The organism is Arthrobacter sp. 001422645, assembly GCF_059816125.1.
In genome coordinates, this window is record NZ_JCBANT010000009.1 from 53,647 (window position 1) to 109,826 (window position 56,180).

54 protein-coding genes (2 of these 54 only partly in view) are annotated in these 56,180 nt (G+C 66.0%); 24 read left to right on the plus strand and 30 right to left on the minus strand.

From position 1 onward, the window contains the following. From AC6EUH_RS10915 to AC6EUH_RS10960, 10 genes are all read right to left on the minus strand, one after another. Positions 1-527: the 5' portion of a hypothetical protein gene (locus tag AC6EUH_RS10915; RefSeq protein WP_499738633.1), read on the minus strand. Its footprint begins 154 nt before the window's first position; 527 of the gene's 681 nt are visible here — the first part of the coding sequence; its start codon is at positions 525-527; its stop codon lies beyond the left edge, outside the window. A gap of 110 nt (positions 528-637) precedes the next feature. Further along, positions 638-1,843: an MFS transporter gene (locus AC6EUH_RS10920; RefSeq protein WP_499738634.1), complete on the minus strand. Its 1,206-nt coding sequence runs from the start codon at positions 1,841-1,843 to the stop codon at positions 638-640. A 51-nt stretch (positions 1,844-1,894) separates the two neighbouring features. After that, positions 1,895-2,884: a cyclase family protein gene (locus AC6EUH_RS10925; RefSeq protein ID WP_499738635.1), complete on the minus strand. Its 990-nt coding sequence runs from the start codon at positions 2,882-2,884 to the stop codon at positions 1,895-1,897. Beyond that, entirely contained in the window at positions 2,881-3,138 is a 258-nt protein-coding gene (locus tag AC6EUH_RS10930) for a hypothetical protein (RefSeq protein WP_499738636.1), read from the minus strand. The genes AC6EUH_RS10925 and AC6EUH_RS10930 overlap by 4 nt, the downstream gene beginning before the upstream one ends. 12 nt (positions 3,139-3,150) lie before the next feature. Continuing rightward, entirely contained in the window at positions 3,151-4,488 is a 1,338-nt protein-coding gene (locus tag AC6EUH_RS10935; protein WP_499738637.1) for a TRAP transporter large permease subunit, read from the minus strand. Positions 4,489-4,569: 81 nt separating this feature from the next. Continuing rightward, positions 4,570-5,361: an NAD(P)-dependent oxidoreductase gene (locus tag AC6EUH_RS10940; protein WP_499738638.1), complete on the minus strand. Its 792-nt coding sequence runs from the start codon at positions 5,359-5,361 to the stop codon at positions 4,570-4,572. A gap of 15 nt (positions 5,362-5,376) precedes the next feature. Then, positions 5,377-6,012 (minus strand): RraA family protein, encoded by a 636-nt coding sequence (locus AC6EUH_RS10945; RefSeq protein WP_499738639.1) that lies wholly within the window; start codon positions 6,010-6,012, stop codon positions 5,377-5,379. Between the two features lie 31 nt (positions 6,013-6,043). Then, the gene (locus tag AC6EUH_RS10950; RefSeq protein ID WP_499738640.1) at positions 6,044-7,045 is read right to left on the minus strand and encodes a tripartite tricarboxylate transporter substrate binding protein; all 1,002 of its coding nucleotides are present in this window, start codon (positions 7,043-7,045) and stop codon (positions 6,044-6,046) included. A gap of 63 nt (positions 7,046-7,108) precedes the next feature. Next, entirely contained in the window at positions 7,109-8,611 is a 1,503-nt protein-coding gene (locus AC6EUH_RS10955) for a tripartite tricarboxylate transporter permease (RefSeq protein WP_499738641.1), read from the minus strand. Positions 8,612-8,613: 2 nt separating this feature from the next. After that, positions 8,614-9,117 carry a tripartite tricarboxylate transporter TctB family protein gene (locus AC6EUH_RS10960; RefSeq protein ID WP_499738642.1) on the minus strand — a complete coding sequence of 168 codons (504 nt, stop codon included), beginning with the start codon at positions 9,115-9,117 and terminating at the stop codon, positions 8,614-8,616. A 119-nt stretch (positions 9,118-9,236) separates the two neighbouring features. Between AC6EUH_RS10960 and AC6EUH_RS10965 the strand changes: the two genes are divergently transcribed. Next, complete coding sequence (locus AC6EUH_RS10965; RefSeq protein ID WP_499738643.1) at positions 9,237-10,037, plus strand: IclR family transcriptional regulator; 801 nt, start codon at positions 9,237-9,239, stop codon at positions 10,035-10,037. Between the two features lie 355 nt (positions 10,038-10,392). After that, the gene (locus AC6EUH_RS10970; RefSeq protein ID WP_056430232.1) at positions 10,393-10,596 is read left to right on the plus strand and encodes a hypothetical protein; all 204 of its coding nucleotides are present in this window, start codon (positions 10,393-10,395) and stop codon (positions 10,594-10,596) included. An 82-nt stretch (positions 10,597-10,678) separates the two neighbouring features. Here AC6EUH_RS10970 and AC6EUH_RS10975 read toward each other — a convergent pair whose 3' ends face one another. The 3 genes from AC6EUH_RS10975 to AC6EUH_RS10985 form a co-directional block, all read right to left on the minus strand. Then, complete coding sequence (locus AC6EUH_RS10975; RefSeq protein ID WP_056430235.1) at positions 10,679-11,650, minus strand: sensor domain-containing protein; 972 nt, start codon at positions 11,648-11,650, stop codon at positions 10,679-10,681. Next, positions 11,647-12,474 (minus strand): alpha/beta fold hydrolase, encoded by an 828-nt coding sequence (locus AC6EUH_RS10980; RefSeq protein ID WP_235500229.1) that lies wholly within the window; start codon positions 12,472-12,474, stop codon positions 11,647-11,649. Before AC6EUH_RS10980 ends, AC6EUH_RS10975 begins: the two co-directional genes overlap by 4 nt. A gap of 323 nt (positions 12,475-12,797) precedes the next feature. Beyond that, positions 12,798-13,589, minus strand: coding sequence for a GOLPH3/VPS74 family protein (locus tag AC6EUH_RS10985; protein ID WP_056430240.1), 792 nt, complete (start codon positions 13,587-13,589; stop codon positions 12,798-12,800). A 155-nt stretch (positions 13,590-13,744) separates the two neighbouring features. Between AC6EUH_RS10985 and AC6EUH_RS10990 the strand changes: the two genes are divergently transcribed. Both AC6EUH_RS10990 and AC6EUH_RS10995 read left to right on the plus strand, forming a co-directional pair. Continuing rightward, positions 13,745-14,818, plus strand: a complete 1,074-nt coding sequence (locus AC6EUH_RS10990) for an NAD(P)-dependent alcohol dehydrogenase (protein WP_499738644.1) — start codon at positions 13,745-13,747, stop codon at positions 14,816-14,818. A 598-nt stretch (positions 14,819-15,416) separates the two neighbouring features. Next, positions 15,417-17,576, plus strand: a complete 2,160-nt coding sequence (locus AC6EUH_RS10995; RefSeq protein ID WP_499738645.1) for a discoidin domain-containing protein — start codon at positions 15,417-15,419, stop codon at positions 17,574-17,576. Here the strand turns inward: AC6EUH_RS10995 and AC6EUH_RS11000 are convergent, their stop codons facing one another. Beyond that, positions 17,577-18,248, minus strand: coding sequence for a GntR family transcriptional regulator (locus AC6EUH_RS11000; RefSeq protein ID WP_499738646.1), 672 nt, complete (start codon positions 18,246-18,248; stop codon positions 17,577-17,579). Positions 18,249-18,406: 158 nt separating this feature from the next. On the opposite strand from AC6EUH_RS11000, the gene glyA reads away from it, so the two are divergent. The 7 genes from glyA to purU are packed head-to-tail and all read left to right on the plus strand — an operon-like array spanning position 18,407 to position 27,299. Continuing rightward, the gene (gene glyA, locus AC6EUH_RS11005) at positions 18,407-19,783 is read left to right on the plus strand and encodes a serine hydroxymethyltransferase (protein WP_499738647.1); all 1,377 of its coding nucleotides are present in this window, start codon (positions 18,407-18,409) and stop codon (positions 19,781-19,783) included. Next, entirely contained in the window at positions 19,780-21,000 is a 1,221-nt protein-coding gene (locus AC6EUH_RS11010; RefSeq protein WP_056430251.1) for a sarcosine oxidase subunit beta family protein, read from the plus strand. The genes glyA and AC6EUH_RS11010 overlap by 4 nt, the downstream gene beginning before the upstream one ends. Positions 21,001-21,027: 27 nt before the next feature. Then, on the plus strand, positions 21,028-21,435 hold the full coding sequence (locus AC6EUH_RS11015) for a sarcosine oxidase subunit delta (protein WP_056430253.1): 408 nt from the start codon (positions 21,028-21,030) through the stop codon (positions 21,433-21,435). Beyond that, positions 21,432-24,398: a sarcosine oxidase subunit alpha family protein gene (locus tag AC6EUH_RS11020; RefSeq protein ID WP_499738648.1), complete on the plus strand. Its 2,967-nt coding sequence runs from the start codon at positions 21,432-21,434 to the stop codon at positions 24,396-24,398. Before AC6EUH_RS11015 ends, AC6EUH_RS11020 begins: the two co-directional genes overlap by 4 nt. Continuing rightward, positions 24,391-25,026, plus strand: a complete 636-nt coding sequence (locus tag AC6EUH_RS11025) for a sarcosine oxidase subunit gamma (RefSeq protein WP_499738649.1) — start codon at positions 24,391-24,393, stop codon at positions 25,024-25,026. The genes AC6EUH_RS11020 and AC6EUH_RS11025 overlap by 8 nt, the downstream gene beginning before the upstream one ends. After that, entirely contained in the window at positions 25,026-26,399 is a 1,374-nt protein-coding gene (locus tag AC6EUH_RS11030; RefSeq protein WP_499738650.1) for an L-serine ammonia-lyase, read from the plus strand. The genes AC6EUH_RS11025 and AC6EUH_RS11030 overlap by 1 nt, the downstream gene beginning before the upstream one ends. Before the next feature lie 3 nt (positions 26,400-26,402). Then, positions 26,403-27,299 carry a formyltetrahydrofolate deformylase gene (gene purU / locus AC6EUH_RS11035; protein WP_056430266.1) on the plus strand — a complete coding sequence of 299 codons (897 nt, stop codon included), beginning with the start codon at positions 26,403-26,405 and terminating at the stop codon, positions 27,297-27,299. 92 nt (positions 27,300-27,391) lie between these two features. On the opposite strand, the gene AC6EUH_RS11040 is transcribed toward purU, so the two are convergent. The 5 genes from AC6EUH_RS11040 to AC6EUH_RS11060 form a co-directional block, all read right to left on the minus strand. Next, entirely contained in the window at positions 27,392-28,891 is a 1,500-nt protein-coding gene (locus tag AC6EUH_RS11040) for a glycoside hydrolase family 32 protein (protein ID WP_499738651.1), read from the minus strand. 41 nt (positions 28,892-28,932) lie between these two features. Then, on the minus strand, positions 28,933-29,811 hold the full coding sequence (locus tag AC6EUH_RS11045; protein ID WP_056430271.1) for a carbohydrate ABC transporter permease: 879 nt from the start codon (positions 29,809-29,811) through the stop codon (positions 28,933-28,935). 1 nt (position 29,812) lies between these two features. Further along, positions 29,813-30,775 (minus strand): carbohydrate ABC transporter permease, encoded by a 963-nt coding sequence (locus AC6EUH_RS11050; RefSeq protein ID WP_056430273.1) that lies wholly within the window; start codon positions 30,773-30,775, stop codon positions 29,813-29,815. 81 nt (positions 30,776-30,856) lie between these two features. After that, positions 30,857-32,152 (minus strand): sugar ABC transporter substrate-binding protein, encoded by a 1,296-nt coding sequence (locus AC6EUH_RS11055; protein ID WP_499738652.1) that lies wholly within the window; start codon positions 32,150-32,152, stop codon positions 30,857-30,859. A gap of 168 nt (positions 32,153-32,320) precedes the next feature. Then, entirely contained in the window at positions 32,321-33,343 is a 1,023-nt protein-coding gene (locus AC6EUH_RS11060; RefSeq protein WP_056430279.1) for a LacI family DNA-binding transcriptional regulator, read from the minus strand. 157 nt (positions 33,344-33,500) lie between these two features. On the opposite strand from AC6EUH_RS11060, the gene AC6EUH_RS11065 reads away from it, so the two are divergent. Beyond that, entirely contained in the window at positions 33,501-34,880 is a 1,380-nt protein-coding gene (locus AC6EUH_RS11065; protein WP_499738653.1) for an MFS transporter, read from the plus strand. Between the two features lie 67 nt (positions 34,881-34,947). Here the strand turns inward: AC6EUH_RS11065 and AC6EUH_RS11070 are convergent, their stop codons facing one another. The 5 genes from AC6EUH_RS11070 to AC6EUH_RS11090 form a co-directional block, all read right to left on the minus strand. Next, positions 34,948-35,295, minus strand: a complete 348-nt coding sequence (locus AC6EUH_RS11070; protein WP_056430286.1) for a YqfO family protein — start codon at positions 35,293-35,295, stop codon at positions 34,948-34,950. Positions 35,296-35,407: 112 nt separating this feature from the next. After that, positions 35,408-36,244, minus strand: a complete 837-nt coding sequence (locus AC6EUH_RS11075) for an ABC transporter permease (protein ID WP_056430290.1) — start codon at positions 36,242-36,244, stop codon at positions 35,408-35,410. Then, on the minus strand, positions 36,241-37,185 hold the full coding sequence (locus AC6EUH_RS11080) for an ATP-binding cassette domain-containing protein (protein WP_499738654.1): 945 nt from the start codon (positions 37,183-37,185) through the stop codon (positions 36,241-36,243). Before AC6EUH_RS11080 ends, AC6EUH_RS11075 begins: the two co-directional genes overlap by 4 nt. Positions 37,186-37,216: 31 nt before the next feature. Beyond that, the gene (locus tag AC6EUH_RS11085; RefSeq protein ID WP_056430295.1) at positions 37,217-38,062 is read right to left on the minus strand and encodes a DUF4097 family beta strand repeat-containing protein; all 846 of its coding nucleotides are present in this window, start codon (positions 38,060-38,062) and stop codon (positions 37,217-37,219) included. Between the two features lie 90 nt (positions 38,063-38,152). Beyond that, the gene (locus tag AC6EUH_RS11090; RefSeq protein WP_056430297.1) at positions 38,153-38,641 is read right to left on the minus strand and encodes a type II toxin-antitoxin system HicB family antitoxin; all 489 of its coding nucleotides are present in this window, start codon (positions 38,639-38,641) and stop codon (positions 38,153-38,155) included. Between the two features lie 143 nt (positions 38,642-38,784). On the opposite strand from AC6EUH_RS11090, the gene AC6EUH_RS11095 reads away from it, so the two are divergent. Continuing rightward, entirely contained in the window at positions 38,785-39,417 is a 633-nt protein-coding gene (locus AC6EUH_RS11095; protein WP_499738655.1) for a DUF998 domain-containing protein, read from the plus strand. 25 nt (positions 39,418-39,442) lie between these two features. Here the strand turns inward: AC6EUH_RS11095 and AC6EUH_RS11100 are convergent, their stop codons facing one another. Together AC6EUH_RS11100 and AC6EUH_RS11105 are read right to left on the minus strand one after the other, a co-directional pair. Continuing rightward, positions 39,443-39,751 carry an antibiotic biosynthesis monooxygenase family protein gene (locus tag AC6EUH_RS11100; protein ID WP_056430304.1) on the minus strand — a complete coding sequence of 103 codons (309 nt, stop codon included), beginning with the start codon at positions 39,749-39,751 and terminating at the stop codon, positions 39,443-39,445. Positions 39,752-39,813: 62 nt separating this feature from the next. Next, positions 39,814-40,356, minus strand: coding sequence for an ArsR/SmtB family transcription factor (locus tag AC6EUH_RS11105; protein ID WP_056430307.1), 543 nt, complete (start codon positions 40,354-40,356; stop codon positions 39,814-39,816). A 74-nt stretch (positions 40,357-40,430) separates the two neighbouring features. Here AC6EUH_RS11105 and AC6EUH_RS11110 point away from each other — a divergent pair, with 74 nt between their 5' ends. Continuing rightward, positions 40,431-41,681, plus strand: coding sequence for an MFS transporter (locus AC6EUH_RS11110; protein WP_056430310.1), 1,251 nt, complete (start codon positions 40,431-40,433; stop codon positions 41,679-41,681). Positions 41,682-41,732: 51 nt separating this feature from the next. Then, positions 41,733-42,545, plus strand: coding sequence for an alpha/beta fold hydrolase (locus AC6EUH_RS11115; protein WP_056430313.1), 813 nt, complete (start codon positions 41,733-41,735; stop codon positions 42,543-42,545). 10 nt (positions 42,546-42,555) lie between these two features. On the opposite strand, the gene AC6EUH_RS11120 is transcribed toward AC6EUH_RS11115, so the two are convergent. Beyond that, the gene (locus AC6EUH_RS11120) at positions 42,556-43,038 is read right to left on the minus strand and encodes a hypothetical protein (RefSeq protein WP_235500231.1); all 483 of its coding nucleotides are present in this window, start codon (positions 43,036-43,038) and stop codon (positions 42,556-42,558) included. A 157-nt stretch (positions 43,039-43,195) separates the two neighbouring features. Here AC6EUH_RS11120 and AC6EUH_RS11125 point away from each other — a divergent pair, with 157 nt between their 5' ends. From AC6EUH_RS11125 to AC6EUH_RS11145, 5 genes are all read left to right on the plus strand, one after another. Further along, on the plus strand, positions 43,196-43,975 hold the full coding sequence (locus AC6EUH_RS11125) for an ion transporter (RefSeq protein WP_056430318.1): 780 nt from the start codon (positions 43,196-43,198) through the stop codon (positions 43,973-43,975). Between the two features lie 187 nt (positions 43,976-44,162). Continuing rightward, positions 44,163-44,939 carry an electron transfer flavoprotein subunit beta/FixA family protein gene (locus AC6EUH_RS11130; RefSeq protein ID WP_499738656.1) on the plus strand — a complete coding sequence of 259 codons (777 nt, stop codon included), beginning with the start codon at positions 44,163-44,165 and terminating at the stop codon, positions 44,937-44,939. 12 nt (positions 44,940-44,951) lie between these two features. Further along, on the plus strand, positions 44,952-45,941 hold the full coding sequence (locus AC6EUH_RS11135) for an electron transfer flavoprotein subunit alpha/FixB family protein (RefSeq protein WP_056430325.1): 990 nt from the start codon (positions 44,952-44,954) through the stop codon (positions 45,939-45,941). Positions 45,942-45,943: 2 nt separating this feature from the next. Beyond that, positions 45,944-47,668 carry a cytochrome b/b6 domain-containing protein gene (locus AC6EUH_RS11140; protein ID WP_056430329.1) on the plus strand — a complete coding sequence of 575 codons (1,725 nt, stop codon included), beginning with the start codon at positions 45,944-45,946 and terminating at the stop codon, positions 47,666-47,668. 157 nt (positions 47,669-47,825) lie between these two features. Then, positions 47,826-48,086: a hypothetical protein gene (locus AC6EUH_RS11145; protein ID WP_499738657.1), complete on the plus strand. Its 261-nt coding sequence runs from the start codon at positions 47,826-47,828 to the stop codon at positions 48,084-48,086. 227 nt (positions 48,087-48,313) lie between these two features. On the opposite strand, the gene AC6EUH_RS11150 is transcribed toward AC6EUH_RS11145, so the two are convergent. The 3 genes from AC6EUH_RS11150 to AC6EUH_RS11160 form a co-directional block, all read right to left on the minus strand. Next, positions 48,314-50,935 carry a GH32 C-terminal domain-containing protein gene (locus AC6EUH_RS11150; RefSeq protein ID WP_499738658.1) on the minus strand — a complete coding sequence of 874 codons (2,622 nt, stop codon included), beginning with the start codon at positions 50,933-50,935 and terminating at the stop codon, positions 48,314-48,316. A gap of 289 nt (positions 50,936-51,224) precedes the next feature. Further along, positions 51,225-51,518, minus strand: a complete 294-nt coding sequence (locus AC6EUH_RS11155) for a putative quinol monooxygenase (protein WP_499738659.1) — start codon at positions 51,516-51,518, stop codon at positions 51,225-51,227. Between the two features lie 45 nt (positions 51,519-51,563). After that, positions 51,564-52,562 (minus strand): LacI family DNA-binding transcriptional regulator, encoded by a 999-nt coding sequence (locus AC6EUH_RS11160; protein WP_499738706.1) that lies wholly within the window; start codon positions 52,560-52,562, stop codon positions 51,564-51,566. A gap of 163 nt (positions 52,563-52,725) precedes the next feature. Here AC6EUH_RS11160 and AC6EUH_RS11165 point away from each other — a divergent pair, with 163 nt between their 5' ends. From AC6EUH_RS11165 to AC6EUH_RS11180, 4 genes are all read left to right on the plus strand, one after another. Beyond that, positions 52,726-53,844: a substrate-binding domain-containing protein gene (locus AC6EUH_RS11165; RefSeq protein WP_499738660.1), complete on the plus strand. Its 1,119-nt coding sequence runs from the start codon at positions 52,726-52,728 to the stop codon at positions 53,842-53,844. A gap of 113 nt (positions 53,845-53,957) precedes the next feature. Continuing rightward, positions 53,958-55,004 carry an ABC transporter permease gene (locus tag AC6EUH_RS11170; protein ID WP_499738661.1) on the plus strand — a complete coding sequence of 349 codons (1,047 nt, stop codon included), beginning with the start codon at positions 53,958-53,960 and terminating at the stop codon, positions 55,002-55,004. Then, positions 55,001-55,795: an ATP-binding cassette domain-containing protein gene (locus tag AC6EUH_RS11175; protein WP_056430348.1), complete on the plus strand. Its 795-nt coding sequence runs from the start codon at positions 55,001-55,003 to the stop codon at positions 55,793-55,795. The genes AC6EUH_RS11170 and AC6EUH_RS11175 overlap by 4 nt, the downstream gene beginning before the upstream one ends. 69 nt (positions 55,796-55,864) lie before the next feature. Further along, positions 55,865-56,180: the beginning of a carbohydrate kinase family protein gene (locus AC6EUH_RS11180; protein ID WP_499738662.1), read on the plus strand. Its footprint extends 644 nt past the window's final position; the window shows 316 of its 960 coding nt (coding positions 1-316); it begins with the start codon at positions 55,865-55,867; the stop codon falls past the right edge of the window.

Below are 56,180 nucleotides of genomic sequence, written 5' to 3' on the forward strand. Positions count from 1 at the left end.
GCGATCCTGAGCACGGCGATTCCGGCCAGGAAATAGATGGTCCCTTCCACGGTGTTCACGCCGAGGGAAAGCAGGCTCAGTCCGCGGGTGGACCCGCTGGCCAGGCCTTCGTACGCCGCCGGGATGGCATAGAAGAGGGTCGACACGCCCAGCATGATTCCCAGGGCGTCCCGGACCGGGATAAATAGCCCGGCCCCGATCGTGGCGAGGGCTAGAGCCGCGGCTGATCCGGCGCCGGCGAGGACAATTTCGCGCCTTTTCCGTACCGCCGTCCTGGCCACTTCCCGGCACAGGACGGCGTGGATCGCGATCCACAGCAAGTTGGCCGCCAGCACCCACCAGCTCTGGACGATCACGGCCAGGGCCAACCAGCCCAGGCCGGTACCGGCGAGAACGCCCAGGCTCAGGCCGCTGACGCCGTCGCTGGTTCCGGTGCGCTGCACGCGCCGGAGCGCGGGAACCGACCGGATGAGTTCGACGGCGATCAGGGCCAGCCCGGCCAGGGCGGCGGACGTCTCGGCGGACACGTGGCTCCTTCGGGTTCCTTGTGGCTCTCGCGCAGCTCCCTCACCATAACCGGGCGGACCGGTCTTGGCGCGGCCGCTCACGGCAGTGACGCTTCCCTGCTGGCCACGTGTCACTCGTTCTCATGGCTGCTCCCCGGTCGGTTGCCGGCGTCTGATCCCGCTACGACGGCGATGGCGCCGAGCAGGACCGCGGCGTTGGCCCAGAAGATGCCCAGAACCCCAAGCGGCGCAGCCAGGGCTCCCACGGCGAGGGGAAGCGAAATCTGGGCGAACCGGTTCGCCGTGAGGCGAAGTCCCAGTACCGCCCCGTGGCGGGAGGGGTCGGCGAGGCTTGTCACCCATGCCATCGTCAGGGGTTGGGGTATGCCCAGCCCGATTCCGAGACCGATCATCACGCCAATCGCGCCGTAAGTGCCCACGAGCGGAAGCGCCGTAAGCGCCAGGGTTGCGACCGCGATGGAGGCAAGCAGGAGGGCTTTGCGTCCGAATTTGCCGATCAGCCTGGTCAGTCCGAGCCGGCTCAGCACTGACACGGCAGCCCTCAGCGCGAGAAGAAAACCCACGGTGGGCGCGGTGATGCCATTGTCCGTGGCCCAGACAGGAACGAACGCGTACATCAGGTCGACCGTGGTGAGCACCGCAGCACTGACTACGAGTGACCTCCACACCCCGGGTATGGCGACCAGCCCTCTAACCCCGGACGGAACCCTCGTCTGCAGCCTCCGTCGCATCCGGAGGTTTGCATCCGGACCCCGAAGAAAGAAATAGCCCGGTGCCGCCAAGAGCGTGAAAGCCAGACATACCAGCAGTCCCACACCGGTGTCGGGAAGGCTTCCGCTGCTTCCGGCTCCGAGCGACGCCGCGATTGTGACCGCCGGCGGCCCAACGAGTTGGCCTACGGACGCCGCCGCTGTGAGTGCCCCGAAGGCGCCATCCCTCGAATCGGCTGTGCTGTAGTGGGCCACGAAGCTCTGGTGGCCCACCATGACCAAGAGATGTCCGAAGCCCACAATCGCACTGGCGGCCAAGAGCGCGGGGAGGCCCGGGATCACGAGCAGGGCTGCGGTGCCTGCCGCGGCTATCAGCAGGCCGATCACCGCCATGCCGGTTCCGCCGACCCGGTCCGCGACCCGCCCGGCTGGGATTGCCGCCAGAAGGGCAGGCAAGGCGAAGCTCGATGCCAGCCCGCCAAGGAATATCGGGTCGGCGCCCGCCGCCAGCGCCCGGTATCCAATGATGAGGCGGATGCCCGTCCAGGACGCCTGTGCCAGGGCAGCCTGGCTACTCAGGATCAGCCGCCACGAGGTCCCGCTCAATGGGTGGGCGGGAAGGCATCGTCCCCGACAGGGATACGGGGTGCCTCCATGTCAGACCACTGCCGTGGCGTTGGCGGGTGATCCGGTTCCACCGGTGATGTTCAGGGGTTTGATGGTAAGGAAGGCGTCCCAGTTCCCTGTGGATTTCATCTGCCGGCTGAGCGGTCCGAGCCGCCACAGTTCACCGATGGCCATGCCAAGTTTGGCCAGTAGTTGCTGGTGCATCATGCCGTGGTCGTTCGGGGCGGAGTGGAGGAACGGACTGGCGGGTACAGCGGGAAGGCATTCGAGGGCAAAATTATCGGCGGCGATCAATGCCAACTGGTTGTCCCAGGCCCAGGCGACGAAGTCCTCCGACTGGGCTACGCCGGTTGCCCTGCGTGCGTCACGGGCGCGTATCTTTTCGTCCACTGTCAGGGTGAGGAACCACTCACACCAACCGGTGTGGAGCATAAGGATGTCGCCGGGGCGCAGGCGGAGGGATTGCGCGGCCATCGCCGCATGGATCAGGTCAAGGCCGAGGGGTTCTCCGCCCGGGTGGTCTATCGGGTTTCCCTGGTCCTTGCGGAACCCGTCGAGGTCAACCAGCACTCCCCTGCCAGCAATGGGGTGCTCCGCCCATTCCTGGATGCCGAGCTCGGCGGATCCTTCCCGGACCTGATCATCCGGGGTGCCGTTGTAGAAACCGATGTCGTCAGCCCTGCGATGGCGGAGGCCGTCGATCTGTGTGGATCCCTGGAGGTAGTAGCCGTCCACGTAGTCGTCGCGGTGCGCCGGATGCGAGGAATAGATGGTGTGGCGTGGAGCTGAGCGTTTGAGCGACATCCCGGGGGCGAAGGCGTCGGCCGGGTAGTCCAGGCCAAACACCGCCCCGCTCCGGATGCATTCGCGTGCCTGCAGGACGGCATCCCCGCTGATGAAGGAGGGCGTCCCGCGTCCCGGTTCAAGAAAGAGCCCCCACGAAGTGCCGGAGAGTCTGCCCGCCCGTCCCAGGAGTCCGGCGTATGACGGATAGCTTCCGGGTTCCGTAGGTATCGTCATCGCGTGGTTGCCTCCTGGGGTGTCCGGCTTTGCTTTTGCGGGCGCTTATAGCTGAGAAGGAACCCTGCGATTGCGCACACGGACGCCGCAACGCACATCGGGGTCTTGATGGCATCGTTGAAGAATTCCAGCCAATCTCCCCGGCCGAAGATCAGTGCGAGAGCCTGACCCGCCACGAACAACACTCCGCCACAGAGGAGTGCTGCGAGCGTGAAAACGAAAATTACGTCGATGAATCGCCTGATCTGCTGCATTGTCATATTCCCTTAGATCGGCAAGACGCCGACAGTGATCAGCACGCCGATACCCAGCAACGGCAGTGCGTAAAGTGTGAGCAGGCGGGAAAAGGTCTTGACTGGATCCACATCCGCGATGCCACAGGCGACATACAACGGCGCCCCTCCCGGTGGGACCGCGGCTTCGCAGGACGAGAACACCAGTACTGCGACGGCTGCGGTGGTGGCTGGCACGCCGGCGGCGACGAGTGTGGCGACGCCGACAGTTCCGACGGCGGCCATGGTGGCCGTGGCGGACAGCGGCGCGGCCACCGCGATAACGATCAGCCCGATCAGGATCGCGAGAAGCCATAACGGCAGGTTCAGGCCGTTGAGCAATGCTGTCATCTGCTGGGGCAAGCCGGTAGCGGCAAGGGCGTTGGCCCCCGCGAACGCGAAAACGACGGTGACGCCGACGACGCCGAACCTCGGGGCGGACTGCTGCAGCAGCGCCCACCAGGCACGGAGGCTGCCGGGGAGCCGTCTCCTGCCCAGCAGCGCACCGGTAATGATCAGGACCACCGGTATCCAGATGATCACGCTGACGGATTTGGCGACGTCCACGCCGGTCCAGTCCGAAAGCGCCATTGCGATGCCGCCGGAGGTGATGACCAACGGAAGAGCCACCACGGCGAACAGCACCAGTGTGGCGGCCCCCTGTTTGAACGCAACTGCCACCGCCAGGCGGTGGGAAGGATCGAGAGCGGTCATTCCGCTCTTGCGCACCAGCCACCAGGTAACAACCAGACGATGCAGGAAGCACCACAACCCGCCGACGAGCAAGGGCAGGACGAGGTCGTCGACGTCCAGCAACGGCCCGACGGTGGCTGATCCGACGAGCACGAACATTGAGGCACTGAACGGGAAGGTGATGCCCATCCCGGCATTTCCTGCGACAAGCGTCGCCGCCGACGGCTTGTCCAGCTTGGATTTCTCCATCCAGGGGATTGTCACGGATCCCACGGTGGCGGCAATGGCCGCTTGGTTGTGGACGACGCCGCCGAGGCCGGCCGAGGCCACGGTAGAAACCCAGGCGGGGCCTCCCCTCATGCCGCCGAGTAGGGAGTTCAGCAAATCGATGAGCCTGTCCAGGACACCCGTCTGGTCGAGCAGGTATCCCATGAAGACGAACGCCATCGTGGCGTAGACGATTTCGTCGGTCACCGCGGAGTGGAACGCCGTCCATCCGATGTGTCCCGCGTCGGCCCCCGTGAAAGGGAGCACAACCAAGAAACCGAGAATCATTGCCTCCCCGACGTTGCGCTTAATCAGGGTCGTCCACAGCAGGATGACGGCCAGGTAGGCACCGAGGGCCCAGATGCCGATCATGTTGCTGCTCCTGACTGAAAGACTCGTGCGGTGGGAAGGTTCCTCATTGATTCCTGTCCACGATTCTCCCTGACGCCGGTGTCAGCGCAAGGCCGGAGCCGTCTGTTCGGCTTCCGCAGCGATGCGTGCCAGAGCTGCTGCCGAGGCCGTGGTCATTTCGGCTGGGACTGCGAGATCGGAGGAAAGGTAGCTGGCAGTGTCCTGCATTTCCTTGGACCGTCGCACGGCATGCTTTGCCGTCCCGGTGAGGAACCGGTCGATGACCGCGTGCCCGTCGCCGGCCAGCTGATGGGCGATCTGCCCACGGATCCAGTCCTCCAGGCCGGCGGCGCGCCCGGCGGTGACGGCCTCGACAACGACCGATGCGAGGCCTTTCATCAGGACGCTGCGGAGGAGCTTGTGCGCCATGGCGGCCCCGGGTTCCCCTGCAGCGATTTCGACGTCGGCGCCCAACGCGGCCAGGAGGTCGGCGATCGCCTTGGATCCGGGTCCGCTGACCATCAACGGTGTCCGCGCTCCCAGCGTGGGAACGGGACCGAGGATGGCGACATCCACAAACGCCGCGTTGCTTGGGAGCTGCCCGAGTTCCCGCATGACGTCCGGCGAGGAGGACGTGAAGTCGGCGTAACAGCTGCCTTCCGGCATGACGGGCAGGCATTCCTCCGCGACGTTGCGGGCCGCGGTTGCCCCGGTGAGAACAAGGACCATCTCCGCGCCGAGGCAGGCCTGGGCCGCGGTTGCCATCCGGGCCACTCCGGCCGGGGTGGACGGGGCAACGGGATCAAATCCCCTGACGCTGTGGCCTGCGGCAACGAGGGCCGCCGCATAGGTGGCCCCCGCTTCGCCGAGGCCGATGACGGTGCACGCTGTCATGGATATCCTGTCCTTCTAGTCTTGGTGGCGGGCCGCGACGATGGCACGCCGGCGGTTGGTTTCATCGTCAAAGACAGCTTCGGCGGCATCGGCCACGATGGCTGCTTGCTCGCGGGGAACGACGACGATGCCATCGGAATCACCGATGATGATGTCACCGGGCAGAACAGGGACTCCGCCGAAGGAGATCGGTGTTCCAAGCCGCGACGGACCGTTTTTGTAGGGCCCGGCAGGGGTGATGGCGCGGGCGAAGACCGGCATTCCGATCTCGCCAAGAGCTTCGGCATCACGGGCCGCTCCGTCCAGGGCGAACCCGGCAAGGCCGAGGTTGATGGCCCGCTCGCCAATGAGTTCACCCAACAGGGCGCGGGATTCATCCCCGCCCCCGCAGACGACTATGACGTCCCCGGGACGGGCCAGCTCAAGAGCGCGGTGGATGCCTTGGTTGTCGCCCGGACGGGTCCAGACGGTGAAGGCCGGTCCGGCGAGGCGGGCGCCCGGCCAGATGGCCTGGATCGCAGAGTCCGCGACTCCGAGGCGGTCCATGGCGTCGCCTATATTGGCGGCTGGCAGTTTGGCGAGGCGGTCAATCACGTCCTGGCCGGGCTGGGCAAGCTCGGCGGTGATCGTGTCAAGCTCTGGAGTAGTCATGGGGGATCCTCTGAACGGCGTTGCGGGATAGTTAGTCTTTTTTCTGAACCAGAGGGAGGACCTTCTTGAAGTCCTCTTCCTGTCCGGCCCAGAACTGTTCGTAGTCCTTGCCGGAGAGGTAACTGGTCTGCAGGCCGAGGTCCTTCATCTTCTGGACAACCGCGGGGTCCTCGATGGCCTTCTGAAGGGCCGCTTCCAGCTTCTTGGCGACAGCGTCGGGCAGGCCGGCCGGCGCGGAGTACCCGCGGACCGTTCCGGCTTCCACGTCGTAACCGGATTCCTTGAAGGTGGGAACGTCAGGAAGCGCGGGCGAACGTTCAGCCGTCATGACACCCAGGACGCGCGCTTTGCCCTGTTTCGTCAGATCGTTCACGTCACTGACGTTGGCGACGAGGATGTCGACGTGTTTGCCGAGGAACGCTGTGGTGGCTTGGGATGCACCTTCGGAGAAGTGCACCGGGGCGAACTCGGCGCCGGTGGTTTCCTGGATCTGGGCCATTGCAAAGTGCTCGCCGGTCTGAAGTCCCGTGGTGCTGGCTGTCATGGACTTCGGGTCGGCCTTGGCGGCGTCGAGGAGGTCCTTGAGCGTTTTGTAGGGGCTGTCGGGCTGGACGGCGATGACGGCCGGATCGATAACCTGTCGGCCCAGTGGCTGGAAGCTGCTGCGGGTGTATTTGGCGCCGCGGCTGGGATCCAGCGGCGAGACGACAACTGACGGGGAGCCGGTGGCGCCGATGGTGTAGCCGTCGGGCTTGGCGCTGGTCAGCTGGGTGTAGCCGATCTGGCCGCCGGCGCCGGGCTTGTTGACCACCTCAACGTTGGTGCCAAGCTCTTTCTCCAAGATGGGCTGGACGAGCCGGGCGGCCGTGTCCACGGCACCACCAGGGGCAAAGGCCACGACGATCTCGACGGACTTGCCCTTTTTGGGGAAATCATTCGCGGCGGTGGTGGCAGCGCCGGCGTTGGCGCCGCAACCGGTAAGTGCGATGAGGCTTGCTGCTGCGAGGGCTGCAGCGATTCGTGTGCGGGTCAAGGTTCTTCTCCTTTGAAGGGTGAAACTGCCGATAGGTAGTGAATGACGGGGTGAACAGCTTGGTTACGTTTCGGGGTCTTCCATAAGCGCCTTGGGCTTGCGGAGCTTGAGCAGCGGACTGCAGATGATCAGGACGCCGATGGCGATCAGCACCATGGAAATGGGGCGGCTGACGAATATGCCGAAATCGCCCTGGGAGATTTCCAGGGATTCGCGCAGTGAGCGTTCCATCAGCGGTCCGAGAACGAGGGTGAGCACCATCGGTGCCAGCGGGATATCCAGGTGCCTCAGGGCGAGGCCCAGAAGTCCGAATCCGATCATGACGAATACGTCGAAGACGCTGAAGTTGATGGTGTAGGCGCCGATGACCATAAACAGCAGAATCAGGGCGGTCAGGATGGACGATGGCACGCGGAGGATGGAGGTCCAGAGGCCGACCAGCGGAACGTTCAGCAGCAGCAGTAGGAGGTTGCCGATGAACAGGCTGGCGATGATGGCCCAAGCGATTTCGGAGTGTTCGGTGAACAGGGTCGGCCCCGGGGTGAGGCCCTGCTGAAGGAATGCTCCCATCAGAACGGCGATGGTGGGTGATGCCGGGATGCCGAGGGTGAAGAGCGGGATCAGTGCGGCGTTGGCATGGGAGTTGTTGGCTGTTTCAGGTCCGGCAACACCTTCAATGGCGCCCTGGCCCAGTTCGTTGCGGTGGCGTGAAAACTTCTTTTCGGCGCCGTACGCCAGCAGGGAGGACACGGAACCGGTCATGCCGGGGATGAGTCCAAGTCCGAAGCCGATGCCGGTGCCGCGGGCCATGGCCGGGGCGCTCCGGCGCCATTCCCCGCGAGTGGGCAGCAGTGAACGGAAATTCGGTGCATGCACTGTGGGCGTTGCGGAGCCTTTGCGGTGGGAGAGAAGTTCGGAGAGTCCGAAGATGCCCACGATCACGGCGACGAAGCTGACCCCGTCCAGGAGCCGGTCCATGCCGAAGGTGAAGCGTGGTGCGCCGGCGACCGGGTCGATGCCTACCATGGCGATCAGCAGGCCGAGGGCTCCGGAGATGAGGGCCTTGACCATCGACTTGCCGGCCAGAGCGACCAGCAGAGAGATGCCGACGACCATCAGGGCGAAGAATTCCGGTGGTCCAACGAGCAGGCCGAGTTCTCCGAGTGGTTTCGCGGCTGCGACCAGGCCCAGGGTGGCTATCGTTCCACCGACAAAGGATCCGACGGCGGCGATGGTCAGCGCCGCCCCCGCCTTGCCCATCTTTGTCATCGCGTAGCCGTCGATGGTGGTGATTGCAGAGGCAGCTTCACCGGGGGTGTTCAGCAGGACGCTGGTGATGGTTCCCCCGTAGGCGGTGCCGTAGAAGATGGCGCACAGCATGATGATCGCGCCGGTCGCGTCCAGGTTCATGGTGAGGGGTATGAGCAGCGCGACGCCGGCGACGGGGCCGATTCCGGGCAGGACGCCGATGATAGTGCCCAACAGGCAGCCGACGAAGGCGAATATCAGGTTCTGCCAGGTCATGGCGGCCGCGAAGCCGCCAAGCAGTTCGTTGAGTGTTTCCACGTCTAGAGTCCGATCAGGTTCAGCGGAGGGAAGGCCGAAACGGGAAGGGCTACGTTCAGGCCGTAGTTGAAGGCGTAGAACGCGCCGACGCTTCCGGCGAGGGCGACGATGAGCGAGGAAGTCCACGTCCTGCCGCCGCGCAGCTTCAGGTGGTACATGAGGAACAGGAACATGCTCAGCTGAAAGCCGAGCAGGTCCATAACTGCCGCGAGGACGGCCAGGCTGACTACTACGGCGATCACAAGCCCACGGTCAACGCCTTCGGGTGTCTCGGTGGGGCGACGCAGTTCTTGGAGCAGCCAAACGATGGACATCGAAACCAGCACCCCGCCCATGGCGAACGGAAACAAGCCCGGCCCCGGCCCCAGCGACGTCCACAGGCCAAGCTCGAGTGAGCTGACCAGGACATAGACACCAACGGCGACGAACCCGCCGATGCCCACTAGTACAGACGGGGCGACGCGTGTGGTGCGCTCCGGTCTGGCTATAACTGACTTCGTTGTCATCGGTTCCTTCTTACGGTTCTGAAGTTCATTTCATACAGTGAAACAGTATTGCGCCTAGAGAAATAGTGACAGGAGACACATCGACTGTCAAGCGTAAGAAAATTACATACAATGAAAGGATGACCGTGTCCTCAACCCACCCAGCCAGCTCAGCCGACGACGGCCCGAAGGCGTCCAACATGAGATCCCTGTCCAGGGCAATGGAGGTCTTCGCGGAACTGCAGCGGGCGGAGCGGCCGCAGCGGCTCAGCGATTTGGCTAGGACCTGCGGCATGAGCCTTCCTACGACCTTGCGGATCCTGAGGGTCCTCCAGGACTTTGGCATGGTCAGCCAGACAGATAAGTCGTATCGGATCGGCCCCGCCGTCCTGCCTGCTGCGCGCAGCTATTTGGAGAATGATCCACTCGTTGTTGCCGCCCGCCCGGTCCTGCAGCAGGTGGCTTCGCAGACCGGGCAGACCGCGTCGCTCTACACGCGCCTTGGCTTTGAACGGATCCTGGTGGCACGGGTCGATGGCGAATCACCCCTCAGATACGACCTGCCCTTGGGTAAACGGCTGCCCCTCACGGTGGGGGCGGCAGGCAAAATTCTGGTGGCCACAGCGTCCGAGGAAGAGTTGCAGCAGGTTGTTGCCGCGGCCATCGCGGCCGGCCACGAAAACTCCGCTTTTACCGTCAAGGAGCTCCGCAGCAGGCTGCCCGAAGCCGGAGTCGACTACGCATACTCGGCGGACGAACGCGCCACGGGCGTGCTGTCTGTCGCCGTCGCGGTCCCCAACAGGTCCGGCCAGCCGAGTGAATCGATCGCCCTGACCAGTCCCGTGGAGACAGCGACTGAACCTGCCCTCAAAGCCGCTGTTCCAGAACTGCGGCGCGCTGCAAACAGGCTCTCGGAGCTACTGGAAGGCTCCGTCTACTAAGTCCGGCAGGACGCCGCCTCCCGCCTTCCATCGCCGCAAGCGCCCGGCCTTCTGTGACGATTCTCACGGACAATAATGCGAAATCAGCTTGAGACCGTTCCGCCGCGCTGTGCACTATGGAAAGGCAGTGGCAGGGGCGTCCAAGTCCCGCCGCCGCAGCCACAGCCCCTCCCCCGCAGCAGCGGATCAGAGGGCCGGCGGCAACAGTTTTACCCATCCTGGTGGACGCAATGAGGCCAAACCGGTGAGCTCGCTGAGCTGCCCACGGTCCGGAGCGTTCCCGGTTTGGCCCTACGGCGGCTCCGCATCGGTGCGGCAGCCGGACATCCGGATTCACGAATGGAAGCACTGAACAATGACGTTTGAAACTGCCACCTCTGTCACCCACAAGCTCTGGGACCGCTCCACGATGCACCACGAGCTCGACGCCCTGGTCCACGACCTTTCGGTCCGGCACAACACCGCCAAGTCCAACATCGCGGTCCACGCCAGCGGCCCCGGCACCTTCACGCTCAGCCTGAACAACGGCGACGCCAACCTTGAGACGGTCAACCTCTAGCACCACGCACAACCACGACGACGGCGGGTGCCTCCCGCCGTCGTCGTGTGCGTTTCAGGTCCTGCCGGCAACGACAGACAGGTTAGCCCTCCGCCGCAGCCCGCCGCATCTCTGTCTTGACCCGGTACATGTCGTGGTCGGCGGCGATCAGCAGAGCACTGGCCAGTTCCTGGTGGCCGGCCGCATCCGCGTCAGCCGGAACGGCCGTTTCCGCTGCGCCCACGGACATGCCCAGCCGGAGCTCGGCCGCCGCGACGGTGACAGCGCCTGCCAGGCAATTCCGCACGCGTTCGGCCACCGCCTCGAGCTCCGCCGGGTCTTCCAGCCGGGGGATCAGAACCACGAATTCGTCCCCGCTGTACCGCGTGACGGTGTCCGCGTCCCGCACGGCGTGCGAGAGCATCCGCGCCACGTGTTCCAGAACCCGGTCCCCCGCCGCGTGGCCCAGGGTGTCGTTGACGTGCTTGAAGTTGTTGACATCGCAAAACAGCACGCCCACGCGGTGCCGCTGCTCGCCGGCCCGCGCCAGGGCAGCCAGCAGGCTCTCCTGCAGCTGCCGCCGGTTGGGCAGTCCGGTCAGCGGGTCGTGGAGCGCCCGGTGGTGCGCCTCCTGCAGGAGCTGTGCCCGCTCCGCCTCGGCATCCTCAAGCTGCCGGTGCGCGCTGGCCAGCTCGCGTTCGTACCGCCGCCTCTCGGGGGCCGCAAAGAAGATCATCAGGTCCCGCGGCTCGGGACCGTCCGCGGTGCGGGTGATGGACAGCAGGACCGGCCTGCGCTGCCCGTCCGGCCCCAGCAGCTCGACGGAGAGCTCGCCGAGGTGGCCGTCGCGTTCCAGCTTCGGCCCGGCATGCGTGCGGTACATGAGCCGGTCGCCTGCCGGCATGAGGTCCAGCAGCCGGGTTCCGTCGAGGCCACCGTCCGCAACGCCCGTCCAGGCGCACATCGTGGCGTTCGCGGCCAGGATCGTCCCGTCGGCGCCGGCCACGATGTAGCCGGCGGGTGCCCGGTGGAAGAGCTGCCCGTAGTCGACAGTCTCGGTGGTCAATTGGCTCATGACGGCTTCAGGAACTCGAGGATGGCGGCGGCGGTTTCCTCCGGCGCGCTGCTTTGCGGGAAGTGGCCGGTGGCCGCAAGCCGGACCAGGGTGGCGTCGGGGAGCTTCGCGTGCAGGTACGTTCCCACGTGGTCCGGTGTGACGACGTCGTCGGTGCTTTGCAGGACCAGCACGGGGACGGTGACGTCGGCCAGCAGGTGCCGGACGTCGGAGAGGAACGCCACCCGGGCAAAGTCGCGGGCGACGCGGGGGCTGATCCGTCCGAAGCTGCCCTGGATTTCGTGGTCCAGTTCGGGGGCGTGCGGTGTGTTCATGTAGACCGGGGCCATCGACTCGGCCCAGACGACGTAGTTGGCGTCCAGGGATTCGAAGACGTCGTCAATGTCCTGGCGCGTGAAGCCGCCCGCGTAGCCGTCCTCGGGGTGGTCGAGGTAGCTGGGCGAGGCCGTGACCAGGACCAGGCGGCTGAACCGGCGGCTTTCGTCCCGGACAGCGGCGCTGACGGCCATCATGGACCCTACGCTGTGGCCGATGAGGGTGGCGTCCTTCAGCCCGAGTTCCGCACAGATCTCCAGCAGGTCATCGACATAGGCGTCCAGCTTGGAATAGGTGTCCGAATCGTAGGCGGACTGGTCGGAGCCGCCGGACCCCACATGGTCCAGCAGGACCACCCGGTAGCGGTCGGTGAACCAGGGCAGGATTTTGTGCCACATCGTCTGGTCGGTGCCGAACCCGTGGGCGAACACCAGGACCGGACCGTCCTCCGGCCCGGACACCTGAACGTTGTTTCGCGTTGCCGCACCCGCCGCCATCTGCCAACCCATTCCTTGATACTCAGCTGTTGAACCCCGGCAATAATGTTCGACGGCGGACCCGCGCCTTCGCGCTTCCGGTTCGCCGTCCGGGAACGTCCGTGAGGCGCGCCTGCCGCCGCCCCGCGTTCGGCCAGTCGGCTCCCATAGTAGTCCTGTGGAGCCGCGGGGCCGGGGAGGCGTCGCCGCAGGTCATGCACGCATTGGGAGTGCCCGCCGGCTCCCGCGGTCACCTTTGGCACAGGGTCGCTGAATCGCTGGCTGAGGGCGAGGTCACTTACCTAACCCTGCGTGTGGCGGCATGGTCGACGAAGACCGGATCTGATCCGGCGACATTAAAGGGTTGCTTCTTCTTCCTGTGCCAGCCTGACCATAAGAAGTTCGTCCTCCACCGCGCGGGACGGCCAATAGTCCTTGGCCAGCTCACTTGCCCGGCCTCTGTCTGCTGCCGGGAAGAGCTTTCCGAACAGCCCGGCCGCCTGGAGCAGTGCGATCAGCGCCGTGATCCTGGCGTCGGGCGCCTTGGAAACGGTCTTGGTATCGGGCTTAGCAGGCGCGACGTCGGGCGCCTCAGCATCCGGCTTAGCGGGCGCGACGTCGGGCGCCTCAGCATCCGGCTTAGCAGGCGCGACGTCGGGCGCCTCAGCATCAGGCTTGGCGGGTTCCGGCGGCGCACCGCTGAGAGCGGCCTGGATCTTTTCCATAAGCGCCGCCTCCGGAGCGTGGTCCTTCTCCGGGTACCGCACGGTCCGAAACAGGCCCAGATGCCTCGCCCCGACATGCTCCACGATGCCCGCCGACGCCATCCCTTCGTAGACACGCTGCACTTCGGCGCGGCCTTCCAGAATGGAAACCCACTGCTTTGGAGTGTGCGGCCGGGATTTGCCACGGATGAGCCCCAGTTCGTGCTGGAAGTCCGTTTGCGGGGCGGCGCCGGTGGCCTTGATGTGTTTCCCCTGCAGCTCGATTGCCCCCACAAGGTCCAGCTCGGCCAATATTGCCCCCGCCACGGTGGTCCTGAGTGCAAACACTGGGACTTCAGGTTTGCCGTCATTGTCATTCGTCGCCAACAACAGGAAGGCCTGAGGAAGGCTCAGTTCCACCGGTTTAGGTGTTTCAGCATCCATACGATCATGGTGGCGTAGTTGCGCTGCCACCACAACGAGTATTTACAGCTGGAACTGCAGGTAGCCCCCAACCACCCCTTGACAGGTGTACGGCGTACACCATAGCCTTATGGCAGCAGGTGTACGCCGTACGCCTTGTAGGAGAGGGAGTCCCCATGAACGCCACACAGGCAGGCAGTGCCCACGAGCTGCGGGGCGCAGGCGAACGCGGCCGCAACCAGGCAGGCGCCACAATGAAAGCGGCGACCTACCGGCGGTTCGGCGGTCCGGAGGTAGTCCGCATCGAGGAGCTCCCCAAGCCTTCGCCGCGTCCGGACGAGGTCCTCATCAGGGTGCACGCGAGCACGCTCAGCGCGGCCGACCACCGGGCGCGCAGCCGGACCGTTCCGTCCGGACTGCAGGTCCTCACCGCCCTGGCACTTGGCGTCTTCAGGCCACGACGCCAGGTCCTCGGGATGGACGTTGCCGGCGTGGTCGAAGCCACCGGCTCGGACGTGACCAGATTTCGGGCCGGCGATGAGGTGGTGGCGATGCTTGGCGCCACATTCGGCGGCCATGCGGAGTACGTGACCGTCCAGCAGGACGGGCCCGTCACAGCCAAACCGCGCACCATGGGATTCGCGGAGGCCGTCACACTGGTCTTCGGCGGACTCACTGCCCAGGCCTTCCTGGCCCGCGCCGACATCGGCCCCGGCACCACGGTCCTCATCAACGGGGCCTCCGGCGCCGTGGGCACAGCAGCGGTGCAGCTCGCCAAGAATTTGGGCGCCCACGTCACCGCCGTCTGCAGCGGCGGAAACCGCGGGCTGGTGGCCTCCCTCGGCGCAGACCACGTGATCGACTACACCGCCGAGGACTTCACGGCACGGGGACAGACCTACGACGTCATCATGGACTGCGTGGGCAATGCACCCTTCACGCGTGTGGCCGCCTGCCTGAACCCGGGCGGCGCCCTGCTCCTGGTCATCGCCGACCTCAAAGGGATACTGCAGGCACCCCGCAACACCCGCAGGAGCGGAAAGCTTGTCACGGCCGGCGATCCCAGGCTCCACTACACTGCGGAAGACCTGGCTTCCCTCGTGCGCCTCGCGGAAGATGGCCGATACCAGGCCGTCATCGACCGGACCTATCCCCTCGCCGAGATCGTGCAGGCGCACCGCTTTGTTGATACCGGGCGGAAACGGGGAAACGTCATCGTGCAGATCGCCGGTGAATCCCCCAAAGACTGAACGCTTCAAAAACCCGCCTCAAACGGGCAGTACCACCATGCGGGCGAACTGAAACAACAAAGCGGACGACGGCGGGGCCTCCCGCCGTCGACCGCTGGCGCTTCGCGGGGCGCGCAGTCATTACGCGGTACACGGCAACCTGGGCAAGTAACTGGCGGCCCAATGTCGGGTAGCGGGTACTCGTGCGCCCGGACGCGGCCCGCTCGTACCGTCAAAGTGTGCGTTTCGTGTGACGCCTAACAGGAGGCCCGGGGGGGCTCCAGGGACTCCGTGGTTCCTTCCTCCCGTTGATCGGGAGGAGAGACAGTGAAACATCCGGTTCCTGAGCGCCTGCCTCAGCCCGGGCGTCTTGCGGTCGCCCTCTGCGCAGCCTTTGTTGCCAAATCTCCTCTTGGCCCCTATCCACCTGCTCATGTTCGAGTCACTCCGCGCCACCGTCCTCGGCAGATCCCTGTTCCTGGCCGTGGTTCCAGGTTGCGCCCGGACGTGCCGTCGGATGGTCTCCCCCTGCACGCACCAGCCGCGCCGTCCTCAAATCTAGGAGCTTTCCGTGACCCCTGAGCTACAGCCCAGAAAGCCGGGGCGCGGCCGAAGGAAAATGCTGTTGGCGCTGGCGGGCCTCATCACGGCAGGAGTGATTTTTGGTTTCGTCGTGGTCCCCGGCGTGGCCGAACCCGGTCCGCTGCCCGCCGTCGACGGAACTATCCACGTTGATCTGGAGACGGCCGTCAACGAGTTCCCGGGCACCCGTGCCCTGGGCGCCGGCGTCGATGGCCTGGAGCAAGGCGAAATCGACAAGGTCTGGACACCCTCGAACATCCAGGCCATGAAGGCGGCCGGCTTCGGGCCGATCAGCTACCGGCTCCGCACCGAACTCGGCGTCAAGGCCTGGCACTGGAATCCGCGCGGGACATGGAGCGACCCCGCTGCCGGGCAGGGGTATTGGGTTTCATCCGATGAACCACGGGAGGATTACAAGGCGTCCCAGGGGTACCGCCTTCCCCGGCGTGGAAACACCATCGATCAAGCAAAGAACGACGGCTACTCCCGGCTCACCGACGGAGACCCCACCACGTTCTGGAAAAGCAACCCGTACCTCGACTCGCACTTCACCGGAGAGGCAGATGACCTGAACCCGCAGTGGATCATGGCCGCGTTTCGCCACGCTTTCCCGATAGACACCCTGAAGTTCGACTGGGGGACGCCGTTCGCGACGGAATTCAAGGTGCAGTACTGGTCCGGCAAGGACGCCCATTTTCCGGTCGACGGCGGGAAATGGATCGATTTCCCGCAAAGCTCACACAAGGGCACTGGTGGCACCCAGACCGTACGGATCGCGCCGAAACCGATGGAAGTGCAGTATCTGCGTGTCGTGTTGACCAAGGATTCCGATACCGCCCCGGCGGGCTCCACGGACGTTCGTGACAAGCTGGGATTCGCCGTTCGCGAGCTCTCCATCGGCCAGACCATCGACGGCCGTTTTGATGATCACGTCACCCACTTGCCGTCACAGGAGCAGACGGAGATGTGGACCTCCTCGACCGACCCCTGGCACCGCGCGGGCGACATCGACAAACACTACGAGCACGCGAGCTTCGAGCGGCTCTTCGAAGGCGGCATCACCAACGGCCAGCCGATGATGGTGCCCGCCCCCGCACTGTACGGCGTACCGGAGGACTCGGCGGCCCTGGTGCGCTATCTAAAAAAACGCGGCTACCCGGTGGAACGCATCGAGATAGGCGAGGAACCGGACGGCCAGCTCGCCCAGCCCGAACACTACGGCGCGTTGTACCTGCAGATGGCCCGGGCGATGAAAGAGGTGGATCCCGCCCTGGAGTTTGGAGGCCCGGGCTATCAGACGACTTTGCCGGACTGGGTGCACTGGCCCGACGCAAACGGCGAGAGGTCCTGGACCGGCCGCTTCGTGTCATACCTGCGCGACCGCAACGCGATGGAGGACTTCGATTTCTTCTCCTTCGAGTGGTACCCGTTCGACGACGTCTGCGCCGATCCCAGCGCACCACTGGCCCGGCACCCCAAGCTCCTGTCGGACCTGCTGGCCCGGCAGGAAGAGGCTGGCCTTCCACCCGACGTGCCCAAGGTGATCACCGAATACGGCTACTCCTCCTTTGCCGGCCAGGTCGAAGTGGAACTGCCCGGGGCCATGATCAACGCCGAAACGGCCGCCATGTTCCTGGCCATGGGCGGAGAGACCAGCTATTACTACGGGCTGGAACCGAACTGGGTTTTCCAGGAAAAAGAAGGCAAGAAGTGCAACTCCTGGGGCAACCTGATGATGCTGCAGTTCCACGATAACTGGCGGATCCGGCCGCTGGCCGCCTTCCAGGCGGCCCGGCTGGTGAACGAGTACTGGGTGCAGGACGGGGACGGCCTCCACACCGTTCACGCCGCGACCAGCGACCTCCACAATTCACGGGGCGAGCCGCTGGTCACCGCCTACGCGCTACGCCGGCCGGACGGCAGCCTGGGCGTGCTCCTGTTCAACAAGGACCCGGACCGGACACTTAAGGTCCGCCTGATGCAAAAAACGGACGGCGCCCACGAAGTCATCGACGAAGAGCTCCGGCTCGACCAGTACTCTGCCGAACAGTACAGCTGGCACTCCACCCAAGGTAAAGGCAACGGCGGACACCCCGAACCCAACGACCCGCCTGCCCCAAGCGTGATCAGTGCCGATGCTGCCGGCACCATTACCCTGCCGCCGCACAGCATCTCCGTGGCCGTGACACAGCCCTGACTAGAGCACCTTGCGGACGGATTCCTCGAAGCTGACCACATGGTGCAGGGCGAGTTCAGCCGCGCGGTCCTCGTCGCCGTCGGCAATCGCGGTCAGCAGCTCCACGTGCTCCACGATGTGGCCGCTCACTGAGGGCACCTTGTCCAAGACCAGGCACCAGATGCGGGTGGCCAGGTTGTCGTAGCGGATGAGGGTGTCTTCGAGGTGCGGGTTGGCGGCAGCTTTGTAGATCAGCCGGTGCACGGTGAGGTCGTACCGCATGAGCTCGCGCGAGCCGCCCGGTCCGGGATCCAGCTGTGCGATGGTGTCGGCGACGTGCATCAGTTCGCGGCGCATGGCGTCGCTGGCCCGGCTGGCAGCACGGCGTGCAGCCAGTGGCTCCAGGAGTTCCCGGATTTCCGAGACGTCCGCCAGCTCGGTGAAGTCCACCGTGGTGGCGAAGGTACCCCGGCGCGGGTAGGAAATCACCAGGTGGTCCACCTCCAGCCGCTTGATCGCCTCGCGCACCGGGGTGCGGCCGAAGCCGAGCTCTGCGGCCAGCTGCCCGTCGTTGATCGGCTCGCCCGGCCGGATCTCCAGCATGATCAGCTTGTCGCGCAGCTGCCGGTAGGCGGCCTCCGCCTGGGACAGCGCCTGGTCCTCGGCGAGGGGCAGGGCAGGAAGTGCGTTCAAGGCACCGCTCCGTTCTGTGCTACTCAGTGTCCGGGTCCCAACCGGGAGCTCCGTGCCACTTTGCGTCCGGCTATTGACTCTGTTGTGATCTCGATCATAGCATTGACCTCACACTGATATATCAGTCACTACAACAGTGGTATTTCAAAGGAGCATCCGTGGTTGAGCAGTTGAACGAGCGACTTTCCGCAGTCGATCCCGAGGTCCAGCAGGCCATTGCCCGTGAGCTGGGCCGCCAGCAGTCGACGCTGGAAATGATTGCCTCGGAGAATTTTGCCCCCGCGGCGGTCATGGAGGCGCAGGGCTCGGTCCTGACGAACAAGTACGCCGAGGGTTACCCCGGCAAGCGCTACTACGGCGGCTGCGAGCACGTGGACGTTGTGGAGCAGCTGGCCATCGACCGGGTCAAGGCCCTGTTCGGCGCTGAATACGCCAACGTCCAGCCGCACTCCGGCGCCCAGGCCAATGCCGCCGCCATGTTCGCCCTGCTGAACCCGGGCGACACCATCATGGGACTGGACCTGGCGCACGGCGGCCATCTCACCCACGGGATGCGCATCAACTTCTCCGGCAAGCTCTACAACGTGGTCCCGTACCACGTGCGGGAATCGGACTTCCGGGTGGACATGGCCGAGGTCGAGGCGCTGGCCCTGGAACACCGCCCGCGGCTGATCGTGGCGGGCTGGTCCGCGTACTCCCGCCAGCTCGACTTCGCCGAGTTCCGCCGGATCGCCGACCTGGTGGACGCGTACCTCATGGTGGACATGGCGCACTTCGCCGGCCTGGTGGCCGCGGGGCTGCACCCCAACCCGGTGCCCTACGCCGACGTCGTCACCACCACCACACACAAGACCCTCGGCGGCCCGCGCGGCGGAGTCATCCTCGCCAGGGAGAAGTACGCCAAGAAGATCAACTCTGCCGTGTTCCCCGGCCAGCAGGGCGGGCCGTTGGAGCATGTTATTGCCGCCAAGGCCGTGGCGTTCAAGCTGGCCGGAACCCCGGAATTCAAGGAACGCCAGGAGCGCGTCCTGCAGGGATCGAAGATGCTGGCCGAACGGCTTCTCCGGGACGACGTGGCCGCAGCCGGCATCTCCGTGGTGAACGGCGGCACCGACGTCCACCTGGTCCTGGTGGACCTGCGCAACTCCGAGCTGGACGGGCAGCAGGCCGAAGACGCGCTGCACCGGGTGGGCATCACGGTCAACCGGAACGCCGTCCCGTTCGACCCCCGCCCGCCGATGGTGTCCTCCGGACTCCGGATCGGCACCCCGGCCCTGGCAACCCGCGGCTTCGGCGCGGTGGAATTCGCCGAGGTCGCGGACATCATCGCGACGGCGCTGATCGCCGCCTCCGCAGTTGCCGGCACGAACAGCGGAACCGGCGGCGGCTCCTCCAGCGACGACGCCGCCGTCGAACTCCGCGCCCGGGTCACCGCCCTGGCCGAGCAGTTCCCCCTCTACCCGCATCTTTCCCCGGACGACAGCGGCACCGAGATCGCCGCGTTCGAATCAGACATGATCGGAGCATCACAGTGAGCACGCAGCAGCTTCCGGAACACCCGGATTTCCTTTGGCGGAACCCCGAGCCCAAGTCCTCGTACGACGCCGTCATTGTCGGCGGCGGCGGGCACGGCCTGGCGACGGCGTACTTCCTGGCCAAGAACCACGGGATGACCAACATCGCCGTCCTGGAAAAGGGCTGGCTGGCCGGCGGCAACATGGCCCGGAACACCACCATCATCCGTTCCAACTACCTCTGGGACGAGAGCGCGGCCATCTACGAGCACGCCCTCAAACTCTGGGAAATCCTGCCCGAGGAGCTCGAATACGACTTCCTGTTCAGCCAGCGCGGCGTCATGAACCTGGCCCACACCCTGGGGGACGTCCGCGAAAGCATCCGGCGCGTGGGGGCGAACAAGCTCAACGGCGTGGACGCTGAGTGGCTGGACCCGCAGCAGGTGAAGGAACTCTGCCCCATCCTGAACATCAGCGACAACATCCGCTACCCGGTGATGGGCGCCACGTACCAGCCGCGCGCCGGCATCGCCAAGCATGACCACGTCGCCTGGGCCTTCGCCCGCAAATGCGACGAACTCGGCGTGGACATCATCCAGAACTGCGAAGTCACCGGCTTCGTCAAGGACGGCAACCGCGTGGTGGGCGTGAAGACCAACCGGGGCACCATCAACACCGAAAAGGTGGGCCTGTGCGCCGCCGGGCACAGCTCGGTCCTCGCGGAAATGGCCGGCTTCCGGCTCCCCATCCAGTCCCACCCGCTCCAGGCATTGGTGTCCGAACTCCACGAGCCGGTCCACCCCACGGTGGTCATGTCCAACCACGTCCATGTCTACGTCTCCCAGGCCCACAAGGGCGAACTGGTCATGGGCGCCGGCGTCGATTCCTACAACGGCTACGGCCAGCGCGGCTCCTTTCATGTGATCGAGCACCAGATGGCGGCCGCCGTCGAACTCTTCCCCATCTTCGCCCGGGCCCACGTACTCCGGACCTGGGGCGGGATCGTGGACACCACCCTGGACGCCTCTCCGATCGTCGGCACGTCCCCGGTGGACAACATGTTCGTGAACTGCGGATGGGGAACCGGCGGCTTCAAGGCCACCCCGGCTGCCGGACTCACCTTCGCCCACACCATCGCCACCGGGTCCCCGCACAAGCTGAACCAGCCGTTTGCGCTGGAACGCTTCGAAACCGGAGCCCTGATCGACGAACACGGCGCCGCCGCCGTGGCCCACTAGCCGCCGTCCATTAGAAAGAAGACGCACATGCTGCTCATCTCCTGCCCCAACTGCGGCTCGCGCGACGAGACCGAGTTCCACTACGGCGGCCAGGCCCACGTGCCCTACCCGGAGAACCCGAACGACCTGAGCGACCGGGAATGGGCCGAGTTCCTGTTCTACCGCGACAACACCAAGGGCGCGTTCGCCGAACGCTGGCTGCACAGCACCGGCTGCCGCCAGTGGTTCAACATGCTCCGCGACACGGTCACCTACGACATCCAGGCCGTCTACCCTATGGGCGCCCCCCGCCCCGCCGGAGCCCCCGATGCCCTATCAGTTGTTGTCCCTAAAAGGCCCCTGAAGCAACCAGAACTGATAGAGCAACCGGGTTCAGCGCCCGGCACCGCCGCCCCCAGCACCAGCACCACCGCCCCGGAAGGAGCAACCAAGTGACTTCCCAGAACGCCCGCCTCGCCGCCGGCGGACGCATCGACCGCACCATTTCCTGGCGTTTCACCGTGGACGGCGAGGAATTCACCGGCCACCCCGGCGACACGCTCGCCTCGGCCCTGCTCGCCAACGGCCGGATCACCGCCGGCAACTCGCTCTACGAGGACCGGCCCCGCGGCATCCTGGCGGCCGGCGTGGAGGAACCCAACGCGCTGGTCCGCGTCGAGCCGCGGTTCCCGGGCCACGTGGCCGAGTCCATGCTTCCCGCCACCACGGTCACGCTGGTGGACGGGCTGAAGGCGGACATGCTCAACGGTCTGGGCCGCCTGGACCCGGCCGATGACCGCGCCGAGTACGACAAGAAGTACGTGCACATGGACGTCCTGGTGATCGGCGGCGGCCCGGCCGGCCTGGCCGCGGCCCGCGAGGCCGCACGCACCGGTGCCCGCGTGATGCTGATGGACGACCAGCCCGAACTGGGCGGGTCGCTGCTGTCCGGCTCCACGTCGCCCGGGCTGGCCGGGACAATCGAGGGCAAGCCGGCGCTGGACTGGGTGGCGGACATCGAAGCCGAACTCGTCTCCGGCGCCGAATGCACCGTCCTGAACCGCACCACGGCCTTCGGCGCCTACGACGCGAACTACATCATCGCCGTCCAGAACCGCACGGACCACCTGTCCAGCCCTGCCGCCTCCGGGGTCTCGCGGCAGCGTATTTGGCACATCCGTGCCAACCAGGTGATCCTGGCCCCCGGCGCTCACGAACGTCCGCTGGTCTTCGAGAACAACGACAGGCCCGGCATCATGCTCGCATCGGCCGTCCGCAGCTACCTCAACCGCTACGCGGTGGCCGCCGGGCAGCGCGTGGTCATCGGCACCACCAACGACAGCGCCTACGCCCTGGCCGCAGACCTGCGGGCCGCCGGCGTCAAGGTCGCCGCCGTCGTGGACGCCCGCCCCAGGCTGACCGACGTCGCGGCTGCCGCCGCTGAATCCGGCACCCGGGTGCTGATCGGCAGCGCCGTGGCCAACACCGCCACAGCAGCGTCGGCCGGCGGCGGCCGGTTGACCAGTGTCACCGTCCGCAGCATCAACGACGACGGCGAACTCACCTCCGGCGTCGAAGAGATCGCCTGCGACGTGCTGGCCGTCTCCGGCGGCTGGAGCCCGCTGGTCCACCTCCACTCCCAGCGGCAGGGCAAGCTGCGCTGGGACGAGGACCTGGCGGCCTTCGTGCCGAGCACTGTGGTTCCCAACCAGCAGATTGTGGGCTCCGGGCGCGGCAGCTTCGAACTGGTTGACTGCCTCGCCGAGGGCAGCTCCGCCGGAACCGCGGCCGCCATCGCCGCCGGCTTCAGCCCGGAAAATTCGAACGCAGTCGCCGGTCCGCTGGTCCTCTCCGAGCCGAAAGCGTCCGCCCCCACCCGCCAGCTGTGGCTGGTACCCGGGCAGACGGGCACGCCGGACGACTGGCACCACCACTTCGTCGACTTCCAGCGGGACCAGAGCGTGGCCGACGTCCTGCGCTCCACCGGGGCCGGGCTGCGGTCCGTGGAGCACATCAAGCGCTATACCTCGATCAGCACCGCGAACGACCAGGGAAAGACCTCCGGCGTCAACGCGATCGGCGTGATCGCCGCGGCGCTCCGGCATGCCGGCGAGGCCTCCCGCGGCATTGGCGACATCGGCACCACCACTTACCGGGCGCCGTTCACCCCCGTGGCGTTCGCGGCCCTCGCCGGACGCCAGCGCGGCGAACTGTTCGACCCCGCCCGCGTCACCTCGATCCACCCGTGGCACGTGGCCCAAGGCGCCTTATTCGAGGATGTGGGGCAGTGGAAGCGCCCCTGGTACTACCCGCAGAACGGCGAGGACATGGACACCGCGGTGCTCCGCGAATGCGCCGCCGTCCGCGAGTCCGTGGGCTTTATGGACGCCACCACCCTGGGCAAGATCGAAATCCGGGGCAAGGACGCCGGTGAATTCCTTAACCGGATCTACACCAACGCGTTCAAGAAGCTCGCCCCCGGTTCCGCCCGCTACGGCGTGATGTGCATGGCCGACGGCATGATTTTCGACGACGGCGTGACCCTGCGCCTCGATGAGGACCGGTACTTCATGACCACCACCACGGGCGGCGCCGCGAAGGTGCTGGACTGGCTGGAGGAATGGCTGCAGACCGAATGGCCCCACCTGGACGTGCACTGCACCTCGGTGACCGAACAGTGGACCACGATCGCCGTCGTCGGGCCCAAATCCCGTGCGGTGCTCGCGAAAGTGGCGCCCGACCTCGCCGCGGGCGGCGGGCTGGAGGCGGATGCCTTCCCGTTTATGACCTTCCGCGAAACCACCCTCGCCTCCGGCGTGCAGGCGCGGATCTGCCGCATCTCGTTCTCCGGTGAACTGGCCTACGAGATCAACGTGCCGGCCTGGTACGGGCTGAACACCTGGGAAGCCGTCGCCGCCGCCGGGGCCGAATTCAACATCACCCCGTACGGCACCGAAACCATGCACGTGCTCCGCGCCGAAAAGGGCTACCCGATCGTCGGTCAGGACACCGACGGGACCGTCACCCCGCAGGACGCCGGGATGGAATGGGTGGTCTCAAAGGTCAAAGACTTCATCGGCAAGCGCTCCTACGCCCGGGCCGACGCAGGGCGCGAGGACCGCAAGCACCTGGTCAGCGTCCTTCCCGTGGACGGCTCGCTGCGGCTGCCGGAGGGCAGCCAGCTCGTGGAGAAGGGGATCACCACTAACCCCGCGTACGGCCCCGTCCCGATGCAGGGCTTTGTGACCTCGAGCTACCACAGCGCCGCACTCGGCAGGTCGTTCGCCCTGGCCCTGATCAAAAACGGCCGCAACCGCATCGGCGAGACCCTCGTGGCCGCCGCCGGCGACCAGCTGGTTGATGTGGTCGTCGCCGAAACCGTACTTTTTGACCCCGAAGGGACCCGCAAAGATGGCTAACACCGCAGCACTCACCGGCATCAATGGACTCCGCGAAATCCGCCGCAGCCCGGCCTCGCACCTGGCCGCAGCACTGGAATCCGGCTCCGTCCCGGGAACGGTGGTCCTCAAGGAGGGCCCGTTCCAGACCATGGCCGGGGTCCGCGTCGACCCCGCGTCCGAGGCAGCGTCACGGATCGCCTCCGTCACCGGCGGCCTGCCGGCCCGCTGCGGCGAGGTGGCCGGCACGGAGCGGGCCAGCGTCCTGTGGCTGGGGCCGTCCGAGTTCCTGGTGGTGGCACCCGAGGAAGACCACGACACCCTGGGCGGAGACCTGCTGGGCTCCCTCACCGCCGCCCTGGGCGACGCCCCGGGGCAGGTGGTGGACCTCTCCGCGAACCGCACCACGTTCGAGCTCACCGGCCCGCGGGCCCGGGCGGTGCTGGAGAAGGGCTGCGCCCTGGACCTGCACCCGCGCAGCTTCACGCCGGGGACCGCCCTGGCGACGGAGGTCGGCAACATCCCGGTGGTCCTGCTGAAGAACGGGGAGGAGAGCTTCCGGCTGTTCCCCCGCGCCTCGTTCGCAGACTTCCTGGGGCGGTGGCTCCTGGATGCCATGAGGGAGTTCGCTTCCCCCGAGGTGCCCTGATGGCCCTCAGCGTCCTCGACCTGTTCTCCGTAGGCATCGGGCCGTCGTCGTCACACACGGTCGGCCCGATGCGGGCGGCGAAGCTGTTCGCCGACGGGCTCAAGGGTGACGGCCACCTGAGCGCCACGGTCCGGGTCCAGGCCGAACTGTTCGGCTCGCTCGGCGCCACCGGCCGGGGCCACGGCTCCGACAAGGCCGTGGTGCTGGGCCTCCAGGGCCTGGACCCGGAAACCGTGGACACCTCCACCGCGGACGACCAGGTGGCCGCGGCCGCGCTCGACGCCGAACTCCGGATCGGCGGGGACCACCGGGTGGACTTCAACTGGGACGAGGACGTGGTGCTGCACCGCCGCAAGTCCCTGCCCGCCCACCCCAACGGCATGACGTTCCGGGCGCTGGACCACACCGGCGCCGTCCTCAGCGAACGGAGCTTCTATTCCGTTGGGGGCGGCTTCGTGGTTGACGGCGACGCCGACGCCGGCGACCAGCTGGTGGCCGACGACACCCCGCTGCCTTACCCCTTCACCACGGCCGACGAACTGCTGGCCATCTGTCAGCGGGAGAGCATGTCCATCTCCGACGTGATGCTCGCCAACGAGCTGGTGTGGCACAGCGAGGCGGAACTGCGCGAGAAGCTGCTAGGGCTCTGGGCCGTTATGCGCCAATGCGTGGACAACGGCTGCGCCGCGGAAGGAATCCTTCCCGGCGGGCTGAACGTCCGGCGCCGGGCGCCGTCGCTCTTCCAGACCCTGACGGCGGACACCGGCGTCACCGACCCGCTCCGGGCCATGGAGTGGGTGAACCTTTTCGCCCTTGCCGTCAACGAGGAAAACGCCGCCGGCGGGCGCATCGTCACCGCCCCGACCAACGGTGCGGCCGGCATTGTGCCCGCTGTGCTGCACTACTACGTCAAGTTTGTTCCGGGAGCCGACGACGACGGTGTGGTCCGCTTCCTGCTGGCGGCGGCCGCCGTCGGGATCCTGTTCAAGATCAACGCCTCCATCTCCGGCGCGGAGGTGGGCTGCCAGGGGGAGGTGGGTTCCGCCTGCTCCATGGCGGCCGCGGGGCTGTGCGAGGTGCTCGGCGGCACGCCCGAACAGGTGGAGAACGCCGCCGAAGTCGGGATCGAGCACAACCTCGGCCTGACCTGCGACCCCGTGGGCGGCCTGGTGCAGATTCCCTGCATCGAACGGAACGCGATCGCCAGCGTGAAGGCCATCAACGCCGCGCGGCTGGCGCTGCACGGCGACGGCAGCCACAAGGTGTCGCTGGATAAAGCCATCAAAACCATGCGTGAGACAGGAGCGGACATGAAAACCAAATACAAGGAGACCTCCCGCGGAGGCCTCGCCGTCAATGTGATCGAGTGCTGAGCCATGACTGCCATCGAAGCTGAAACCTCCCTCCCCCGGCCGGCCACCACCGTGGAGCATGTCCTGACGCTGGACTGCAGGGAATCCCCCGGCATCGTCCACGCCGTCTCCGGTTTCCTGCTGGAACACGGCTGCGACATCATCGACAACCAGCAGTTCGGCGAGCGCTCCGAGGGGCACTTCTTTATGCGGGTGCATTTTGCGTCCGACGGCGATGCGTCCACCGCGGACACCCTGCGGGCCGCGTTCGCCCCGGTGGCCGACCACTTCGGGATGAGCTGGCGGCTGGAGCCGCACGGTTCCAAGCGCCGCGTGCTGATCATGGTGTCCAAGTTCGGGCATTGCCTCAACGACCTGCTGTTCCGCGCCCGGATCGGCGAACTTCCCGTCGACGTGGTGGCCGTGGTGTCCAACCACACGGACCACCAGGCGCTGGTGGAATGGCACGGCATCCCGTTCTTCCACGTGCCCGTCACCGCCGCCACCAAGCCCGAGGCGGAGGGCCGGCTGCTGGAGCTCATTGACCAGTTCGACGTCGAACTGGTGGTCCTGGCCCGCTACATGCAGGTCCTCAGCGACGAACTCACGCGCAAGCTGGACGGCCGGGCCATCAATATCCACCATTCGTTCCTGCCCAGCTTCAAGGGCGCCAAGCCGTACCACCAGGCCTACGCACGTGGCGTGAAGACCGTGGGGGCCACCGCCCACTACGTCAACGCGGAGCTGGACGAGGGGCCCATCATTTCCCAGCAGGTGGTGGAGGTGGACCACACGTACGGGCCGGAAGACCTGGTCGCGGCCGGCCGGGACACCGAGTGCAAGGCGCTCAGCAACGCCGTGCGCTGGCACTGCGAAGGCCGCGTGATCCTGCAGGGAAACAGGACCGTGGTCCTGAAGTAGCCTGCGTGGTTACCCGGCCAGCCAAGCCGCCGCTGATCATGCACCCCGGACTCCCGGGGTGCATGATCAGCAGTGTCGCTGCGGCGTTTCAGCTAACGGACGACGTCGAGGCTCACCAGCGTGGCGCAACCGCCCGCGGCGAAGACAGCCAGCGAGGTGCTCGCTTCACCGGGAAAAATTTGGTCCGTGATCGTGGCCAGCCCGTGCTGGGCGAAAACTTCCACCGAGCAACGATCCAGGAAGACCCGCAGCCGCAGCCGACCGTCCTCCAGCGGCACGGCCACGCTTTCCACCGAAGCGAACGTCTCGTGGAAGTCCGTGTTGCCGGATGCAGTCCGGTCCAGGCTCAGCACTCCTGTGCCGGCGTCGTAGGCAAGAACCGTTTGTTCTCCGCCGCCGGCCCGGAGCAGCAGACCCACCTTCCCGGCGTCGCCGGGCTCCAATTCGGCGTCGATCCGCAGCACATCGCCGGAGGCCTCGGCAGGAAGCCAGCGCGTCCCGTCGGCGAGAGTCCTGCCGGCCTCACTGTAGGTCGCGGCTCCGCCGTTGCCGAAAGGATCCACAGCGGCCTGCGTCAGCACCACGCGGCCGTCCCGCGTAGCCAGCCTGACGTCCCTCACCAATGACATCGCACTGCGCCAGCCGCTGGTCGGCGTGACGGCGCCGTACTGCCAGTTGTTCATCCAGCCGATCATCAGCCGACGCCCGCCCGGGGCATTGGTGAAGGAGACGGCGGCGTAGTAGTCCCGTCCCCAGTCCAGCCAGCCGTACTCGGCCATTCGGCTGTCATCCTGCTGGAGCCCCTCGGTGACCGTGGTCTCGGAAGCGAAGGCCACGCCGTCGAACGATCCAAGGAAGTACTGCCCGCCGGAGCCGCCGGCGATTCCGCCAGGGCTCAGGTTCACCACCAGCACCCACTTGGTGTTCCCGGCATCGCCGTCCACCGGAAGCTCAAACAGGTCGGGGCATTCCCACACTCCCCCGGTGGCGTTCGCCGGGCCGAAGGTGCTGAGGTATTCCCAGGTCTTGAGGTCAGCGGACTTGTAGAGGACAACTTCCCGGTCCGTCGCTTCCACGGCGACCATCACCCAGTAGCCACCGGCGTCACTGTCGTACCAGAAGACTTTCGGGTCACGGAAATCAGCCGACGCCCGGTCCAGCACGGGGTTCCCGGCGTATTTTGTCCAAGTGGCGCCGTTGTCCGTGCTGTAGGCCAGGGACTGCGCCTGCCGCCCGCTCAAAGGGGATGCGGGCGAATAGGCACTGGTGTAGATGGCCACAAGCGGCGGGTGGTCCGGCGTGCCGAAGCCGCTCGTGTTGGTCTTGTCCAGCACGGCCGACCCGGAGAAGATGGCTTCCTGCTCGTCGCAGGCAATGGCCACTGGCTGTTCGTCCCAGTGCAGCAGGTCCGCGGAGGTGGCGTGCCCCCAGGACATGTTGCCCCAGACGGTCCCGGACGGGTTGTGCTGGTAGAAGAGGTGGTACGTGCCGTTAGCGTAGACCAGTCCGTTGGGATCGTTCAGCCAAGAGCGGTCCGCCGTGTAGTGGTGCTGTGGCCGGTACCGGCAGTCGAGCGCGGATGTGGTTGTCATGGAATGCTGTCTGCTTTCACGGGGGCCGGGGCGGCGGGTGGTTAGCCCTTGACGCCGCTGGAGGCGATGCTGTTGATGAAGGAGCGCTGGAAGGCGATGAAGAGGACCACCACGGGGACCGTGATGAGGGACGCGTAGGCCATGACCTCGCCCCAGGAGACGTTGAGCTGGAAGAAGTACTGGATGCCGATCATGACCGGGCGGAGTTCCTCGGACTGGACCACCATGAGGGGCCACAGGTACGAGTTCCAGGCCGGCAGGAACGTCAGGATCGCGACCGTGGCCGTGGCCGGGCCGGCCAGCGGCATGACCACCTGGCGGTAAATCTTGAACCATCCCGCACCGTCGATCCGGGCGGCTTCGTCCAGTTCCTTGGGGATGGATTCGAAGTACTGGTGAAAAAGGTAGATGGAGAACGCATTGGCGATAAACGGAATGATCTGGACCTGATACGTGTCCAACCAGCCCTTCGAGATCTCAAGGCTGAAGCCGTTGAGTTCGAAGTACGGCAGCTGGTTGACCCACCAGACGAGGGGCAGGGCCAGGGTCTGGAACGGCACGATCAGCGTGGCAAGGATGACGGTGAACACCACCCGTTTGCCACGCACTTCCATGCGGGACAGGGCGAAGGCGCAGAGGCTGTTGATGAAGATGCCCAGGACCACGGTGACGGCGGAGATGCCGATGGAGTTGACCAGGAAACGGGCAGCCGGGACCCGGTCGAAGACCGCCGCGTAGTTGTCGAAGGAGATGTTTCCCACCGGCAGGAAGGCCGCCACGGAGGACATGTCCCCGAAGATCTGGGTGTCCGGCTTGAGCGAGGAAACCAGCATAAAAACGATTGGGAAAGCAGCGACGGCGGCGAACAGGATCCGCACCAGCATGGTTGCCGCGCTACTGAGTCGAAGCGAGTTTTTCACGTCAGTCCTTCTCTCGGGTCAGGTAGCGCTGCACCGCTGAAATGAGCAGCACCAGGACGAAGAAAACCAGCGATATCGCGGAGGCGTAAGAGGTTTCCTGCTGTTTGAAGCCAGAGCGGACGGCCTCGTAGATGATGGTGGTGGTGGAGTCGAGCGGGCCGCCCTGGGTCATGACGCTGACCTGGTCGAAGAGGCCGAGGGCCTGGATGGTGATGGTCACCAGGACCAGGCTGCGGGTGTGCTTCAGGCCGGGCCAGGTGACATACCGGAACTGGTGCCACCGGCTGGCGCCGTCCAGCTGGGCCGCCTCGTACAGTTCCCCGGAGATGCTCTGCAGGCCGGCGAGCCAGATGATCATGTGGAATCCGGCGGCCTGCCAGATGGACAGCGCGATGATGGCGGGCATGGCCGTGGCGGGGTCGTTGAGCCAGTCGGCGCCCTGGATGAGGCCGAAGCTGAACGTGGACAACAGCTCGTTGATCAGGCCGTCCTTGCGGTACATAAAGAGCCACAACAGGGAGACCACCACCATGGACGTGACCACAGGCAGGAAGTAGACGGTGCGGAAGAAGTTCACGCCCCGGAACTTCTTGTTGATCAGCAGCGCCATGGCCAGGGCCAGGGCCGACTGCACCGGGACCACCACCACGGCGAAGTAGGTGACGTTCAGGAGTGCCCGCCAGAAGGTGGGGTCCGCGAACAGCCGGGCAAAGTTGTCGGTGCCGACGAATTCCACCGGGCGGGGCGAGATCAGCCGGGCGTTGGTGAAGGCCAGGCCGAAGCCAAGGATGGCCGGCAGGAACACAAAGAGGAGCAGCAGCACCGCGGCGGGGGCAATCATGCCCCAGCCGCTGATCTGCTCGCGCAGGAAGCCTGCCCGGCGGTGGCGCGGCGCGGACGGCAGCGGCGCCGGCGTCGGTGCGGCGGCGGGGCGGGGACGGGTGTCAAGAGGGGTGGTTGTCATGGGATTCTCCGTTGACCTGCAGCACCGGGGGGACGACGACGGCGGAACTCGCCGGCCGTCGTCGTCCTCCGCGGAAGGCTGCTAGTTCTTGTAGCCGCCGTTGGACTTGATGTTGGCGTCGATGGCCTTGACTGCCTTGTCCAAGGCCGTCTGGGGATCGGCGCCTGCCAGGACGTCCTGGACCGCCTTGCCGTATTCGGTGGCGATGAAGGGGTAGGCCGGCGTCTCGGGGCGCATCACCGCGTACTGGCGGGAGAAGTCCATGAAGATCCGGTTGGCGCCGCCCTCCGCGAACGCGGGGATCAGCGCTGCGGCCTCATCCGTGGCCGGGATGGTGCCCGTGGCCTTGGCAACTGCGGCCAGGTTTTCCGGCTTCAGGGAGTAGGAGAGGTAGTCCATGGCGGCGTCGGTGTTGGCGCAGCCTTCCGTGACGCCCCACTGCCAGGAGGCCCCGCCGATCTTGGGTCCGTTGCCGAGGTCCACTGTGGGCATGACCACCAGGTCGTCGCCGAGTGCGGCGCGGGCCTTGTCCGCGGCCCATGAACCGGTGTAGAGCAGCCCGCTCTTGTTGTTCAGGAAGTCCTGTGTGGAGTCCTTGCCGCTCTTCGTGGCCATAAAGCCCTGTTCCGCCAGGCCGCGGAACCACTGGGCCCACTCCACGGCTTTGTCCCCGTTGAGGACGCCTTCCGCCGTCTGGAAACCGTCGCGGTTGATGAGGTCTGCGCCAAAGGACTGCAGGAGCGGCGAGTAGCCGTACGGCAGCCATTCGCCGCTGCCGGCGGTCCCCATGTCCAGCGGGTAGTCCCACTTGTCCAGGGCCTTGAGTTTGGTCAGCGCGTCCTGGAACTCGTCCTTGGTCCAGGGCTGCTTCACCGTTGCCACGCGTACACCTGCGGCCTTGAGGTCGGAGGCCCGGGCAAGCATGGCCAGCGCGACGTCGTAGTGGCCCACCGCGTAGGTCTCGCCCTCCCACGTGGCCACGGTGCTGGGGAGGTGTGCGGAAAGGTCGGTGGTGAGCTTGAGCGGTGTCAGGTACTTGGCCCACGCCCAGTTGGGTACATTGGGGCCGTCGATATCGACGATGCAGGGAAGTTTGCCGGCTGCGGCCGCAGAGACCACGGAGTCGTTGTAGGAGTCCTGCGGAAATGCCTGCACCTTGATCTTGGCCTTGGCATCGCTGCTCTTGTTGTAGGAGTCGACGACGCCCTTGATCGCCGCCAGCTCTTCCGGGTTGCCGGCGTTGTGGGTCCACAGGGTGATCTCGTTGGAACCTTCGGACGTGGCCGAGGCACTGCCTTTGCCGCAGGCGCCAAGGCTGCCGATCAGGGCGGCCGCCGTTATGCTGGTGGCCAGGATTCGGGTGAATCGCTTGTTCATGAGTGAGTCTTTCTGCTTGTCTTATGCGCGGATGATCAGCCCGGGTCCTTGGGGGCGCGGCCGGTGCAACGGCTGCGTCCCTTTTGCGGGGCCCGGGGATGGGTGTGTGCTGTCGGTGGAGTGTGCTCTGGATGGAGTGCTCTGTCCGGATTGCTCAGTCCGGAGTGTTCAGTCCGGCGGTGGACCGACGGACCCTCTCTCAATGAGCGGGCAGGAGAACTTCTCTTGGACGGCTGCCGTTTCGGGCCCTTCGATATCGTCGAGGAGCCGGGTGACCGCCCAGCGTCCCATCTCATAGTGCGGAAGCGCCACGGTGGTGAGTCCGGGCCACAGCGCCGCGGCGATCAGCTCGAGGTTGTCCGTTCCGACGATGGAGACGTCCTCGGGGATGCGGAGCCCCAGCGCGGCAGCGGCCTGGTAGGCACCCATGGCCACGCGGTCGCTGAAACAGAACAATCCAGTCGGCCGCTCCGGGCGCCGCAGCAGTTCCAGTGCTGCCTCCCGCCCGCCCTGAGTATCGGCCACCCCTGCGGTCACCAGTTCCGAATGGAAGCGGAGGCCGTGGCGCGCCAGGGCGTTCCGGAAGCCCTGCAGCCGTCCGTGGGTTGCCGGGATATCGTCGCCGTTGCCGAGCATTCCGATCCTGGTATGGCCGGCCTTGACGAGGGCTTCCACTGCCGTTTCCGCCGCGGTCACTTCGTCCGGGACCACCGATGAGATGGACCGGTCCACCGTAACGGCGTCGAGGAGGACCGTGGGAAGCGTGCCCAGTTCCTCCGGAAGGCTGACCCCCTGGTGGTACATCCTCGCGTAGACGATCCCGTCCACCTGGTGTTGCTGCAGGGTGCGGATTTCGCGGTGCTCGAGTTCCAGGTCGCGGCCCGAGTTGACCACCATGAGCACGTAGCCGCGCTCGTAGGCGGCGTCCTGGGCGCCCCTGATCATCGCCCCGGCGAACGGCGTGGTGGTGATTTCGTCGCTGACGAGGCCAAGGATCTGCGAACGCTGGTTGCGCAGTCCGCTGGCAAGCCGGTTGGGAGCGTAGCCAAGGTCCTTGGCCACAGCCCGCACATGTTGCTGGGTCTGGGGATTGACGCGGGAACTGGTGGCGTCATTGAGGGCGTGCGAAACCGTGGTGACGGAAACGCCAGCGGCCTTCGCCACTTCCCGGATGCCTATCTTTGTCGCCATTGACTGTCCTTTGCAAAACGTTTTGCTTGTTGTGTTGATCACAGTACCCAAAACGATTTGCAACTGTCAATCATTTCGCCCGCAGCCGCCCGGGAGGTTCTTCCGGAACAGGCTCCAACCGTGTCCGCGCGCGGTCTCCGTCACTACAATGGGACGCATGACCGAGGCCTTGCGCAGTCCGGCACAGCGGTCCCGCACGTTCGCCGGGATCCTGGTGAATACCGCCCTCGCCAACATCACCACCAGCTACTTATGGTTCGCGCTGACGTTCTGGGTGTACCTGCAGACGCGCAACGTGATCGCCACCGGGGTGATTGGCGGCGCGTACATGCTGTTGATCGCCCTCTCCAGCATCAGCTTCGGAACTTTCGTGGACCGCTACCGCAAGCTGGCCGTGATGCGCTTCGCCGCCGGCTTCACGCTGGTGATGTTCGTGCTGTCCGGGGTCATGTTCCTGCTGACACCCGCCGCCCGGCTCCTGGACCTGACACAGCCCTGGTTCTGGGTCTTCACCCTGATCATCCTGGTCGGAGCGGTGGTGGAAAACATGCGCAACATTGCGCTCTCCACCACCGTCACCATCCTCATTGAGCCGGATCGGCGGGCCAACGCCAACGGGCTGGTGGGCATGGTGCAGGGACTGATGTTCATCGTCACCTCGCTGCTCTCCGGGCTGTCAGTCGGGCTGCTGGGCATGGGCTGGACGATCGTCGTCGCGATAGTGCTCACGGCGCTGGCATTCGCGCACCTGCTCATGCTGCGCATGCCCGAGGAGGTGCGCGCGGCCGCCACTGACGCGCACGGCGGATTCGACCTACGCGGCTCCCTCGCCGCCGTTCTAGCCATTTCCGGGCTGTTCGCGCTGATCCTCTTCTCCACGTTCAACAACTTCATCGGCGGCGTCTACATGGCGCTGATGGATCCCTACGGCCTGGAAATGTTCCCGGTGGAGCTGTGGGGGATCTACTTCGCGCTCGGCGCCACCGGGTTCATCGTGGGCGGAGCGCTGATCGGAAAATTCGGACTCGGGTCCAACCCGCTGCGTACCATGCTCATCGCCGTGATCGTCATGGGGATTCTTGGTGCGGTGTTCACGCTGCGGGAGTGGGCATGGCTGTACATCACCGGCATCTGGCTGTACCTGGTTCTGGTGCCTTTCGTGGAGGCCGCCGAGCAGACGGTCATCCAGCAGGTGGTGCCTCTAAACCGGCAGGGTCGGGTGTTCGGATTCGCCATGGCGTTCGAGTCCGCGGCAGCGCCAATCACCGCGTTCCTCATCGCGCCGATCGCCCAGGTCTGGATCATCCCCTACGCGCGGTCCGCAGAGGGTGCCGCCCAGCTGGCGCCGCTGCTGGGCGAGGGCACCTCCCGCGGCATCGCTCTGGTGTTCCTGGCGGCCGGGATCATCATGATCGCCGCCGCGATGCTGGCTTTCCTGACCCCGGTCTACCGCCGGGTCTCTGCGTCGTACGCGCGGACGGCTGCCGAGGAGTCGGGGATGGCGAACACCGCCTCCTCGTCCTCGTCCTCCAAATGAGTAGGAACTGCTTCTAGCACTCGCCTGCCGCGGCTCGTAGGTCACACCCGCTTCCGCACCCGCCGCGCTACTCCGCGGAGCCCGCCCGGCCCGGCTGGCTGGCATCAACCGGGAAGGTCATGAACGCCGGCGTCTCGTACGGATGCGCGGACAGCGCGGCGCCCACGACGGCGGTGCGCCGGGAGCGCGGGTAGATGGCCTCGATCCGGGTTTCCGGCACCTCCTCGGGGGATCCGACGGCGCCGATGGCCGGGTTCGCGCCGGGCAGCGGCGTGAAACGCCCGGTACCTTCGAGGCTGAACGAGCAGTGCGAGTAGTTGCCCAGGCGGCCCGCCCCGGCGTCGCCGATGGCTTGCCGGACAGCCTGTGCGGCATCGGTGGGGACGTAGATGACCAGGCAATCCATGGGCTCCATGGCTGAAAGTCTGGCACGGACCGCTGCGGAATGGCTCGGCTTTGCCGCAAGCAAGGGCGGGCGGCCGCGTTGAACCCGCGGCCGCCCGCCCTTATCCGGTGTGGGCTGGGCCTCAGCGCACCGACTTCCGCTCGTAGAGCGCCATGGACCAGGCATACCCGGCGACCGCAATGACCACGCACCATCCGATCGCGAGCACCGGACTCCAGCCGAGCGGGGTGCCAAGCAGCAGGCCGCGGATGGCCTCGATGAACGGCGTGAACGGCTGGTACTGCGCGAACCACTGCATCCACTCCGGCATCGACTCGGTGGGCACGAAGCCGCTGCTGAGGAAGGGCAGGAAGGTCAACAGGAGGGGCAGATTGCTCGCTGTCTCGACCGACTTCGCCTGCATCCCCATGGCCACCCCCAGCCAGCTGATCGCGAACGCGATGAGCACGAGCAGACCGGCGGTCGCACTCCACTCGACCGGTCCGGCAGTCGGGCGGAAGCCAATCAAGAGGCCGACGCCGAGCACCAGCACAACGGCGATGATCGCCTGGATGGTGTTGCCGAGCACGTGCCCGGCAAGCACCGCAGCCCGTGAGATCGCCATGGTGCGGAACCGCGCCGTGATGCCCTCGGCCATGTCCATCGAGACCGTCGTGGCGGTGCCGCCGGCGCTGCCCGCGATGGTCAACAGCAGGATGCCCGGCATAACGTATGCGACATACGCCTCCCGCCCTCCGGCCGGATCCGCACCGGGCAGGCCGGCCCCGAGGGTGCCGCCGAACACGAACACGAAGAACAGCAGGAGCACCACCGGCCCCACGATGGTGAACACGGACAGGCCCGGGTAGCGCACCATGTGCAGCAGGTTGCGGCGCAGCATGGTGGCCGCGTCGGCGATGACGTGCGATTGGCGGCCGGTGCCCGGGGTCGTCTGGCGCCGGGCGGTGATGGTGGTCATGACGCGGTTCCCTTCGTGTCGGCCCGGCTGGTGAGCGCGAAGAACACGTCATCGAGGTCCGGGGTGTGGATGCTGAGGTCGTCCACCTCGAGGTTGGCCGAGTCGAGGCGGTCCAGCACGGTGCGCAGCGCGCCCACCCCGCCATCGCTCGGCACGGCAAGCGAGAGCCCGGCGTCGTCGCGGGCCGACTCGTCGAGCAGGCGGGCAGCGGAGTCGAGCGCCGCGGCATCCGCGAACCGGAGCCGGATGTGGCCTCCGGGCACCAGGCGCTTGAGCTCGTCCGGGGTCCCCTCGGCGACGATGCGGCCGCCGTCGAGCACCGCGATGCGGTCCGCGAGCTCGTCCGCCTCGTCGAGGTACTGGGTGGTGAGCAGCACGGTGGTGCCGTCCGCGACGAGGCCGCGCACGATGTCCCACATGGTGCGGCGGCTACGAGGGTCCAGGCCCGCGGTGGGCTCGTCGAGGAAGATGACGCTGGGCGCCGAGACAAGGGTCATCGCCAGGTCGAGGCGGCGGCGCATCCCGCCCGAGTAGGTGGCAAGCGGTTTGCGGGCGGCGTCGGTGAGGTCGAACTGCTCCAGCAGCTCGGCCACCCGGGTCCTTGAGCGGTTCGCCCCGAGGTGGCGCAGCCGGGCCATCAGCTGGAGGTTCTCCTCGCCGGTGAGGAGGTTGTCCACCGCGGAGAACTGTCCGGTGAGGCCGATCGCGGCGCGCACGCCGCCCGGATCGCGGACGACGTCGCAGCCGTTCACGACGGCTGTGCCGCCGTCGGGCCGGACAAGCGTGGCCAGAATGTGCACGGCGGTCGTTTTGCCCGCGCCGTTCGGGCCGAGCAGCGCCGTGACGGTGCCCGCGCCCACGGTGAGGTGGACGTCGTCGAGCACGACCTTTTGGCCGTAGGACTTCCGCAGCCCGCGGGCTTCGATCGCTGGCGTATTCATGGGTTCGTTCCTTTCCGCTGGATGCCCGGAGTTAGCGGGCGCGTTGGATGCTGATGTCGCTGGCCCGGGTGCGCGCGTGCACTGCGACCGCCTGTTCGGACGCGCCGGGAGCGTGGTCGCCGTCGAGCTCGTTGCGCACGTGCCCGTCCTTCGAGGACAGGTCGAGCCAGGCGGGAACGCCGGGCCGCACGCCGATGGTGACCTGGCCGAAGCCGCTCTCCACCTGGATGGAACCGCTCGAGACCTCGCCGAGGTGGATGCTGCCGTACGCGGTCTTCGCCGCAACGGAGGCGAGCGCCTTCGTGATCTCGAGGTCGCCGTAGGAGAGCTTCGCGTCGAGGTCGCCGCCCGACTCCCCGATCAGGATGCTGCCATGCGATGCCTTGAGGAGCGCGTCGCCGGTGACCGTTCCGATCCGGATCTGACCGTGGTCGGCCGTGATCTCGAGTCCGCCCTTGGCGGTACCCACGGTCGCGTTGCCGTGCGAGGCGCGTAGCCACAGGTCGCCGGTGGTGTCCAGATCCACGCGGCCAAGCGAGCTTTTGATGCGGGTCGCGCCGAGGCGTCCGACGGTTCGCACGCCTCCCACCGCGATTTCGGCGGTGAACCGCGATCCGGCCGGCAGCTCGACTTTGACGTCGACCGACTCGGTGGGCCCCCGCCAGCTGAAGCGGGGCCGCGGGCCCTTGATGGTGACCCGCTCGCCGTCGAAGTCGACCGTGGTCTCCTCCGCGCCTCGGCGGTCCACCGCCTTATCCGGGTTGGTGGGCGAAACGGTCACCACCGTGTCGGCGCGGTCACCGGCGAAGACGTCGATCGCGCCGACCTGGAGGTTGATGGCGAGGTCAATGGGGGCGGGGGTGTTGAACGTGGGCATGCCGAAGTCTGCCTTTCTGTGGGTGTGTTCGTTCGGCCCCGCGGGTTCGCGTGGCTGGTGGGTGTGTTGGGCTGTGGTGGCGTGAGCGGGTTACCGCGCCCAGCCCGCGAAGTTGTCGCCGGTGCGCAGCGTGCGCTGCGCGGATCGTCGCTGCTTCGGCTGGAGTGCGGTGGCGACGGCTCGGACCAGCCAGGTGTTGACGGACAGCCCGTCCGCCGCCGCCGCCTCGTCCACCCGCGCCTTGAGGGCGTCGGGCAGGCGGAGCGTGGTGCGGGAGGTGCTCGCGTCGTCGAGATCGAGCGGTGCAGCCGGACGGTCGTCGTTGTCAGGTTCGGTGTTTGGCTGGGTTACAACGAACTCGACGTCGCGACCGCGCAGCCGCAGGTCAACCGAGCCGGGCGCGAGATCCCGGGTGATCTCGCCGGCCGCGGCCGACAGGGCATCGAGTAATACGAGCCGCGTGGCGGCATCCAGCCCGGCGGCGAGCCGTTCGGCGGCGGCTCGGGTGTTTTCCGAGCCGTCCTCCGCGGCATCCACTACCTGGCGTTGCAGGTCGGTGACGTACTGTCCGAGTTCCATGCCACCATAGTGACACCACTGTGGTGTCACGTCAAGGCCTGGTGGTGTCAAGGACAGCGCGCCCGGGCATTGTTCAGCCGCCCGTCCTGCAGGCTGGGCGCCGGGAGCGGGGCGTTTCCGGCGTCGGGGCTGATAATCAAGGCATGAAGGCGCTGACGGACTCCCTTGCGGTGTTTGCCGCGTGCTACTCGCTGGGTGCTGTCGCGGGTGCGATTCTTCTCGTTGTCGCGCTGCACAAGCTTGAACCGGAATTCGACCCCTCCTGGCGGATGCTCAGTGAATATTCGCTGGGCAGCTACGGCGTGATCATGCGGATTGCGTTCATCCTCGGCGGAACCGGCGTCGCAGCGTCCGGCATTGCCTTGTGGCCGCCTGCGGGCGTTCTGGCAGTCGGACTTCCCGTGGTGGCGCTAGGGCCGCTCGGGGCGGCTTTTGTCGACACGGACCCGATCACGACGCCACGGCCGGAGATCACAGGCCGGGGCAAGGTCCACGCCGGGCTCGGCTCGCTCTTCATCCTGGGCTTTCCCGTTGCCGCGACCTTTGCCGGAATCGGTGCAGCCATGCATTCGCCCGCCGGCCAGATTCTCGCGTGGGCGGCGGTCATCCCGTGGGCGGGCCTGATCTGGTTCCTCGGCGCGACATTCCGGTTCGGTCAACCCGACGCGGTCGGGAAGCCCGAGGTACTTATCGGCTGGCCCAACCGCTTCAGCATGCTGGCATATCTGGCCTGGGTGGCGTTGGCGGGCGGCCTGACACTGATCCAGGCTCTCTGAGGACCGAAGAACAGCAGGGAGCGAGCTAAGGCCGGGCAGGCACGGCCAGGATCTGCTCATAGTGTTCCACCGTTGGAAACGGTGAATAGAAATGATGCAGCAGCCCGCGCCACTCCTGGTACTCCGCGGACCCCCTGAAACCTTCCGTATGGTCCTCCAGACGGGCCCATTCCACCAGCAGCAGATACGTGGCGGTGCTCTCGATGCATCGCGAAAGCGTGAGGCCCTGGAATCCAGGCATGGAAGCAATGATCAGCTTCGCCTTGCTGAAGGCAATCTCGAAATCGTCCTCCATACCGGGCCGGACGGAGAGCAAGGCATGTTCGGTGATCATCCCACCATCATGACCCATCTTCTACCGCCGGGTGTCACCGCGGCAATGACGGGGCCGGCGGCCTAGTCCGGCGACCGGTGAAGGACAAAGATGCCGCCGTACGCGGGCTGGTCCGATCGTTGCCGGTCACTCTGGGTGTATTCGTCCAGCACAGCGCCTATGCGCGTGATCAGGTCCTCGGCGTCCTTCTCGGAGAGGTGCAACACGAAACGTGAGAGGCTGGCGATCGCGTCCGGCCCTGCTTCCGTCAACTCTTCCCGGAACGCCTCGATCGGCGCCAGCGGACCGCCCGGACCAGCTTCACGCAGTGCAGTGTCCAGGTTCCAGGACCGCCCCGTGGAACGGTACGGCTTCTCCAGCGCACCACTTTCTCCCGTGCGGACCTCGGCAGCTTCAAGGAATCCGGTGGAGAGCAATTGCCGCACGTGATAGAGCACTGTCCCTGGATCCTGGCCCAGCCGGTCGGCGAGTTGTTTGTTGGTCAGTTCGCGGAGTCCGCACAGGCGCAGGATCCTCAGACGCAGCGGATGGGCCAGCGCCTTGATTTCCCGGGCGCTGGCGGCGGGTTTATTCTCGTTCACGCTGGTCGGCTCTGCGTCCGTCATGGATCCATCCTACGATCCGGTGTACAAACTTCAACCCCCTTGAATTTTCTCAATCACTAGGGAATGGTTCACCTATGACTAGTTCCGCCGCGCAGGTGAAGGTACGGGGTGGCGCGCCGCTGGGTGCGTCCTATTGGAAGCTGTGGACCTCATCCGGGCTCTCCAACCTCGCGGACGGCGTCTTCAAAATCGCGCTGCCGCTGCTGGCCATTCAGTTCACGCAGTCACCCCCGCTGATTGCCGGGCTGACGGTCGCAGCGACGCTTCCCTGGCTCCTCTTCGCCCTCACTGCCGGCGCGCTGGCCGACCGGTTGGACCGGCGCAAGCTCATGCTGTGGGCCAACCTCGGCCGCGCGGTCCTGCCGGCCGTCCTGGTCGCCGTCGTCCTGTTGGATTTGGGCTCCATGTGGGCTCTGTACGTTGTCGCATTGCTGGTGGGGGTGGCTGAAACGCTCTACGACACCTCCGCGCAGTCGATCCTGCCCCAGGTGGTGCACAGGGATCAGCTGTCGCGCGCCAACGGCCGGCTCTATGCCGTCGAGCTCACCGCCAACCAGTTCGTTGGTCCCCCGCTGGGCGGGCTGCTGGTGACCCTCGGCGTCGTTGCGGCCTTTGCGGCGCCGGCGGCCCTCTGGCTTGCGGCCGTCGGCGCCCTGTTCCTGGTCCCGGGCGCTTTTCGCACAGAGCGGGAGGTGAAGACGACACTGCGATCCGACATTGGTGAGGGTTTGCGGTTTCTCTGGAACCAGAAGATCCTTCGCACGCTCGCGGTGATGACCGGGGTGTTCAACTTCGCATCCAACGCGGCATTCGCGGTGTTGGTGCTGTTTGCCGTGGGTCCGGCGTCGGAGATGGGACTGTCCGAAGTGGGGTTCGGCCTACTTTTGACGAGCTCCGCCCTCGGCGCCCTGGTTGGCTCGTTCATCGCCGAACGGGTGGAGGCCAAGCTGGGCCGGTCCAAGTCCCTGGCACTCACCATCTTCGGGGGCGCCTTGTTCGTAGGTGCGCCGGCCGTCACGGACAACCCCTACGTTCTTGGCCCGCTCCTGTTTGTGGGCGGCGTGCTGATCGTGCTGTGGAACGTCATTACCGTTTCCCTGCGCCAGCGCATTGCCCCCAACCGCTTGCTGGGCCGAGTCAACAGCGCCTACCGCCTGCTGGCGTGGGGCACCATGCCGCTCGGTGCGGCAGTTGGCGGCCTGCTGGCCCAATGGCTGGGCCTGCAGGTCATGTTCGGCATCATGGGAGTGCTGACCCTCGCGCTGCTCGGGTTGATGCCGATCCTCACGGACAAGGCGATTGCCGCAGCCGACGTGGAGTCCTAGGTTGCGTCGGACGCAGCGGCGAAGCGCCGCGGCGCGCTCTACACTGCTTGGATGGAGGCTACGGTCAGCGGAGTTCCTGTGCATTACGCCGCGTACGGCACCGGCACCCCGGTTCTGGCACTGCACGGCGCTGGTGTGGATCATCGCGAGATCGCCGGCGCCCTTGAACCGATATTCTGCAACGTTCCCGGGTTTCGGCGCCTGTATCCGGACCTGCCTGGGATGGGCCGCACTCCGGCGCCCGAGACGATCACAAGCAACGACGACGTCCTGGACCTCTTGCTCGGCTTCATCTACAGCACCATTGGCGATGAGCCGTTCCTTGTCATGGGTCAGTCGTACGGCGGCTACCTGGCCCGCGCCGTTGCCGACCAGAGACCTCAGCAGGCTGTCGGGCTGGCGTTAATCTGCCCGGTTGGCGCGCATACCCGCGACGTGCCTAAGCACGAGGTTCTTGTGGCGTCGGCCGACCTCAGCGGCAACCTGGACCCTGAGCTCGAGGCTTCCTACCGTAGCTACTTCGTTGTGCAGACGGCCGAAACGCTTAACCGGTTCCAGGAGTTGGTGGCTCCCGGAGCGTCACTCGTCGATGAATCGAGCCTGATGCGGATCTTTTCGCACTGGGAGCTACGGGATCGCCCGGAAGCTGCGAAAACCTATCTTCACCCTGTGCTCATTCTTGCAGGGAGGCAGGATGCCACGGCCGGGCACTCTGGCCCGCGGGAACTGATCGAGCACTACCCTCGCTCTACATTTGCCGTACTCGATCGCGCCGGCCACGCGCTGTTCCACGAGCAGCCCGCCCTCACGCAAGCCCTGGTGGTCGAATGGCTCGCGCGCGTGCGTGAGCTGTCCACGACATGAAATGGCCGCCTCAGGTGCGGACCCCTGCGGGGCCGGCATCCGCGTCGGGGTTCGCGCCGCTGGTACGCCGCACATTCACGGACGGCACCGGCTCCTCATCGCCCGGCCCCAAAAAGCGCCAGGCCGCGACTCCCGCGGTCACCGCGACGGCTACGGCCCCGGCAATCAACCAGGCTTTCCCCGAAGCCGTCCGCCGCGACTTCGCCCGGGCGGGTGCCGGGACAACCTTAGGGGCCACCCGCTGCAGGCCCTCGTGAACGCGGGGAGCCAGAGTTTCCACTCCGCCGGCGAGCTCGTCAGCGAGCCGCCGCAGACCGGCCTGGATCCTCGGGGACGCAGATTCAATCCCGGTGTCGAGCCCCGCGACCGCCTTCTGCAGTGCCGCCTCGACGCCGGGAGTGGCCCACTCCCTCCCCTTCGTGAGCTGGGACATGAGATTCTCGGAAAGATGCCGGATCTGATCGGCCTGCACTGTGGGTGTTGCCGTCCGCATGGGTGCCTCCTCGGTGTGATGGATGCCCATAGCCTACGGCGCAAGGCGCCGTCGAAAAAAGCCCCTCCCGGCAGCGGCGTCAGGAGGCGACCATAGTCCCGTCAGGCCCGGGCGAAAAAGTGTCGGCTACGCAGTGCCTACGTGTCAGAATCCTCACATGACCAAGGAACGCAGTGAACTGAAGAGCATCGGATACGAGATCTTCATCGGCATCCTCTCGATCCTGTCGATCGTCAATCTCGTGCTCTTGTATCTCGTGCAGGACGAGTCGCTCGACACCGTACTCACCGTGATGAACGCCATTTTCAGCGTGATCTTCCTCGCCGACTTCCTCTACCGGATTCTCACCGCGCCATCGGCGGGCGCCTATTTCTTCAAGCACTTCGGCTGGGCCGACCTGTTGGCCAGCGTGCCTGTTGCGCAATTCAAGATCCTGCGCGTCTTCCGGCTGGTCCGGGTGTACCGTCTGTTCCGCGAGGTCGGCAGCGGCACGATCGGCCGCGCGCTGATCAAAGATCGGGCCGGCAGCTCCCTGTACGTACTGCTGCTCATGGGCATTTTGGTGCTGGAGTTCGGAAGCCTCTCCATTCTCCGCGTCGAGCAGAACGCCCCAGAGGCCAACATCACGACCGCCTCGGACGCCATCTGGTACACGATCGTCACCATCTCAACAGTTGGATATGGTGACCAATATCCGGTCACCGATGCGGGCCGCACCATCGGCGCGGGCATCATCGTCCTCGGTGTCGGCATCTTCGGCACCTTCACCGGCTACCTGGCCAACTTCTTCCTGTCGCCGAAGAAGAAAGAGCAGGCACCGATGGCCAGTGCGGCCGACAGTCGTACCGCGACGGTCGACGGACTCCGCCTGCGCCTCGAAGCGTCCGAAGCCAAGCTCACCGAGATCAGGAAACTGCTTGCCGAGCCAACCCAGTGAACTTCTACCAATAGTCTTTTGAACCTGCGATTCACCGCTCCGGCACAAGCACCCCCAAGGACGACGACAGGGTACTCCACCGCGCGACACGGGCCCTGCCCGCCCGGCGGGAGCCGCACTTTCGTAGACTCAAGGGAGATCCAGCTTGTTTCCGCTTGAGACAGGCCCGCCACAGGAAGAGCCATCGATGAAGATTATCGTCCTAGTAAAAGAGGTCCCCGACACCTACGGGGACCGAAAACTGAACCTTGAAACAGGCCTCGCCGACCGCGAAGCCAGCGAGGCAGTCATTGATGAGATCGGTGAGCGGGCCCTGGAGCTGGCACTGACGTACGCAGACGCGAACCAGGGCACGGAGGTCGCAGTCCTCGCCCTCGCTCCGGAGGGCGCCACGGCTACGATCCGCAAGGGTCTCGCGATGGGCGCGGGCAGCGCCACCCACATCTCCGACGAGGCACTCCGGGGTGCGGATCTTGGACTGACCGCCGAGACCCTCGCCGCAGCGATCCGCCGCGTGGAATTTGACCTGGTGATCACCGGCAACGTCTCCACCGATGGGTCCGGCGGCATGATTCCCGCGATGCTCGCCGAATTGCTCGACGTGCCCCTTGCCAGCGGCCTCAGCTCCGTACACATCAGCGACGGCGCCGTGTCCGGCTCCAGGCCCGTTGAATCCGGCGTGCAGCAGGTCTCAGCGACCCTGCCCGCGGTGATTTCCATTACCGAGGCGCTTCCCGGGCCGCGCTTCCCGAACTTCAAAGGCATCATGGCCGCGAAGAAGAAGCCCGTTGAGGTGCTGACGCTCGCAGACCTCGGGGTCACGGCCGACAACCCGGACGCGGCGCGGTCGATCATGCTGACCGTGGCAGAGAAACCCCCGCGCGAAGCCGGCGTGAAGATCATTGACGAGGGTGATGCCGGCGAGAAGCTGGCCGACTTCCTCATCGAAAACCGACTGGCGTAAGGAACAACGATCATGACTGAATTCCCTCGTGACGCCATCCTCGTCGTCGTCGAAACCCAGGCTTCCGGAGAACTCGAGAAGGCAGCCCCCGGACTCTTCGGCGCTGCCGCCGGAGCCGGCACGCCGATTGCCCTGGTGCTCGCCGCACCCGGCACCGGAAGCGCCGCCGCCGCCGCCGCGGAGGCCGCGGACCTTGGTGCCGCGCACGTACTGATCGCCGAGACTCCGGATCCCTCCGCGCTCGGCGTGCCGGGCGTAGACGCCCTGGCCGCCGCTGTGGAGCAGGTGCAGCCGGACGCCATCCTGATATCGCATTCCCTGAACGGGCGCGACCTAGCCGGCCGCTACGCCGCCCGCGCGCGGGCAGCGGTATGCGTTGACGCCGTCGGTGTGTCCCGTGATGACGAGGGCGTCGTGGCACACCACTCCGTCTACGGCGGCGCCTACAACGTGACGTCAACGGCCACGTTCGGCGCGCCGGTCATCACGGTCCGGCAGGGCTCCATCGAGGCGCGCGCTGCGGCCCGGCCGCCGGCGTCGGAGACCCTGGCGGTGACGCCTTCCGGGAAGCCGGCCGCCCGGATCGACTCGTTCGACGAGGCCGTTGTGGCGACCTCCCGGCCTGAGCTGCGAGGCGCCGCAAAGGTTGTCGCGGGTGGCCGCGGGCTGGGGTCGGAGGAACAGTTCGCCCTGGTCGGACAGCTCGCCGATACCCTCGGCGCTGCCATTGGCGCTTCGCGGGCCGCGGTGGATGCGGGCTACGTCCCGCAGGCGCACCAGGTCGGCCAGACCGGGGTTTCCGTGTCATCACAGCTGTACATCGCGCTGGGCATCTCCGGCGCCATCCAGCACCGGGCGGGCATGCAGACTGCGAAGACGATCGTCGCCATCAACAAGGACGGAGACGCGCCGATCTTCGAGATCGCCGACTTCGGTGTGGTCGGCGACCTCTTCACGGTGGTACCCCAGCTGATCAGCGCCCTTGAGGCCCGGAAGAAGTAGCCATGACACCCCAGTCTCGGTCCATTCGGCGGGGCCTGCCCCGCGTCGAAGGCGGTGACCCCTGGCCTCCAGCAGGTGAGGCGCCCGCACGCATTGTCACGGCAGAAGCTCCGCCGGAGCTTGTTTCCCCGGCGGAACCGGCCACCGCCGCGCCCTCCGTTCCCTCCCTGCCCGCCGCGCCCCCTCCCCCGAAAACGGCACCGGGTGCGACGGCGGTGTCCGCTCCGGTCCCTGCCGGGAACTCCGGCGCCGCGGCGCCGCGGCAGCTTCGCCGCGGCCTGCCGCGCGTGCCGGGCGGCGAACCGTGGCCGCCAGCGGGCGAGGTTACGGCATCAGCGGCAGCCCTGTCCGGGGCTCCCGCCGCAGGCGACACCCAGCCGCCGACGGCAGCTGAGACGCCGACGCCGACCGCCGTCGCCGCTGCAGCTCCGCAAGAAGTACCGGCAGCGTCGCTGCCCGCCGCTGCTCCGGCCACCGCACCCGCCACCCTGACAACGGGAACCACACCGCTCCGCCGCGGGCTTCCGCGCGTCCCGGGCGGTGAACCGTGGCCGCCGGCTGGACTTGCTCCGGTGGTAGCTGTTGCTTCTGCTGTCGCCGCCGCCCCCGCGGTCCAGGCCGAGCCCGAACACATGGCTCCCGCCGCGGCTGCCAGCGTGCCGGAGACTGTTCCCGAGGTGGAGCCGCCTGCGACGGTGGAGTCGACCGCGCCCGCGAGCGCACCCGCGGTCCCCGCCGCAGCACCCGCCGCCCCACCAGCAGCTCCGGCACCGGCGGCACCATCAGCCGCCGCTCAAAAGCCCGTGAAGCCGAAGACCGAGGCAAGGCTCTACGGGTCTCGCACCCTGGGCCAGTGGATCAAGCGCGTGGTGCTCCTCGTCGTCGGCGCCGTGGCCGCCGCAGCGATTCTTGTGCTCGCCGCGCGCGGTGTGACGACGCTGCCGGGCGTACCCGAGTTCCTCGAAAGGTACCCCGGCGAGTACCACTTGCCGGAGGCCGCCGAACCGGGCTTCCCGTGGTGGGCGCAGTGGACACACTTCCTGAACTTCTTCCTGATGGTGCTCATCATCCGCTCCGGCTACCAGGTGCGCACGCAGCAGAAGCCGCCGGCGTTCTGGACGCCGAAGCGCGGTGGCAAGAAGATCAGCATCAACCTGTGGCTGCACCAGTCGCTGGACATCCTGTGGCTGGCCAACGGCCTCATCTTTGTGGTGCTGCTGTTTGCCTCCGGCCACTGGATGCGCATCGTCCCGACCAGCTGGGAGGTGTTCCCGAACGCGCTCTCCGCGCTCCTGCAGTACATGACACTCGACTGGCCCGTGGAGAACGGCTGGGTGAACTACAACAGCCTGCAGCAGCTCATGTACTTCATCGTGGTCTTCATCGCGGCTCCGCTCGCGGCCATCACGGGTGCGCGCATGAGCGAGTTCTGGCCGAAGGACGCGAAGACGCTGAACAGGATCTACCCGGTGGAGGCTGCGCGCGCGCTTCACTTCCCCACGATGCTGTTCTTCGTGCTGTTCATCCTCATCCACGTGTTCCTGGTGTTCGCGACCGGTGCGCTGCGCAACCTGAACCACATGTTCGGCGGCACCGACGTGGTGAACTGGACCGGGTTCTGGCTTTTCGCGGCAGCCATCGCCGTCACGGCGGCCGCATGGTACGCCGCCCGCCCGCTCGTGCTCGCACCCATCGCGAAGCTGTTCGGCCAGGTGAGCAGCCGCTAGGCGAGGGACCGGCCGGCCGCTACGCGAGGAGCCGGCCGGCCAATTTTCCCGCTATCGCTGCATTGGGTGCCGTGGTACGTTCAGCGTGATCAGGAGGTCCTAGCGCGGCTCCTATCCAGCCCGGCTCCTGGCACAACCCCAGAAAGCGGAGGCAACGATGCCAACACTCATGATCTTCCACGAAGTCGACGACGTTGAGCACTGGCTCAGTTCACCAAAACGGGAAGAAGTATTCGGGCCGCTGGGCATCACGGTTCGAACCTTCATCGACCCGGCAAAGAGCAACCGTGTGGGGCTGATCGCCCAGGTCCCCGACATGGAAACGTTCCAGCGGATCATGGAGTCCGAAGCGGCAGCCGAAGCGATGAAATTCGACGGCGTCCGTCCGGACACCATCCTGGTGCTCGTCGAACCCTAGGCACACCGGGCCGAGCGACGCCGAGCCAACGACGGCTGAAAGTTGGCCAAGTTCATCCCGCTGGCCGGTCCGCTGCTGGCCACCAGTTCGCTGAGCTCGGGAATGGTCGCGGCATGAGGATCACTCGTACAGCCAGCGCAGTATGGAAAGGCCGAAGGGACCGGTCCGGTGCAATACCGTACGCAGTCCCTTCGGCTCCACCCCCCGGGGGTAGGTCGGACGGTGCGCTACCGTTGCTTCTTTTCGGGGAGGAACATTGCCTTTTCCAGCGGTGTCACGGTGAGTGATCTGAGCTGAGCGGCCCCGCCTTCGGCGAAGAGTGCCATCTTGTCGGCGCCGGCGTTGGGGAACACCTGATCAGTGATGGTCCGCAGACCGTCCTGGGCGAACACCTCGACGGATGAGCGGTCGAGATAGATCCGCATGTTGATGTTGCCGTTCTTGTCCAGCTTGACGGGAGCGCCCTCGATGGAAGCGAATGCCGGGTGGAACGCGGTGTTTCCAGAGTTGGTGCGGTCAACGAAGAGCTTCCCGGTCGTGGCGTCGTAGCCGATGACGGTGGATGATGTTCCATCGCCCAGCACAGTGATGCCGGATTTCTTGGCCGTGCCCGGAGCGAAGGTGATATCGACTCGTTGGACCTGACCGGAGGCGGCCGCGGGCAGCGGCGTTGTTCCCTGCGGGATCGGGATGCCGCCCTTGGCAACGTAGCTTGGCTTTTGGGCCAGCTTGTCGACCTGCTTGACCGCACTTTGGGTGAGCCTGGGCCCGTCCGGGGTCTGAGTCAGTTTCACTTCGCGCGGCAGTGCCATGGCGCTGCGCCACGGGTTGGTGGGGATGTTGTTGGCATAGTCCCAATTGTTCATCCAGCCGAGCATGACCCGCTTGTCTTCGGGCATGTTGGCGAAGGACACGGCGGCGTAGTAGTCACGGCCGTAGTCCAGCCAGTCATAGGACTGCAGTCGGCTTGTGGCTGCTGTGGAGCTCGCCATGAACTCGTCAGCGAGGATATGCCCCCAGCCGAATCGGTTGTTGTCGACGACTTTGATCTGTGCCTGTTGGCCAACGAATTCTTTGACATTCCAGGATGCCCAATCCAGCGATTCACTGTCGTTGCCGGTGGCCGTGCGGACCACCTTTCCGTTGATCACCAGGTTCACGGATTCTTCATCGGATCTGGGAACAGCGGCGGTGTCGGTGAGCATGACGTGGTCAAGAGTCAGGTGTCCCCACCCGCCGGTAGCTTGGTCAACAACCCGCAGTTGTGCATTCTGTCCCGCGAATTCGGAGACGTCCCAGCCCTTCCAGTTCAGGATTCCGGAATTGTCTCCTGCCAGGGAGCGGACCACGCTGCCGTTGATGAGCAACTGGACGGCCAGGATTTGTCCGGAGTCCGCGGAGCGGTTGCCGCCGCCGGCCAGCATGCTCATGAAATTCTTGGTGATGGGGAATTCCGGTGAGGTCAGGGTGCCCTGCCGGTCATCGCCCGGTGCGGTGCCGGTCTCGAAGGTGTTGATCCGCTTAGCTCCGATGTAATAGTCCCCGCCACTGGCGGAGGGCTGGAAATTCGGGGTGAGGTCGCCGGTTCCGGTCCAGTCGGCGTCGGCCAGTGTTGTCCCCTCCGGAACCTCGAAGCCGTTGAACTTGAGCTCCCCCTCGGGTGGGGTGTTGTCCAGCTTGCCGGAGACTCGCGGATGCTTGCCGCCGCCCACGAGGAAGTTCAAATAGTCATCGGACACCGTAAACGTTGGTGACTGCATGGACCCGAGCGGCCAGTCGCCGTCGTTGAAGGAGTTGATCAGGCCGGTGGCGCCGAATCCAGTCACCGGGCTCTGTCCGGGGAGGGCGCCGGAGGCGGGGGCGACACCGAAAGGGCCGTTCTTCCAGTTGCCGGGTTCGTTGTTTACCGTCCAGCCGTTGTAGGCGCCGTCGTTGAACCCGGCCAGGACCGTGCCGGGAGGAAGCGCGGCGGCCGGTTTGGTGGTGTCGGACGTGAAGGTGGTGCCATCGAAGTTTCCGACGAAGTACTGGCCGGCGGATCCGCCGGCCACGCCGCCGGGATTGATGTTGACCACCATGACCCATTTGATGTTTCTTTTGTCGCCGTCCACGGCGAGCGGGAACAGGTCCGGGCATTCCCACTGTCCCCCGGTGGCATTGGCGGGCCCGAATTCGCTCAGCGCCGTCCAGTCCTTGAGGTTGGCGGACTTGTAGAGGACCACCTTGTGCTCCTGCGCCTCCACCGCCGTCATCACCCAGTAGCCTCCGCCGCCCGGTGTGCCATACCAGAAGACCTTGGGATCGCGGAAGTTCGCCGAATTTCGGTTCAGGACCGGGTTCTCGTCGTATTGGGTCCAGGTCTGGCCGTCGTCCAGGCTGTAGGCCAGTGACTGTGCCTGCAGGCCACGATGCGGACTAGCTTCCTTATAGGCGCTGGTGTAAACCGCGATCAGGGGCGGGTTCTCTTTCGTGCCGAAACCGGAGGTGTTGTCCTTGTCCACCACGACGCTGCCGGAGAAGATGTCCTGCTCAGCATCGGTGGCGATCGCCAGGGGCTGCTCCTGCCAGTGGACAAGGTCCTTGGAGGTGGCGTGCCCCCAGGACATGTTCCCCCAGGTGTTGCCGGAAGGGTTGTGCTGGTAGTACAGGTGGTAGACGCCCTTGTGGAAGACCATTCCGTTGGGGTCATTCATCCAGTTTTTTTCGGGCGTGTAGTGGAAAGCCGGCCGGTAGGGTTCGTCCCCGAGGCCTGTGGCGGCCGACGCCGGCAGGGATCCTGCCAGTGCCGCGGCCAGCGTCAGTCCCGCGAGGGTCAATGCAGAAACGGCATGCGTCCTGCGGGTGGTCATTCTCTTCATCTGCTTGTTTCGCCCTTCATCGCGCGCATCGTCGGTAGACAACGTTGTCAGTGCGTCGGACTCTAAGTGATGTCCGTCGGACAAGTCAACGGTTTTGGCGGCCACGACCATGAGCACTTCCGGCACTTGGATGAATTACGCGAAAGGCCTGGCAGGCAGGACAAAATTCCCCGTCAACGAAGGCTGGAGGGGTTCCTTCTTCCGGGCACAGGTCCGTTCAGCCCCCACGGGGCCGAAAAGCGCCCCCGCGATCAGGCGGGTGGGCGACCTTGGTCGAGCGCTATTTCACCGGCAGGAGCCAGGTCAGTTCCGAACCGTCGCCTTCGATGTGGAGTGCCAGTTCCTCGTTGAATCTTGCGCCATAGTCGGCGCTGATGTGTTCCTGGAATGCAGCCTCATCGCGGTAGACCTCGAAGACAAAGTACTCGCGGGCATTCTCTTCGCGGGTGTAGGGGAGGAACAGCTCGTTTCCCGGTTCCAGGCGGACGTGCCGGGTCAGTTCAAGCATCATCTCGGCCACGCGGGCTTCGCTGCCCGGCTTGACGGTGAACTCGGCGTACAGGGTCTTGCTCATGGGTATCCCCTCAAAGTCTGTCGGTTGTTCAGGTATGGACGGGTCTCAGGATGGTGGGCGGAGTTCGCCGGAACCCCTTTGTATCAGCTCGGAGGGGACGACATAGGTACGTGGAGGCTGTTCGTCGCCGTCAATCCTGGCCAGTAGCCTCTCCGCTGCCAGCTTGCCGATCCGCTCGGGATGCTGGGCGATGACGGTTACGCCCGGGTCCATCATGTCGGCAAGGGTAAAGTCATCAAATCCTGTTAAGGCCACGCGGTTGCTTAGCCCTAGCTCCCGCAAGGCACGCATCGCCCCGAAGGTGACCAGGTTTTGACTGGAGAAGATCGCAGTCGGCGGGTCCTCAGCGGTGAGAAGCTCCAACGCGGCCAGCCTCGCCGATTCTTCATTGTGAAGGTTTTCGCGGATGGGAATCGTTGACGTGGGAATTCCGTGCCGGCCGATTTCCTCCATGAACCCCCGCCGGCGTTCCCGGGCGGTCTGGATGTCTGTACGGTCGCCCAGGTAGGCGAGTCTGGTGTGGCCGAAGCTCATCAGGTGAGCGGCCGCACTCGCGGCGCCCACGGCGTTGTCGGTCACAACGGCGTCTGCTTCCATTCCTACCGGCTCGCGGTCGATGAAGACCAAAGGCAGGTCACGGGAATGCTCCGGGATTACGTATGCCTGGCTTTTCGCGATCGGCGTGAGGATAAGCCCATCAACACGCCGGCCAAGAAACGCCGTAACGATGGCCTGCTCCCGCCGAGGGTCATCGTCGAGGCTGGCGGCAAAGACCGCTATCCCTCTGGCCCCCAGCGCATCTTCTATGGCCCGGTGGATCTCGCCACTGAATGGGTTGGAGACACTCGGCAGCAGGAGCCCGACGGAAAGCGTTCTCCTGCCCGCGCGGCGCAGGCTTCCGGCCGCCATGTCCAACTGGTAGTTGAGTTGTCGTGAAGCGCTGAGCACCTTTTCCCGGGTGGCGTCCGACACGCCAGGTTCGTCGTTGATCACCCGGGACACGGTCTTAATGCCGACGCCGGCAAGCGCAGCCACGTGGCGCATTGTCGGGCGACTGGCGGAAAGGGCCGGCTGGCTACGATCGGACATCGTTGTCAAGTAAATCGCTCCTTCTAAGTGCATCTATTGACTCTCCGGTGTGATGCTGGTTACATCGTACATGACATCGTTGTCGAGGCCGATGCGGCCTCAAACACCAGGAGATTCAATGTTGAGTTCCAAAGCACCCCGTTCAACGGCCACCCGCCTGTTCGCTGCAGGAGCAGTGTTGACCCTGGGAGCGCTCAGTCTTTCAGCCTGCGGCGGAAGTTCCCCGTCCAACACATCAACGGGAAGCGCGTCCGGTGAAAAGGTAGGCGTCTCGCTGATCGTTAAGACCACAACCAACCCGTTCTTCGTCTCCATGCAAGACGGGGCAAAGAAGGCCGCCGAGGCCGGCGGCGTGGACCTGAAGCTCGCAGCCGGCAAGGCTGACGGCGACGAGGACACCCAGATCCAGGCCATCGAGAACGCCATCTCCAAGGGCGACAAGGGCATCCTGATCACCCCCAACGGCCCGTCCGTAGTGGACGCCCTGAAGAAGGCCAAGGACGCCGGGCTCTTCGTCATCGCCCTGGACACCCCGCCGGACCCGGCCGACGCCGCCGACATCACGTTCGCCACGGACAACTTTGCCGCCGGCGAGCTGATCGGCAAATGGACCGCGGCCCAGCTGGATGGGAAAAAGGCGACCATTGCCCTCGTCGATCTCTTTGACGACAAGGTCGTCTCGGTTGACTACAACCGGGACCAGGGCTTCCTGACCGGCCTGGGTATCGACACCGCGGACAAGAAGAAGAACGGCGACGAAGCCAAGACCGGCAAGTACACCGGCGGCAAGGGCGGCGACTACGAGATCGTCGGCAGCCAGGCCTCCCAGGGCGCCGAGGACGGCGGACGCACCGCCATGGAAACCCTCCTCGCCAAGAACCCGAACATCAACGTCGTCTACACCATCAACGAACCTGCAGCAGCGGGTGCCTTCGAGGCACTGAAGGCCGCCGGCAAGGAAAAGGACGTGCTGGTGGTTTCGGTGGACGGCGGCTGCACGGGCGTGAACAACGTCAAGGCCGGCGTCATCGGCGCCACGGCCCAGCAGTACCCGGTCAAGATGGCCGAACTGGGAGTGAAGGCCATCGTTGACCTCGCCAAGACCGGCCAGAAGCCGGCCAACTCCCCGGGGCTGGACTTCTACAACACCGGCGTCGAACTCGTCACGGACAAGCCGGCCGACGGCGTCAAGAGCATCACCACCACCGAAGCCTCCGACATCTGCTGGGGAAAGTAGCACACCCAGCTTCACTGCGGGGCGGGGAGGCCGGAGCCCGCGTCGGCCTCCCCGCCCCGCATCTACCGAGCTAGCTCCGCTCTAGCAACCATCACGGAAGATCAGGACCAATCGTGACCCAGCAACAGACCGCCGGCCCGCCCAGCGCCGGGCATGCCGACCTGGCGGAGGAATTCCTCGACCGCCAGACACCGCTCAGCCGGATACGCAATATCCTCCACCGCTACCCCGCGGTCAGCCCCGCCCTTGTACTTCTCATCTCGGTGGTCGTGTTCGGCCTCCTCAATGACAGGTTCCTGCGGGTTGAAAACCTCTCCCTGATTACCCAGCAGGTCTCCGTCGTCGGCACCTTGGCCATCGCCCAGACCCTCATCATTCTCACCGCAGGCATCGACCTTTCCGTCGGGGCCGTCATGATCCTTTCGTCCATGGTCATGGCCCAACTCGCTGTCAATAACGGAGTGCCTGCGCCCCTCGCGCTGCTCGCGGGCCTGGTCGTCGGACTCGCCGCCGGGGCCCTGAACGGGTTTCTGGTCACCCGGTTCCGACTCCCGCCATTCATCGTCACCCTCGGCACGCTGAATATCTTCATCGCCCTGACCCTGCTCTACTCCAACGGCGCTACAGTGCGCGGCTCGGCCATGCCGGACCTGCTCACCTGGACCGGAACCACCTTCCCGGTGGGCCCGGTCAGGATCTCCACCGGAGTCGTCGTGATGCTCCTGCTCTACATCGCCATCGCGTTCATCCTCGGCAAAACCGCATGGGGCAGGCACGTCTACGCCGTGGGCGATGACAAGGAAGCTGCCCGCCTGGCCGGCATCGCCGTGAACAGGGTCCTCATGAGCGTCTACCTCGCCGCCGGCGCCGTCCTGGCCGTCGGCGCCTGGATCCAGATCGGCCGTACCAACGCAGCCAGCCCCAACGCCGGCGTCGACCTGAATCTGGACTCCATCACCGCCGTCGTCATCGGCGGAACGAGCCTCTTTGGCGGACGCGGATCCGTCTGGGGAACCCTCCTGGGCGCCCTGATCGTCGGCGTCTTCCGCAACGGGCTCTCCCTCGCAGGCCTGGATGTGCTCTACCAGACACTCGCGGTGGGCGTCCTCATCATCCTCGCTGTGTCCATCGACCAGTGGATCCGAAAGGTGAAATCATGACCGCGACCCATCTGGAGCCGGCCGGAACGCAAGTACGCCAGCCCATCCTGCAGGCCAGGAACCTCGTCAAGACCTTCGGTCGGGTCGTAGGCCTGGACGGCGTCAGCCTTGATCTGTACCCGGGCGAAGTCCTGGCGATCATCGGCGACAACGGCGCAGGCAAGTCCACGCTGATCAAGTGCCTCACCGGTGCCGAAATTCCGGATACCGGCGAGCTGATGGTGTCCGGGCAACCGGTCCACTTCAAACGCCCCCAGGACGCCCGAGCCCACGGCATCGAAACGGTGTACCAGAACCTTGCCGTCTCGCCGGCCCTGGACGTCGCCTCCAACCTGTTCCTTGGCCGCGAAGAACGGCGCGCGGGACTCCTCGGGAGCGTGTTCCGGATGCTTGACACCAAAGGCATGCGCACGAAGGCCAAGCAGGAATTGACCCGGCTGGGAATCTCCACCCTCCAGGACGTCACAGTGCCGGTGGAGAACCTCTCCGGAGGCCAGCGCCAGGCCGTCGCAGTGGCCCGCGCCGCGGCGTTCGGTTCAAAAGTGGTCGTGCTGGACGAGCCGACGGCGGCACTCGGCGTCCGGGAATCGAACCAGGTCCTGCAGTTGGTCCGGGACCTCCGGGACCGCGGCCTGCCAGTCATCCTGATCAGCCACAACATGCCCCACGTATTCGACGTAGCGGACCGGATCCACATCCAGCGACTCGGCAAATGCGCGGCCACCATCACGCCGCAATCCCACACCATGACCGATGCGGTGGCGATCATGACCGGTGCTGCCACCGCCTGACCCGCACCACCACCAACTCCGTCCGCGGGCCTGCACCGGGCCCGCGGACGGCTCCATGAAAGGCTCCCCGTGCCCGCCAGTTCTCCTTCACCCACTGCCATTTCTACAGTCACTCCGGACGTCGTTGTTATTGGCGAGGCGCTCGTGGACGTCGTCGCCGCCTCCGAAGGCATCATCGAGCACCCGGGCGGCTCACCGATGAACGTTGCCTACGGCCTGGGGCGCCTGGCCGTGCCCACTGCCTTGCTCACCTCTCTCGGGAATGATGCCCGGGGCGCAGCGATCGAAGCCCACCTCCGCAGTGCCGGCGTCGAGCTCCTCCCTGGCTCAAAGTCGGCGGTCCGCACGGCCTCCGCCACCGCCACACTCGCCGCCGACGGCTCCG

Coding starts and splice junctions, on each gene's coding strand:
- AC6EUH_RS10925 (WP_499738635.1), bottom strand. CDS start 2,884: ATGACGATACCTACGGAACCCGGAAGCTATCCGTCATACGCCGGACTC.
- AC6EUH_RS10930 (WP_499738636.1), bottom strand. CDS start 3,138: ATGCAGCAGATCAGGCGATTCATCGACGTAATTTTCGTTTTCACGCTC.
- AC6EUH_RS10935 (WP_499738637.1), bottom strand. CDS start 4,488: ATGATCGGCATCTGGGCCCTCGGTGCCTACCTGGCCGTCATCCTGCTG.
- AC6EUH_RS10940 (WP_499738638.1), bottom strand. CDS start 5,361: ATGACAGCGTGCACCGTCATCGGCCTCGGCGAAGCGGGGGCCACCTAT.
- AC6EUH_RS10945 (WP_499738639.1), bottom strand. CDS start 6,012: ATGACTACTCCAGAGCTTGACACGATCACCGCCGAGCTTGCCCAGCCC.
- AC6EUH_RS10960 (WP_499738642.1), bottom strand. CDS start 9,117: ATGACAACGAAGTCAGTTATAGCCAGACCGGAGCGCACCACACGCGTC.
- AC6EUH_RS10965 (WP_499738643.1), top strand. CDS start 9,237: ATGACCGTGTCCTCAACCCACCCAGCCAGCTCAGCCGACGACGGCCCG.
- AC6EUH_RS10970 (WP_056430232.1), top strand. CDS start 10,393: ATGACGTTTGAAACTGCCACCTCTGTCACCCACAAGCTCTGGGACCGC.
- AC6EUH_RS10975 (WP_056430235.1), bottom strand. CDS start 11,650: ATGAGCCAATTGACCACCGAGACTGTCGACTACGGGCAGCTCTTCCAC.
- AC6EUH_RS10980 (WP_235500229.1), bottom strand. CDS start 12,474: ATGGGTTGGCAGATGGCGGCGGGTGCGGCAACGCGAAACAACGTTCAG.
- AC6EUH_RS10985 (WP_056430240.1), bottom strand. CDS start 13,589: ATGGATGCTGAAACACCTAAACCGGTGGAACTGAGCCTTCCTCAGGCC.
- AC6EUH_RS10990 (WP_499738644.1), top strand. CDS start 13,745: ATGAACGCCACACAGGCAGGCAGTGCCCACGAGCTGCGGGGCGCAGGC.
- AC6EUH_RS10995 (WP_499738645.1), top strand. CDS start 15,417: ATGCTGTTGGCGCTGGCGGGCCTCATCACGGCAGGAGTGATTTTTGGT.
- AC6EUH_RS11015 (WP_056430253.1), top strand. CDS start 21,028: ATGCTGCTCATCTCCTGCCCCAACTGCGGCTCGCGCGACGAGACCGAG.
- AC6EUH_RS11025 (WP_499738649.1), top strand. CDS start 24,391: ATGGCTAACACCGCAGCACTCACCGGCATCAATGGACTCCGCGAAATC.
- AC6EUH_RS11030 (WP_499738650.1), top strand. CDS start 25,026: ATGGCCCTCAGCGTCCTCGACCTGTTCTCCGTAGGCATCGGGCCGTCG.
- purU (WP_056430266.1), top strand. CDS start 26,403: ATGACTGCCATCGAAGCTGAAACCTCCCTCCCCCGGCCGGCCACCACC.
- AC6EUH_RS11040 (WP_499738651.1), bottom strand. CDS start 28,891: ATGACAACCACATCCGCGCTCGACTGCCGGTACCGGCCACAGCACCAC.
- AC6EUH_RS11050 (WP_056430273.1), bottom strand. CDS start 30,775: ATGACAACCACCCCTCTTGACACCCGTCCCCGCCCCGCCGCCGCACCG.
- AC6EUH_RS11055 (WP_499738652.1), bottom strand. CDS start 32,152: ATGAACAAGCGATTCACCCGAATCCTGGCCACCAGCATAACGGCGGCC.
- AC6EUH_RS11060 (WP_056430279.1), bottom strand. CDS start 33,343: ATGGCGACAAAGATAGGCATCCGGGAAGTGGCGAAGGCCGCTGGCGTT.
- AC6EUH_RS11065 (WP_499738653.1), top strand. CDS start 33,501: ATGACCGAGGCCTTGCGCAGTCCGGCACAGCGGTCCCGCACGTTCGCC.
- AC6EUH_RS11070 (WP_056430286.1), bottom strand. CDS start 35,295: ATGGAGCCCATGGATTGCCTGGTCATCTACGTCCCCACCGATGCCGCA.
- AC6EUH_RS11075 (WP_056430290.1), bottom strand. CDS start 36,244: ATGACCACCATCACCGCCCGGCGCCAGACGACCCCGGGCACCGGCCGC.
- AC6EUH_RS11080 (WP_499738654.1), bottom strand. CDS start 37,185: ATGAATACGCCAGCGATCGAAGCCCGCGGGCTGCGGAAGTCCTACGGC.
- AC6EUH_RS11085 (WP_056430295.1), bottom strand. CDS start 38,062: ATGCCCACGTTCAACACCCCCGCCCCCATTGACCTCGCCATCAACCTC.
- AC6EUH_RS11090 (WP_056430297.1), bottom strand. CDS start 38,641: ATGGAACTCGGACAGTACGTCACCGACCTGCAACGCCAGGTAGTGGAT.
- AC6EUH_RS11095 (WP_499738655.1), top strand. CDS start 38,785: ATGAAGGCGCTGACGGACTCCCTTGCGGTGTTTGCCGCGTGCTACTCG.
- AC6EUH_RS11100 (WP_056430304.1), bottom strand. CDS start 39,751: ATGATCACCGAACATGCCTTGCTCTCCGTCCGGCCCGGTATGGAGGAC.
- AC6EUH_RS11105 (WP_056430307.1), bottom strand. CDS start 40,356: ATGACGGACGCAGAGCCGACCAGCGTGAACGAGAATAAACCCGCCGCC.
- AC6EUH_RS11110 (WP_056430310.1), top strand. CDS start 40,431: ATGACTAGTTCCGCCGCGCAGGTGAAGGTACGGGGTGGCGCGCCGCTG.
- AC6EUH_RS11115 (WP_056430313.1), top strand. CDS start 41,733: ATGGAGGCTACGGTCAGCGGAGTTCCTGTGCATTACGCCGCGTACGGC.
- AC6EUH_RS11120 (WP_235500231.1), bottom strand. CDS start 43,038: ATGCGGACGGCAACACCCACAGTGCAGGCCGATCAGATCCGGCATCTT.
- AC6EUH_RS11125 (WP_056430318.1), top strand. CDS start 43,196: ATGACCAAGGAACGCAGTGAACTGAAGAGCATCGGATACGAGATCTTC.
- AC6EUH_RS11130 (WP_499738656.1), top strand. CDS start 44,163: ATGAAGATTATCGTCCTAGTAAAAGAGGTCCCCGACACCTACGGGGAC.
- AC6EUH_RS11135 (WP_056430325.1), top strand. CDS start 44,952: ATGACTGAATTCCCTCGTGACGCCATCCTCGTCGTCGTCGAAACCCAG.
- AC6EUH_RS11140 (WP_056430329.1), top strand. CDS start 45,944: ATGACACCCCAGTCTCGGTCCATTCGGCGGGGCCTGCCCCGCGTCGAA.
- AC6EUH_RS11145 (WP_499738657.1), top strand. CDS start 47,826: ATGCCAACACTCATGATCTTCCACGAAGTCGACGACGTTGAGCACTGG.
- AC6EUH_RS11150 (WP_499738658.1), bottom strand. CDS start 50,935: ATGACCACCCGCAGGACGCATGCCGTTTCTGCATTGACCCTCGCGGGA.
- AC6EUH_RS11155 (WP_499738659.1), bottom strand. CDS start 51,518: ATGAGCAAGACCCTGTACGCCGAGTTCACCGTCAAGCCGGGCAGCGAA.
- AC6EUH_RS11160 (WP_499738706.1), bottom strand. CDS start 52,562: ATGCGCCACGTGGCTGCGCTTGCCGGCGTCGGCATTAAGACCGTGTCC.
- AC6EUH_RS11165 (WP_499738660.1), top strand. CDS start 52,726: ATGTTGAGTTCCAAAGCACCCCGTTCAACGGCCACCCGCCTGTTCGCT.
- AC6EUH_RS11175 (WP_056430348.1), top strand. CDS start 55,001: ATGACCGCGACCCATCTGGAGCCGGCCGGAACGCAAGTACGCCAGCCC.